Source organism: Ralstonia pickettii (assembly GCF_030582395.1).
GTDB lineage: Bacteria > Pseudomonadota > Gammaproteobacteria > Burkholderiales > Burkholderiaceae > Ralstonia > Ralstonia pickettii_D.
This window is the reverse complement of the sequence record NZ_CP104381.1, coordinates 3,157,244-3,214,914: the sequence shown is the minus strand read 5'-3', so window position 1 is coordinate 3,214,914 and position 57,671 is coordinate 3,157,244. Positions and strand designations below refer to the sequence as shown.

Annotated in this window: 44 protein-coding genes, 1 pseudogene and 2 riboswitches (1 of these 47 cut by a window edge); of the genes and pseudogenes, 23 read left to right on the top strand and 22 right to left on the bottom strand. The window is 64.8% G+C overall.

The window, feature by feature from the left end; all coding sequences use genetic code 11:
- Nucleotides 1-84: 84 nt before the first annotated feature.
- Complete coding sequence (locus tag N5B55_RS15490; RefSeq protein ID WP_304538597.1) at nt 85-966, top strand: LysR family transcriptional regulator; 882 nt, start codon at nt 85-87, stop codon at nt 964-966.
- A 1-nt stretch (nt 967) separates the two neighbouring features.
- On the opposite strand, the gene N5B55_RS15485 is transcribed toward N5B55_RS15490, so the two are convergent.
- Complete coding sequence (locus N5B55_RS15485) at nt 968-1,897, bottom strand: sterol desaturase family protein (protein WP_304538596.1); 930 nt, start codon at nt 1,895-1,897, stop codon at nt 968-970.
- A gap of 385 nt (nt 1,898-2,282) precedes the next feature.
- Between N5B55_RS15485 and N5B55_RS15480 the strand changes: the two genes are divergently transcribed.
- The 8 genes and pseudogenes from N5B55_RS15480 to N5B55_RS15445 all read left to right on the top strand — a co-directional run bounded on the left by N5B55_RS15480 (nt 2,283) and on the right by N5B55_RS15445 (nt 17,022).
- Entirely contained in the window at nt 2,283-4,085 is a 1,803-nt protein-coding gene (locus tag N5B55_RS15480) for a methyl-accepting chemotaxis protein (RefSeq protein WP_037028119.1), read from the top strand.
- 103 nt (nt 4,086-4,188) lie between these two features.
- Nucleotides 4,189-4,380, top strand: a pseudogene (locus N5B55_RS15475) (cupin domain-containing protein); the annotation flags it as partial.
- A 94-nt stretch (nt 4,381-4,474) separates the two neighbouring features.
- Nucleotides 4,475-5,578, top strand: coding sequence for a uroporphyrinogen decarboxylase (gene hemE / locus N5B55_RS15470; protein ID WP_304538594.1), 1,104 nt, complete (start codon nt 4,475-4,477; stop codon nt 5,576-5,578).
- Nucleotides 5,579-6,159: 581 nt separating this feature from the next.
- Nucleotides 6,160-8,457, top strand: a complete 2,298-nt coding sequence (locus tag N5B55_RS15465; RefSeq protein WP_304538593.1) for a primosomal protein N' — start codon at nt 6,160-6,162, stop codon at nt 8,455-8,457.
- 743 nt (nt 8,458-9,200) lie between these two features.
- Nucleotides 9,201-13,181, top strand: a complete 3,981-nt coding sequence (gene putA / locus N5B55_RS15460; RefSeq protein WP_304538592.1) for a trifunctional transcriptional regulator/proline dehydrogenase/L-glutamate gamma-semialdehyde dehydrogenase — start codon at nt 9,201-9,203, stop codon at nt 13,179-13,181.
- 130 nt (nt 13,182-13,311) lie between these two features.
- Nucleotides 13,312-14,457, top strand: coding sequence for a branched-chain amino acid ABC transporter substrate-binding protein (locus tag N5B55_RS15455; RefSeq protein ID WP_015855925.1), 1,146 nt, complete (start codon nt 13,312-13,314; stop codon nt 14,455-14,457).
- A gap of 198 nt (nt 14,458-14,655) precedes the next feature.
- Nucleotides 14,656-15,879 (top strand): cation:proton antiporter, encoded by a 1,224-nt coding sequence (locus N5B55_RS15450; protein WP_041668409.1) that lies wholly within the window; start codon nt 14,656-14,658, stop codon nt 15,877-15,879.
- Nucleotides 15,880-15,888: 9 nt separating this feature from the next.
- Nucleotides 15,889-17,022, top strand: coding sequence for a YbdK family carboxylate-amine ligase (locus N5B55_RS15445; RefSeq protein WP_015855923.1), 1,134 nt, complete (start codon nt 15,889-15,891; stop codon nt 17,020-17,022).
- A gap of 18 nt (nt 17,023-17,040) precedes the next feature.
- On the opposite strand, the gene N5B55_RS15440 is transcribed toward N5B55_RS15445, so the two are convergent.
- The 8 genes from N5B55_RS15440 to N5B55_RS15405 form a co-directional block, all read right to left on the bottom strand.
- Nucleotides 17,041-17,556: a GNAT family N-acetyltransferase gene (locus N5B55_RS15440; protein WP_116576329.1), complete on the bottom strand. Its 516-nt coding sequence runs from the start codon at nt 17,554-17,556 to the stop codon at nt 17,041-17,043.
- A 14-nt stretch (nt 17,557-17,570) separates the two neighbouring features.
- Entirely contained in the window at nt 17,571-19,625 is a 2,055-nt protein-coding gene (locus N5B55_RS15435; protein WP_304538591.1) for an OPT family oligopeptide transporter, read from the bottom strand.
- Between the two features lie 646 nt (nt 19,626-20,271).
- Entirely contained in the window at nt 20,272-21,648 is a 1,377-nt protein-coding gene (locus tag N5B55_RS15430; RefSeq protein ID WP_304538590.1) for an L-serine ammonia-lyase, read from the bottom strand.
- Between the two features lie 96 nt (nt 21,649-21,744).
- Nucleotides 21,745-22,863 (bottom strand): alginate lyase family protein, encoded by a 1,119-nt coding sequence (locus tag N5B55_RS15425; protein ID WP_304538589.1) that lies wholly within the window; start codon nt 22,861-22,863, stop codon nt 21,745-21,747.
- 162 nt (nt 22,864-23,025) lie between these two features.
- Nucleotides 23,026-25,965: an aminomethyl-transferring glycine dehydrogenase gene (gcvP, locus tag N5B55_RS15420; RefSeq protein ID WP_304538588.1), complete on the bottom strand. Its 2,940-nt coding sequence runs from the start codon at nt 25,963-25,965 to the stop codon at nt 23,026-23,028.
- Nucleotides 25,966-26,049: 84 nt separating this feature from the next.
- A complete protein-coding gene (gene gcvH / locus N5B55_RS15415) occupies nt 26,050-26,430 on the bottom strand; it encodes a glycine cleavage system protein GcvH (protein ID WP_304538587.1) in 381 nt (126 codons plus the stop codon).
- 47 nt (nt 26,431-26,477) lie between these two features.
- The gene (gcvT, locus tag N5B55_RS15410; RefSeq protein WP_178959589.1) at nt 26,478-27,605 is read right to left on the bottom strand and encodes a glycine cleavage system aminomethyltransferase GcvT; all 1,128 of its coding nucleotides are present in this window, start codon (nt 27,603-27,605) and stop codon (nt 26,478-26,480) included.
- A gap of 129 nt (nt 27,606-27,734) precedes the next feature.
- Nucleotides 27,735-27,862: riboswitch (glycine riboswitch) on the bottom strand.
- A gap of 12 nt (nt 27,863-27,874) precedes the next feature.
- A riboswitch (glycine riboswitch) is annotated at nt 27,875-27,972 on the bottom strand.
- Between the two features lie 383 nt (nt 27,973-28,355).
- The gene (locus N5B55_RS15405) at nt 28,356-28,682 is read right to left on the bottom strand and encodes a hypothetical protein (protein WP_178959588.1); all 327 of its coding nucleotides are present in this window, start codon (nt 28,680-28,682) and stop codon (nt 28,356-28,358) included.
- A gap of 273 nt (nt 28,683-28,955) precedes the next feature.
- On the opposite strand from N5B55_RS15405, the gene N5B55_RS15400 reads away from it, so the two are divergent.
- Nucleotides 28,956-31,076 carry a UvrD-helicase domain-containing protein gene (locus N5B55_RS15400; protein ID WP_065858261.1) on the top strand — a complete coding sequence of 707 codons (2,121 nt, stop codon included), beginning with the start codon at nt 28,956-28,958 and terminating at the stop codon, nt 31,074-31,076.
- A 560-nt stretch (nt 31,077-31,636) separates the two neighbouring features.
- Here the strand turns inward: N5B55_RS15400 and N5B55_RS15395 are convergent.
- Nucleotides 31,637-32,725 carry an ABC transporter substrate-binding protein gene (locus tag N5B55_RS15395; RefSeq protein WP_154208146.1) on the bottom strand — a complete coding sequence of 363 codons (1,089 nt, stop codon included), beginning with the start codon at nt 32,723-32,725 and terminating at the stop codon, nt 31,637-31,639.
- Between the two features lie 253 nt (nt 32,726-32,978).
- Between N5B55_RS15395 and hemN the strand changes: the two genes are divergently transcribed.
- Nucleotides 32,979-34,463: an oxygen-independent coproporphyrinogen III oxidase gene (gene hemN / locus N5B55_RS15390; protein ID WP_304538585.1), complete on the top strand. Its 1,485-nt coding sequence runs from the start codon at nt 32,979-32,981 to the stop codon at nt 34,461-34,463.
- A gap of 7 nt (nt 34,464-34,470) precedes the next feature.
- Here hemN and pyk read toward each other — a convergent pair whose 3' ends face one another.
- The 5 genes from pyk to gcl all read right to left on the bottom strand — a co-directional run bounded on the left by pyk (nt 34,471) and on the right by gcl (nt 42,136).
- Nucleotides 34,471-35,949 carry a pyruvate kinase gene (pyk, locus tag N5B55_RS15385; protein ID WP_304538584.1) on the bottom strand — a complete coding sequence of 493 codons (1,479 nt, stop codon included), beginning with the start codon at nt 35,947-35,949 and terminating at the stop codon, nt 34,471-34,473.
- Nucleotides 35,950-36,585: 636 nt separating this feature from the next.
- Nucleotides 36,586-37,905: a glycerate kinase type-2 family protein gene (locus N5B55_RS15380; protein WP_304538583.1), complete on the bottom strand. Its 1,320-nt coding sequence runs from the start codon at nt 37,903-37,905 to the stop codon at nt 36,586-36,588.
- A gap of 76 nt (nt 37,906-37,981) precedes the next feature.
- The gene (gene glxR, locus N5B55_RS15375; protein ID WP_015855909.1) at nt 37,982-38,896 is read right to left on the bottom strand and encodes a 2-hydroxy-3-oxopropionate reductase; all 915 of its coding nucleotides are present in this window, start codon (nt 38,894-38,896) and stop codon (nt 37,982-37,984) included.
- A 626-nt stretch (nt 38,897-39,522) separates the two neighbouring features.
- Nucleotides 39,523-40,305: a hydroxypyruvate isomerase gene (gene hyi / locus N5B55_RS15370; RefSeq protein WP_304538582.1), complete on the bottom strand. Its 783-nt coding sequence runs from the start codon at nt 40,303-40,305 to the stop codon at nt 39,523-39,525.
- A gap of 43 nt (nt 40,306-40,348) precedes the next feature.
- Complete coding sequence (gcl, locus tag N5B55_RS15365; RefSeq protein WP_009239593.1) at nt 40,349-42,136, bottom strand: glyoxylate carboligase; 1,788 nt, start codon at nt 42,134-42,136, stop codon at nt 40,349-40,351.
- 347 nt (nt 42,137-42,483) lie between these two features.
- On the opposite strand from gcl, the gene N5B55_RS15360 reads away from it, so the two are divergent.
- Complete coding sequence (locus N5B55_RS15360) at nt 42,484-43,395, top strand: LysR family transcriptional regulator (protein WP_304538581.1); 912 nt, start codon at nt 42,484-42,486, stop codon at nt 43,393-43,395.
- 111 nt (nt 43,396-43,506) lie between these two features.
- Nucleotides 43,507-43,923 carry a hypothetical protein gene (locus tag N5B55_RS15355; protein ID WP_304538580.1) on the top strand — a complete coding sequence of 139 codons (417 nt, stop codon included), beginning with the start codon at nt 43,507-43,509 and terminating at the stop codon, nt 43,921-43,923.
- Nucleotides 43,924-43,925: 2 nt separating this feature from the next.
- Here the strand turns inward: N5B55_RS15355 and N5B55_RS15350 are convergent, their stop codons facing one another.
- The 3 genes from N5B55_RS15350 to N5B55_RS15340 are packed head-to-tail and all read right to left on the bottom strand — an operon-like array spanning nt 43,926 to nt 46,590.
- Nucleotides 43,926-44,510, bottom strand: coding sequence for an IMPACT family protein (locus N5B55_RS15350; RefSeq protein WP_065858249.1), 585 nt, complete (start codon nt 44,508-44,510; stop codon nt 43,926-43,928).
- Nucleotides 44,511-44,516: 6 nt separating this feature from the next.
- Complete coding sequence (locus N5B55_RS15345; protein ID WP_041668560.1) at nt 44,517-45,212, bottom strand: GntR family transcriptional regulator; 696 nt, start codon at nt 45,210-45,212, stop codon at nt 44,517-44,519.
- A gap of 37 nt (nt 45,213-45,249) precedes the next feature.
- The gene (locus N5B55_RS15340) at nt 45,250-46,590 is read right to left on the bottom strand and encodes a C4-dicarboxylate transporter DctA (protein WP_065858247.1); all 1,341 of its coding nucleotides are present in this window, start codon (nt 46,588-46,590) and stop codon (nt 45,250-45,252) included.
- Nucleotides 46,591-46,934: 344 nt separating this feature from the next.
- On the opposite strand from N5B55_RS15340, the gene alc reads away from it, so the two are divergent.
- The 4 genes from alc (at nt 46,935) to arsC (ending at nt 50,371) form a co-directional block, all read left to right on the top strand.
- The gene (gene alc / locus N5B55_RS15335) at nt 46,935-47,945 is read left to right on the top strand and encodes an allantoicase (protein WP_154207956.1); all 1,011 of its coding nucleotides are present in this window, start codon (nt 46,935-46,937) and stop codon (nt 47,943-47,945) included.
- Entirely contained in the window at nt 47,942-48,469 is a 528-nt protein-coding gene (locus N5B55_RS15330; protein WP_009239600.1) for an ureidoglycolate lyase, read from the top strand. Before alc ends, N5B55_RS15330 begins: the two co-directional genes overlap by 4 nt.
- 93 nt (nt 48,470-48,562) lie before the next feature.
- Entirely contained in the window at nt 48,563-49,837 is a 1,275-nt protein-coding gene (locus N5B55_RS15325; protein WP_304538579.1) for a M20/M25/M40 family metallo-hydrolase, read from the top strand.
- A gap of 183 nt (nt 49,838-50,020) precedes the next feature.
- Nucleotides 50,021-50,371, top strand: coding sequence for an arsenate reductase (glutaredoxin) (gene arsC / locus N5B55_RS15320; protein ID WP_015855900.1), 351 nt, complete (start codon nt 50,021-50,023; stop codon nt 50,369-50,371).
- 124 nt (nt 50,372-50,495) lie between these two features.
- On the opposite strand, the gene N5B55_RS25325 is transcribed toward arsC, so the two are convergent.
- The 3 genes from N5B55_RS25325 to N5B55_RS15305 form a co-directional block, all read right to left on the bottom strand.
- Nucleotides 50,496-50,762, bottom strand: coding sequence for a hypothetical protein (locus N5B55_RS25325; protein ID WP_116576344.1), 267 nt, complete (start codon nt 50,760-50,762; stop codon nt 50,496-50,498).
- A gap of 273 nt (nt 50,763-51,035) precedes the next feature.
- The gene (locus N5B55_RS15310) at nt 51,036-51,755 is read right to left on the bottom strand and encodes an exonuclease (RefSeq protein ID WP_116576345.1); all 720 of its coding nucleotides are present in this window, start codon (nt 51,753-51,755) and stop codon (nt 51,036-51,038) included.
- On the bottom strand, nt 51,752-52,408 hold the full coding sequence (locus N5B55_RS15305; RefSeq protein ID WP_009239605.1) for an MBL fold metallo-hydrolase: 657 nt from the start codon (nt 52,406-52,408) through the stop codon (nt 51,752-51,754). The genes N5B55_RS15310 and N5B55_RS15305 overlap by 4 nt, the downstream gene beginning before the upstream one ends.
- A 201-nt stretch (nt 52,409-52,609) precedes the next feature.
- Between N5B55_RS15305 and N5B55_RS15300 the strand changes: the two genes are divergently transcribed.
- On the top strand, nt 52,610-53,341 hold the full coding sequence (locus N5B55_RS15300; RefSeq protein WP_065858235.1) for a septal ring lytic transglycosylase RlpA family protein: 732 nt from the start codon (nt 52,610-52,612) through the stop codon (nt 53,339-53,341).
- 26 nt (nt 53,342-53,367) lie between these two features.
- Here the strand turns inward: N5B55_RS15300 and rsmI are convergent, their stop codons facing one another.
- Nucleotides 53,368-54,270: a 16S rRNA (cytidine(1402)-2'-O)-methyltransferase gene (rsmI, locus tag N5B55_RS15295; RefSeq protein ID WP_304538578.1), complete on the bottom strand. Its 903-nt coding sequence runs from the start codon at nt 54,268-54,270 to the stop codon at nt 53,368-53,370.
- Nucleotides 54,271-54,305: 35 nt separating this feature from the next.
- On the opposite strand from rsmI, the gene N5B55_RS15290 reads away from it, so the two are divergent.
- The 5 genes from N5B55_RS15290 to N5B55_RS15270 all read left to right on the top strand — a co-directional run.
- On the top strand, nt 54,306-54,683 hold the full coding sequence (locus N5B55_RS15290) for a YraN family protein (RefSeq protein WP_154207966.1): 378 nt from the start codon (nt 54,306-54,308) through the stop codon (nt 54,681-54,683).
- Between the two features lie 51 nt (nt 54,684-54,734).
- Nucleotides 54,735-55,553 carry a BON domain-containing protein gene (locus N5B55_RS15285; protein WP_304538577.1) on the top strand — a complete coding sequence of 273 codons (819 nt, stop codon included), beginning with the start codon at nt 54,735-54,737 and terminating at the stop codon, nt 55,551-55,553.
- Between the two features lie 133 nt (nt 55,554-55,686).
- Nucleotides 55,687-56,043 carry a c-type cytochrome gene (locus N5B55_RS15280; protein WP_304538576.1) on the top strand — a complete coding sequence of 119 codons (357 nt, stop codon included), beginning with the start codon at nt 55,687-55,689 and terminating at the stop codon, nt 56,041-56,043.
- On the top strand, nt 56,040-57,332 hold the full coding sequence (locus N5B55_RS15275) for an NAD(P)/FAD-dependent oxidoreductase (RefSeq protein WP_304538575.1): 1,293 nt from the start codon (nt 56,040-56,042) through the stop codon (nt 57,330-57,332). Before N5B55_RS15280 ends, N5B55_RS15275 begins: the two co-directional genes overlap by 4 nt.
- A 125-nt stretch (nt 57,333-57,457) precedes the next feature.
- A protein-coding gene (locus N5B55_RS15270) for an EamA family transporter (protein WP_304538574.1) crosses the window boundary here: on the top strand, nt 57,458-57,671 show its beginning. It continues 674 nt past the right edge of the window; 214 of the gene's 888 nt are visible here — the first part of the coding sequence; its start codon is at nt 57,458-57,460; its stop codon lies beyond the right edge, outside the window.

Here is a 57,671-nt window from a genome sequence, read left to right as displayed (position 1 = left end):
AACAGGTTGGGAAGCCGCCAACGGCGGCGGTGACGACACTGTAGGATTGCGCCAGTGCCATTGAAATAGGCGGAGCAGTAAATCATGCTTGCACAAACGCAATACCGATTGAGCGCGGCAGACCTTGAGATCGTGCTGGCGATGGTGCGTACGGGCACGCTGGCAGCGGCCGGCGAACGGCTTGGCGTGGATGCGTCCACGGTATTCCGGTCCTTGCAGCGCATCGAGCGCGGGCTGGGCACCACGCTGTTTGCGCGGTCGCGCACGGGCTACTTGGCGGGGGACCTGGCGCACGCGCTGGCGGAACAGGCCGAGCAGGTGGAATCGGCGCTCGAGGCCGCGCGATCGGCGGTGCATGCGGTGCCCGATCAGGTGTCGGGCACGGTACGCATCACCACTACGGACACCATCCTCGTCGGCCTGGTCGCGCCCGCGTTGAAGGCGCTGCAGGCTCAGCATCCGCATCTGCGCTACGACCTCCGGGTGAGCAACGAGTTGGCCAGCCTGACCCGGCGCGATGCCGACATTGCCGTGCGGGCCACGCACCGTCCGCCCCAGCATTTGGTGGGCAAACGCATCGGCTCGATTCGCGTGGGGCTATACGCCGGGCGCGCAAGCGGCATCACCTACGCCGATGTCGAAGCGGGCCGCACGCCGTGGGTGGCGGTCGACGACGCGATTCCCGATCACCCGTCGGTGGGTTGGCGCAAACGCCATTTCCCCAAGGTCATGCCCACGTACTTCGTCAACAGCCTGCAGATCGCGGCCGAGATGGTGGGGATGGGGGTGGGCGTCGGGATCCTTCCCCTGCTGATGGCGCAGGAGCGCCGCGATCTGGTGCCGCTGCGGGATCTGCAAGATGCCAATCAATCGGAACTGTGGCTGCTGACCCATCCGGAATCGCGCCACTTACGGCGGATTGCCGTGGTGTACGGGCACTTGGCGCAGACGCTGCGGTTGCCGTAGGTCAGTTGGCAGCAACGGCCGGTGCGACGGCGGGCTCGTCAGGAATGAGCTCGGCGCGGCGACGCAGATCCTCCGTCGTTTCGCCATGGCCGTCGGGCCGCCAGCCCGGCGGGCGGAACAGGTAACCCAGTACTTCGCTGGCCGATCGGGCCGTCTTGAGGTCGTGCCAGAGCGCACGCCAGTGCGCGAATTCGATCACCAGCAGGTTGTACGTTCGCATCGGGCGCACGAGGCCGTAGCGGCACGGCACGTCTTTGCGTTCGGGGATGTAGGTGCCGAACAGCCGGTCGAACACGATCAGCACGCCGCCGTAATTGCCATCCAGATATTCGAGGTTGGACGCGTGATGCACACGGTGGGCCGACGGCGTGTTGAGCACCCATTCCAGGGGCCCGAGGCGGGGGATCCAGGTGGCGTGAATCCAGAACTGGTACAGCAGGTTGAGCGACAGCAGCATCAGCACGATGCGCGGCGGCATGCCCAGCAGCGGCGCCAGCGCAAAGAACGCGAGCGTGCCGGTCAACCGGCCCGTCCAGCCGAAGCGGTAGGCGGCGGACAGGTTCAGGTCATTCGGCGAATGGTGGATGGCGTGCGTGCACCAGAACCAGCGCACCCGGTGCGCGGCGCGGTGGTACCAGTAGTAGCAGAACTCCTGGCCAAGAAAGCACGCGGCCCAGCCCGTCCAGTGGTCCATCGGCAGCGTCCAGAGACGATGCTGGTAGACCCATTCCAAGCCTTGCGTCCAGAACGCCAGCGGCAGCAGCCAGCGTAGTGGGTACTCGCGTACCAGAAAATCCACCACCGACACGGCGGCAGCCTTCCAGTCGTAGCTACCCCAGCCGTTTCTCAATGACAGCACGATCGCCTCGGCCAGTGACGACACCAGCACGAGCACGACGGCAATCTTCAGGATGGTGAACAGCACGGCCATGGCGCTGGGCTCCCGGCTGTGTAGGGAATGCCAGCGACGGTACTGCAAACGGTGCCGGGGCGGCAATCGGGGCCGACGCCGGGGTGTCTTACAACGTGTTCAACGCGCCCAGGTGTTGTTGCGGTTTCCGCAGGCGGGGTCGATTTGAAGGGCCTCGTGCATGAGCGCGTGTTTCAACACGATGGATTGCCTGGGCAATCACGCGGGGCGTTGCCTTTTATCGCCCCCATCCTTTCGTAGAAACGGGTTTTGCCGCCTCAAGTTCGCGTGTGCGGTGCCGTAGCAGCTTGAGTGGCCCCCGACAGCCAGCAGTCGGTTCTGGAGGGCGCTACGGCAAATACCGTACGCAGTCAGATTCATGGAAAAGGTTTGGCCTGGAAGAATCATGATCTCCTCTCTCCGCACCCGAATTCTCCTCATCTCATCGGCCACGGTCGTCGGCGCCCTCGCCCTGTCCGGCGCTGCCACCTATTCCATCGTGCGCTCCAACACGATGGAATCGATCGACCAGAACCTGGCTGCCATCGCCAGCGGCAATACGCTCGCCATCGACAAATGGGTCGCGGCGAAGGCGCAGGCCGTCAAGGCCACCGCGGGCGTGATCGAGCACGGTGACCCGCAAGGCTTCGGCAAGCACATGGGCGACGCCAACGGCTTCCCCATCATCACGATCGGCTGGACCGACAAGAGCTTCATCTCCACCAGCGCCACCACGCCGAAGGATTACGACCCGACGGCCCGCCCCTGGTATAAGCAGGCCCTTGCCGCAGGCCAACTGCTCGTCACCAAGCCCTACGGCGACGTGTCGACCGGCGTGCCGTACGTTTCGTTTGCAGCGCCGCTCGTCAAGAACGGCGAAACCACCGGCGCGCTCTCCGGTGCAGTGCCGCTCGACGGCGTGCGCGAGGTGGTGGCAGCGGTACACCCGACACCGTCGAGCCTGGCCTTCGTGGTCGCCAAGGACGGTCAGGTCATTGCCCACCCCGACGCAAAGCTGATGCTCAAGCCGGCCACCGACGTGGCGGCATCGCTGACCGCCGAGACGCTCGCCAACCTGGCCAAGGCGACCTCGCCGCTGGAGGTTGAACTGGCCGGTGCGCCGAAGCTGCTCAAGGCGCAGGCTGTGCAGGGCACCGACTGGTATCTCGTGATTGCGTTGGACAAGGCCGAAGCCACAGCCGGTCTGCGCAACGTCGTCAAGGCGCTGGCCGTGGCCATGGTGCTGCTGACGCTGGCCGCCGTGGGCATCGCCGCGTACTTCACGTCGCAGTCGTTCCGCCGCCTGTCGCAGGTGCGCGATGCGATGGACACCATCGGCTCCGGCGGAGGCGACCTGACGCACCGCCTGCCCGTGGTCGGCAACGATGAAGTCGCCCAGATCAGCGCCTCGTTCAACACGTTCATCGACAAGATCGGCGAAGTGCTGCTGGAAGTGCGCGCCAGCGTCGACAGCATGAAGTCCGCCACGGGCGAGATCGAAGCGGGCAACCGTGACCTGTCCAACCGCACCGAGGTTTCGGCCAGCAACCTGCAGGAAACCTCCGCCGCGTTGACGGAGCTGACGACCAGCGTGAAGAACTCCGCCGATGCGGCCGTGCAGGCCACGCGCCTGGCGAGCGACGCAAGCGAGGCCGCCATGCGCGGCGGCGAAGTCGTCTCCAGCGCCGTCAACACGATGGACGAGATCGCCAAGTCTTCGGCGCGCATTACGGAAATCATTGGCGTGATCGACAGCATTGCGTTCCAGACCAACATCCTCGCGCTGAACGCCGCGGTGGAAGCCGCCCGCGCCGGCGAGAACGGCCGCGGCTTTGCCGTGGTGGCCGGCGAGGTGCGCACGCTGGCGCAACGCAGCGCCACGGCCGCCCGCGAAATCAAGGACCTGATCCAGGCATCGGAGGCCAGCGTGAAGACCGGCGCGCAACGCGTGCAGGCTGCGGGCGCCACGATGCAGGAAATCGTGCAGGGCATCGAGCGTGTCGCGCGCATCATCGGCGAGATCGACGGCGCGATGCATGAGCAAAGCACCGGTATCAGCCAGATCGATCGCAGCGTCGCCGAGATGGACCAGGCCACGCAGCAGAACGCCGCGCTGGTGGAGCAGTCGACGGCTGCATCCTCGATGCTCAACGAGCAGGCGCACGGTCTGGCTCGCACGGTTGGGCTGTTCAAGCTGCGCAGCGCCTGACGCGTCATCCCCTTTCTTCAGTGCGCCGGGCCGGGGGCTCCGTTGCCTGGCATGGAGCCTCGGCAATTTCCCCCGCGCCTTTCACCTGTGGCGGACGTTGCCTGACCTCCAGTACGTCATGTCGGGCACGGCCACCGTGTGGCTCGGCCATGCGCCGCGCGAGGTCCGGGCGGGCGATCTGGACGTGATTCCGCGCGGCGTGGTGCACGGAACGCTGACTACCAGCACGGAGTTCAAGACGATGGCGATCAAGCTGCCGCCGCAGCGCGCAGGCGAGACGGACAAGGTGCCGTGATCTCCGCGCCGTGATCTTCGGTATGTTGGCCTGGGTCAGGTCGGGAGAAAAACACCATCCCTTACAATGGCGCCCTCCTCAAGAGTCCATCGCCATGTCCGCACCGCTCGCCAACGACACCTTCCTGCGCGCCCTGCGCCGCCAGCCGACCGACTACACGCCGTTGTGGCTGATGCGCCAGGCGGGTCGCTATCTGCCCGAGTACAACGCCACGCGCGCGCGCGCCGGCAGCTTTCTCGGCCTGGCCAAGTCGCCGGCGTATGCGACCGAGGTGACGTTGCAGCCGCTGGATCGCTACCCGTTGGACGCGGCAATCCTGTTTTCCGACATCCTGACCGTCCCCGATGCCATGGGCCTGGGCCTGTCGTTCGCGCAGGGCGAAGGCCCGCGTTTTGCCAAGCCGGTGCGCACGGAAGCGGATGTGGCGGCGCTGTCGGTGCCGGACATGTCGTCGCTGCAATACGTGTTCGATGCCGTGGCGGAAATCCGCCGTGCGCTCGTGCAGGACGGCCGCCAGCGTGTGCCGCTCATCGGCTTCTCGGGCAGCCCGTGGACGCTCGCCTGCTACATGGTCGAAGGCGGCGGCTCGGACGACTTCCGCACCGTCAAGTCGATGCTCTACGCGCGCCCGGACCTGATGCACCGCATCCTGGAGATCAATGCCCAAGCCGTGATCGACTATCTGAATGCGCAGATTGAGGCCGGTGCCCAGGCTGTGCAGGTGTTCGATACCTGGGGCGGGGCGCTGGCCGATGGCATCTACCAGGAGTTTTCGCTGGCCTACATGGCGCGGGTGGTGAACGGTATTCGCGCCGGGGCGGACGGCAAGCGCGTGCCCGTCATCCTGTTCACCAAGGGCGGTGGGCTGTGGCTCGAAGCCATGGCCGAGACCGGTGCGGATGCGCTGGGCGTGGACTGGACCGTCAACCTGCAGCTCGCCCGTCAGCGAACGGCAGGGCGCGTCGCGCTCCAGGGCAATCTGGACCCGACCGTGCTGTTTGCCGAGCCGGACGCCATTTGCGCCCAGGTGCGGCGCGTGCTGGAAGACTACGCAGCCAGCGGCGACAGCGAGGGCCACATCTTCAACCTCGGCCACGGCATCTCGCAATTCACGCCGCCCGAAGCGGTGTCGGTGCTGGTGGACGAGGTGCACAGCTTCAGCCGCGCGCTGCGCCAGAAAGCACAATCCTCTGTGTGAGTTGAATGTTGCGGTGCGATAGCGTTTGAAGCGTGCCGCAGTAGTGCGTGAAGTTGGGGGCACGGGTGGTATCTTCGCCGCTTTGGTGCAGTCGGGGTGAGTGACTACTCGCGTGCCGGTGGCCCCATCTGGCCCGAAAGGGGTGTCAAGCGATTTATTTCGCGCTTTCTGGTGCGTAAGCCGACTGTCAAGACTTGACTTATGCACAAAGCTGTCGCGGCCGGTTCTTTCCGCGGCGCAACAGGGGTGGCTGTGTGCACGCAACGCATAAGTGTTTGATTTTTCTGAAAGAAAGCCGCGTGCGCGTAAATCGTGCAAGCTAGAAAAACGGCGTATCTATCGGCATTTGCGGGCGCAGCCGCCGACTTTTCAACAAAGTTATCCACAGGCCGTGTGGATAGCCCGGAAAACGGTCGCCGATCAGGGCGCCAAGACACAAACCTCAAGTGATACTTGAACATTGAACCGAGCGCACCAATGGCTGTGCAGGCAAGGTGAGATGGGCAAGACGCATTTTCCAGGTGCAGGATCCGCCGCTGCATCGCAACAATCTGTTTGCAATTCAACCCTCCGCGCTACGCATGACCGCCCCCTCCGTCGACGCCGCGATCTCCGATGCCAACGTGTCGGCCGCCATTGCGCGGGTGGTGATCGATACGCCGCTCGACGCCGTGTTCGATTACCGGTGTGCGCAGTCTGTGCTGCCGGGGCAATTGGTGGTCGTGCCCTTCGGCAATCGGCGAGTGGTGGCGTTGGTGGTCGACACTGCGGTGACTACCGACGTCCCCCAGGAAAAGCTGCGCGATGTGGAGCGGGTGCTGGACTGGGTGCCGCCCCTCGACGCCGAATGGCGGGCGCTCGCTGAATTTGCGGCCGGTTACTACCACCGTGCGCTCGGTGAGGTGACGTTGCCGGCGCTCCCGCCGCTGTGGCGCACGCCCGGCAGTTGGGACAACCTCGCCCGGCAGGCCACCGAGACCGTCTACGTGATGTTTGAACCGGCCCGGGCAGCGTTGCTGGACAGCATTCCGAAACGTGCGTCCGGCGCCATGCGATTGGCCGAAGCGCTGACAGGCGATGGCGAGTTATCCACCAGCGCGGCCGTCGAGCTGCACGGGCAAGCCGTTGCCAAGCTGCGCGATTGGGCCACCGTCGGCTGGCTGCGCGCAGAACTGCGGCCGAAGGCGCTGCTGCCGCAACCGCTCGAACTCCCGGCGCCTTCCGTCGCGCCCCCCTTGAACGATGAGCAGGCCGCCGCCGTGGCAGCCATTGCCCAAGCTGGCGCGGCTGGCTCCTTCAGCCCGTTCCTGTTGTACGGCGTGACCGGCAGCGGCAAGACCGAGGTCTACCTGCACGCCATCGCCGATGCGCTGGCGCGGGACCCTGCGGCCCAGGTGCTGATGCTGGTGCCCGAGATCAACCTGACGCCGCAGCTGGAAGCACGCATCGCCGCACGTTTTCCGGGCGTGCCCATGGCGGCGCTGCACAGCGGCCTGGCCGAACAGCCGCGCGCGTTGAACTGGCTCGCCGCGCATCGCGGTGAGGCGCGCATCGTGCTCGGCACGCGGCTGGCGATGCTGGCGTCGTTGCCCAACCTCGCGCTCATCCTCGTCGACGAAGAACACGACACGTCGTACAAGCAGCAGGAAGGCCTGCGCTATTCCGCACGGGATCTGGCGCTCTGGCGTGCCAAGCAGCGCAACATCCCCGTGGTGCTGGGCTCGGCCACGCCGTCCCTGGAAACGTGGTGGCGCGCCGAGCAGACGCCCACCACGCGCCTGACGCTCTCGCGGCGCGCGCAGGCCGAAGCAGTGCTGCCGCGCGTGTCGCTCATCGACCTGAATCTGGAGCGCCGCGCCGGGCGCCAGATTCGCGATGGCCTGTCCAAACCACTCGTCGACGCGATTGCCGATCGCCTGGCGCGCGGCGAACAGAGCCTGCTGTTCCTCAACCGCCGCGGCTACGCGCCCGTGCTCTCGTGCGACGCGTGCGGCTGGCTCTCGGGCTGTCCGCGCTGCTCGGCGTACCTGGTGCTGCACAAGCCCGAGCGGCGCCTGCGCTGCCACCACTGCGGGTACGAATCGCGCATCCCGCATCATTGCCCGGACTGCGGCAACGTCGACATCGCCCCGCTCGGGCGTGGCACCCAGCGCATCGAAGAGACGCTCGGCGAGCTGTTCCCACAGGCCCGCGTCGCCCGCATCGACGCCGATTCCACCCGCCGCAAGGGCAGCGCCGAAGCGCTGTTCGACACCGTGCACGAAGGCAGCGTCGACATCCTGATCGGCACGCAGATGGTCGCCAAGGGGCACGACTTCCAGCGCGTGACGCTGGTCGGCGTGGTCGCGCCCGATTCCTCGCTGTTTTCGCACGACTTCCGGGCCGGAGAGCATCTCTTTGCCTCGCTGATGCAGGTGGCAGGCCGCGCGGGCCGTGCGGGCCTGGCGGGCGAGGTGCTGATTCAGACGCGGTATCCGGATGCCCCGGCGCTGCAGGCGCTGGTTCGACATGATTACGATGGTTTCGCGCGCCAGTTGCTGCGGGAACGCAAGCAAGCCGGGCTGCCGCCGTTTGCCTATCAAGCCCTGCTCACCGCCGAGCACAAGGAAGTCGCGCGGGCGCTTGAATTCTTGAGTGCTGCGCGCTCGGCAGGTGAATCCTTGGCTGCTGAATTGGGCGCGCCAGTGTTCTTGCATGACCCGGTGCCGATGACGATGGTGCGGCTGGCCAACCGCGAGCGCGCGCAGTTGCTGGTGGAATCGGGTTCTCGGGCGGCTTTGCAGAAGCTTTTGACGGCTTGGACTGAGGGGTTTGCGGGGATCGGCAAGACCGTGAAGGGGGTGCGGTGGCAGTTGGAGATCGATCCTTTGAGGATTTGAGGACTTGGACTTGGACTTGAGGACTTGAGGGGCTGGTGGTCCATCTCCCTTTCGGTCCCTGCCGGGACCGACTCACTTTTCTTTGTCTTGCCAAAGAAAAGTAAGCAAAAGAAAGGCGCGCCCGAGATGGCGAAAGATTCCTTGAATTTGCGTAACCGGGCGGAGGTGGGGAAAACTCGCTTCGCTCAGACAGTTCCCCACCTTTTTTCCGCCCGCTTACGAAAATTCAAGGCGCCATCAAGGGCTCAACGTCAAAAGAGAAAGGCCAACCCATCGCGGTTGGCCTTTGTCGTTTGGGCTGGCGCTCAGATGGTTCGGCTTTTGTCCTTTGACTTTCCTGCCCTAGATGGCGCCTTGAATTTCTGTTGCAGGGAGGAAAAAGAGGGGAGGCCTGTCTGAGCGAAGCGAGTTTGCCTCCCCTCCCTCCCTGCGACATAAATTCAAGGAATCTTTCGCCATCTCGGGCGCGCATTTCTTTGCTTACTTTCTTTGGGCAAGACCAAAGAAAGTGAGTCAGCCCCGGCAGGGGATGAAACAAGGGATGCACCAAAAGCAAAACACCCGCCCACCAAAACAATAAAAGTCGCCCGAAAGTCCCCCATCCGCCTCTGCGGTTGCACCACCATCTACCCATTTCGAACCAAGGGGTTTCACTAGGTTGCACCTTCAAGACTCCCGGGCGTATGATCCGCCCAATTTGCCGGCCACAAGCCAGGCAATGGCAGCTCTGGATAGGAACCCACATGGCTACAACCACCCTCGGGGTCAAACTGGACGATGCTTCGCGTGAACGCCTCAAGCGCGTTGCGCAGTCCATTGACCGCACGCCGCATTGGCTGATCAAGCAGGCGATCTTCACGTATCTGGACCAAGTGGAGCGGGGGCAGCTGCCAACTGATGCAAACGGCACGGCGGCGGATGGCCTCCCGTCCGCCGCCGCAGCCGTCTCGGACGTGCACGAGGGTGACGAGCCCGCGGTGCAACCGTTCCTCGAATTTGCGCAAAGCGTGCAACCGCAGTCGGTCCTGCGCGCTGCCATCACCGCCGCCTACCGTCGGCCGGAAACCGAAGCCATTCCGATGCTGCTGGAGCAGGCCCGCCTGCCGGGCGCGCTCGCCTCGGAAGCCAAGCAACTCGCACGAGACCTCGCCGGCAAGCTCCGCACGCAAAAGGTCGGCACCGGCCGCGAAGGTCTGGTGCAGGGTCTCATCCAGGAATTTTCGCTGTCGAGCCAAGAAGGCGTGGCGCTGATGTGCCTGGCCGAGGCGCTGCTGCGCATTCCCGACAAGGCCACGCGCGACGCGCTCATCCGCGACAAGATCAGCAACGGCAACTGGCATTCGCACCTGGGCCAGAGCCCGTCGCTGTTCGTGAACGCCGCCACCTGGGGCCTGCTGCTGACGGGCAAGCTGGTCGCCACGCATAACGAAGCCGGGCTGTCGAAGGCGCTCACGCGCATCATCGGCAAGAGCGGCGAGCCGCTGATCCGCAAGGGTGTGGATATGGCGATGCGCCTGATGGGCGAGCAGTTCGTCACCGGCGAAACCATATCTGAAGCACTGGCCAACGCGCGCAAGTTCGAGGCCGAGGGCTTCCGCTATTCCTACGACATGCTCGGCGAGGCCGCGATGACGGAGGAAGACGCACAGCGCTACCTCGCGTCGTACGAGCAGGCGATCCGCGCGATCGGACAAGCCTCGGGCGGGCGCGGCATCTACGAAGGGCCGGGCATCTCGATCAAGCTGTCGGCGCTGCACCCGCGCTACAGCCGCGCGCAATACGACCGCACCATCAACGAGCTGTATCCGCGCGTGAAGGCGCTGGCGATGCTGGCCCGCGAATACGACATCGGCATCAACATCGATGCTGAAGAGGCCGACCGCCTGGAGCTGTCGCTCGACCTGCTGGAGCGCCTGTGCTTTGCGCCCGAGCTGGCTGGCTGGAATGGCATCGGCTTCGTGGTGCAGGGCTACCAGAAGCGCTGCCCGTTCGTGCTCGACTACATCATCGACCTGGCCCGTCGCAGCAAGCATCGCCTGATGATCCGCCTGGTGAAGGGCGCGTATTGGGACAGCGAGATCAAGCGCGCCCAGGTCGACGGCCTGGAGGGCTACCCCGTCTACACGCGCAAGGTCTACACCGACGTGTCGTATCTGGCCTGCGCGCGCAAGCTGCTGGCCGCGCCGGAAGCGATCTTCCCGCAGTTCGCCACGCACAATGCGCACACGCTCGCGGCCATTTACCACATGGCCGGCCAGAACTACTATCCCGGCCAATATGAATTCCAGTGCCTGCACGGCATGGGCGAGCCGCTGTACGAGCAGGTCGTCGGAAACAAGCCGGGCAAGCTGAACCGCCCGTGCCGCATCTACGCGCCGGTCGGTACGCATGAAACGCTGCTGGCCTACCTCGTGCGCCGTCTGCTGGAAAACGGCGCCAACACCTCGTTCGTGAACCGCATCGCGGACGAGTCGATTCCTCTGGACGACCTCGTCGCCGACCCGGTGGCGGTGGTGGAAAAGATGCACGCCGATGAAGGGACGCTCGGCCTGCCGCATCCGAAGATTCCGCTGCCGCGCGCCCTTTACGGTGACGTTCGCGCAAACTCGTCGGGCATCGACCTGGCGAACGAGCAGCGCCTGGCGTCGTTGTCGTCCGCCCTTCTTGCCGGCACCAGCACCGTCTGGACGGCCGAGCCGACCATCGGCGATGCGCCTTACGTGGGGGGCCCATCGCAACTTCGGCAGCCGGTGCGCAATCCGTCGGACCTGCGTGACGTGGTCGGCCACGTGACCGAAGCCACCGAAGCCGATGTGGATGCCGCGTTGTCGGCCGCCGCCGCTGCCGCCCCGATCTGGCAAGCCACGCCGCCCGAGGCACGGGCCGCACTGCTCGATCGCGCAGCAGACCTCATGGAAGGCGAGATGCAGCACCTGATGGGGCTGATCATTCGCGAGGCGGGCAAGACGCTGTCCAACGCGATTGCCGAAGTGCGCGAAGCCATCGATTTCCTGCGCTATTACGCGGCGCAGGTGCGTGGCGGGTTCTCGAATGACACGCATCGCCCGCTGGGCCCGGTGGTCTGTATCAGCCCGTGGAACTTCCCGCTGGCAATCTTCACCGGCCAGGTGAGCGCTGCGCTGGCTGCAGGCAACCCGGTCCTCGCCAAGCCCGCTGAGCAGACCCCGCTGATCGCGGCGCAAGCCGTGCGCATCCTGCGCGAAGCCGGCGTGCCGGCCGGTGCCGTGCAACTGCTGCCGGGCCGCGGGGAGACCGTCGGCGCCGCGTTGGTGAAGGACGTGCGCACCAAGGGCGTGATGTTCACCGGCTCCACCGAAGTCGCGCGCATCCTGCAGCGCACGCTGGCCGGCCGCCTTGATGCCAACGGCGCGCCGATCCCGCTGATTGCCGAGACCGGTGGCCAGAACGCGATGATCGTCGATTCGTCCGCGCTGGCCGAGCAGGTGGTGGCCGATGTGCTGTCGTCCGCGTTTGATTCGGCGGGCCAGCGTTGCTCGGCGCTGCGTGTGCTGTGCCTGCAGGACGACGTTGCTGACCGCGTGCTCGCGATGCTCAAGGGCGGCATGGCCGAACTGGCGATGGGCAATCCGGATCGCCTCGCCACCGATGTCGGCCCCGTGATCGACGCTGAAGCGCGCGACAACATCGTCGGCCACATCGAAGCGATGCGTGCCAAGGGCCGGCGCGTGCATCAGGCACCGGTGCCGGCTGCGTGTGCGCACGGTACCTTCGTGCCGCCGACGGTGATCGAACTCGACAGCCTGTCGGACCTGACGCGTGAGATCTTCGGTCCCGTGCTGCACGTGGTGCGCTGGAAGCGTTCGGCGGACAACACCGGTTTGACGAAGCTGATCGAGCAGATCAACGGTACGGGCTACGGGCTGACGCTGGGCATCCACACGCGTATCGACGAGACCATCGCGCACGTGGTGGACCGCGCGCACGTGGGCAACCTGTATGTGAACCGCAATATCGTCGGCGCCGTGGTGGGCGTGCAGCCGTTCGGTGGCGAGGGCCTGTCGGGTACGGGCCCGAAGGCCGGCGGCCCGCTGTATCTGCTGCGCCTGCTGTCGACGTGCCCGCAGGACGCCATGCGCACCGCGCTGCAACTGACCGCAGGCGCGGGTACGGAGGTCGATACCGATGCGCGCCGCGCGCTGCTGGCGCCGTTCGATGCGCTGACGGAATGGGCTCGCAAGCAATCGCCGGAACTGGCCTCGCTGTGCGAGCGCCTGGCTGCAGCCTCGGCCACGGGCGCCACCGCCACGCTGCCCGGCCCGACCGGCGAGCGCAACACCTACACGCTGTTGCCGCGCGAAGCCGTGCTGTGCGTGGCGGCCGATCCGGTGGATTGGCTGCGCCAGCTCGCCGCCATCCTGGCTGTCGGCAGCCTGGCCGTTGTGCAGGAAAACCCTGCCATCGAAGCAGTACTTCGGGGCTTGCCGGCGGCAGTACAATCGCGCGTCCGTGTGGTCGGCTCGACCGACGAAGCGGCGTTTGATGCGGTGCTGCATCACGGCGATTCGGACCATCTGCGCGCCATCTGCGAAGGACTGGCACGGCGTGCCGGCCCGATCGTGGGGGTGCAAGGCCTGCCGCATGGCGGGGAAGGGCTGGCGCTGGAGCGCCTGCTGATCGAGCGTTCGCTGTCGGTCAATACGGCCGCCGCGGGTGGCAACGCCAGCCTGATGACCATCGGCTGACGGGGAGCATGAGCAGGATTCGCGGTTCCATGCGCACGACGGGTGCGGATGGGATGCGAAGCGGGAGGAGGGCGACGGTGATCCCGTCGCGCTATTGATCCAAATTGCGTTTGAACTAGGAGACGCACAAATGAAATTGAAGCAACTGTGGGTGGCGGCAGCACTGTGCGCGCTGGCGGGTGGTGCAATGACGGCCGCATCGGCCCAGGAAGTCATCAAGCTGGGCTTTGCTGCCCCGATGTCGGGTCCGCAAGCGCAATACGGCACGGACATGAAGAACGGCGCGACCCTGGCCATCGAAGAGTTCAATGCCACGCACCCGAAGATCGCCGGCAAGGAAGTCAAGTTCCAGCTCATGGCAGAAGACGACCAGGCTGACCCGAAGACCGGTACGGCAGTCGCCCAGAAGCTGGTGGACAGCGGCATCAAGGGCATGCTCGGCCACTTCAATTCGGGTACCAGCATCCCTGCGTCGCGCGTGTACAACCAAGCCGGCATCGCGCAGATCGCCATGGCAACCGCGCCGGAATACACCAAGCAGGGCTACAAGACGACGTTCCGCATGATGACTTCCGACACCCAGCAGGGTTCGGTGGTCGGCACGTTCGCCGTCAAGAAGCTGGGCTACAAGAACATCGCCATCGTGGATGACCGCACGGCCTACGGCCAGGGTCTGGCCGACGAGTTCGAGAAGGCTGCCAAGGCTGCCGGCGCCACCATCGTGCGTCGCGAATTCACGAACGACAAGGCCAGCGACTTCAAGGCGATCCTCACGCAGATCAAGAGCAAGAACCCGGACGCCGTGTTCTACGGTGGCGCCGAAGGCCAATCGGCCCCGCTGCTCAAGCAGATGCGCGAGCTGGGCATGAAGTCCACGCTGATGTCGGGCGAAATGTCCAAGACCGACGACTTCATCAAGCTGGCCGGCCCGCAAGCCGCGGAAGGCATGGTGGCATCGCTGGCCGGTCTGCCGCTGGAGCAGATGCCGGGCGGCGCTGGCTACAAGGCCCGCTATGAGAAGCGTTTCGGCACGCCGGTGCAGACGTACTCGCCGTACGCCTACGACGGCGCGATGGCCCTGATGAAGGCGATGGTGGCTGCCGGTTCGTCCGACCCGGCCAAGTACCTGCCGATCCTGGCTGCCACGAACACGCAAGGCGTGACCGCGAAGCACTACGCCTATGACGACAAGGGCGACCTGAAGGACGGCGGCATCACCGTCTACAAGGTCACCGGCGGCAAGTGGACGCCGCTGGAGAGCGTCGGCGGCAAGTAATCCGACCGGCTCTCAGCCATTTGCAGTATGAAAACCGCCCTCCGGGGCGGTTTTTCTTTGCCGGCGGTCTCAGGTTCCAAACACAGAGTTGTCGCTTTTTGTGTCGAAAATCACCGATCTATTATTAAATATCGTGTAACGCGGCTCTAACGCGTGTCAGTGCTTGGCTGACTTTCCCGGATGGGGGCTTCGGGTACCATGTCGCCCATGACAGGACTTCACGATCTCTTCCCTTCGTGGCCGCCCGCTCCCGGCGGCCTTTTCTGGATCGGGCTGGCGCTGGTTGGTGCGGCGTTGTGCGGCGAGTTTGCGCGCGCGGCGCTCAAGCTGCCGCGCATCGTCGGCTACGCGGTGGCGGGCTTGGTGGCCGGCGTGCTCGGCCGCCCGCTCATCGACGCCGACATGCTCGAGCAGACCCACATCCTGATCGAGATGGCGCTGGCGTTGGCGCTGTTCGAGTTGGGGCACCGCTTGTCGTTCGAGTGGCTGCGCGCCAATCGTTGGCTGTTGCTCACAAGCGGCTTTGAAAGTCTGCTGACCTGGGGCCTGGTCACCTGGGTACTGCAGCTGTTTGGCGTGGCGACACCGGTGGCAGTCGCCGCCGGCGCCATCGCGGTGGCCACGTCCCCCACGGTGCTCCTGCAACTCAAGAACGAACTGCGAGCAGAAGGCCAGGTGACGGAGCGCTTGCTCTCACTGGGCGCGCTCAACAGCATCTACGCGAGCGTGCTGGTGCCCCTCACCGCCGGCTGGCTGCATAGCGAGTACGGCCACTGGGCTGCGGCGCTGATCCACCCGCTCTACCTGCTGGCAGGTTCCGTGCTTCTTGCCTGGGTGGTCGGCAAGGCGGGCCATGCGCTGTATCACCGCATGGCGGGTGACGATCACTACGCGTTCCTGGTGCTGGTGGGCCTGGTGTTGTTTGCGCTGGCGATGGCCAAGCTGCTCAAGCTGTCGGTACCGCTCACGCTGCTGCTGGCAGGCGTGGTGTTCAAGCATCAAGACGATCACCCGCGCGTGTGGCCCTCGCACTTCGGCAGCGCGGGCAGCATCCTGATTGTGGTGATGATCGTCTCGCTCGGCTTGCCGCTCAAGGCGTCGGACTGGGTCATCGGTGGTGTGGCGGCGGTGGCGCTGGTGCTCTCGCGCTTCATTGCCAAGCTGGCGGCCACGACGGCGCTGGGCTCGTTCTCGGGGCTGTCGATGCGGCAGAGCGTTGCGCTAGGCCTGGCGCTTGGCCCCATGTCGGGACTGTCCTGGTTGCTGATGCACGACACGGCAGCGCTGTACCCGCAAACCGGGGGGCCGCTGGTGGCCATCATCCTGTGCACGCTGGCGATCCAGCAGATTGCTGCGCCGATCCTGACTGCACGATCCCTGCGCTGGGCGGGCGAGGTGCGGCAAGACAACGAACATCGCTAAGAGGCCTCCATGTCCCTCGAACCTTTCTCGAAATCCGAGGCGCTTACGTTTGGCGTCGAACTGGAACTGCAGCTCGTCAATCGCCATGATTACGACCTCGCCTCGGCGTCGCCAGACTTGCTGCGCATGCTCAAGGGCAAGGAATACCCCGGCGACATCAAGCCGGAGATCACCGATTCGATGATCGAGATCTCCACGGGCATCTGCCACAGCCACGACGAGGCGCTCTGGCAGTTGCGCGAGATGCGCGACCGCATGGCCGAAGCCGCCACGGCGCTGAACATCGGCATCTGCGGCGGAGGGACCCACCCGTTCCAGGAGTGGAGCCAGCGCCAGATTTCACAATCCCCGCGCTATCAGTACATCTCGGATCTGTACGGTTATCTCGCCAAGCAGTTCACGGTATTCGGGCAGCACGTGCACCTGGGCTGCCCGAATCCCGACGATGCGCTGTACCTGCTGCACGCCATGTCGCGCTACGTGCCGCACTTCATTGCGCTGGCATCGTCGTCGCCGTTCGTGCAAGGCGTGGATACCGGGTTCGCTTCAGCGCGCATGAATTCGGTCAGCGCCTTCCCGATGTCGGGCCGCGCGCCGTTCGTGCTGACGTGGGACGCCTTCATCGCGTACTTCGACAAGATGCACGCCACCGGCGTGATCGAAAGCATGAAGGACTTCTACTGGGACATCCGCCCCAAGCCCGAATTCGGCACGATCGAAGTCCGCGTGATGGACACCCCGCTGACCGTCGAACGCGCCGCCGCCATCGCCGCCTATATCCAGGCGCTGGGCCGCTGGCTGCTGCTCGATCGCCCGTTCATGCCCGTAGAAGACGATTACCTCGTCTACACCTTCAATCGCTTCCAGGCATGCCGGTTTGGGCTGGCGGGCGAATACGTCGACCCGGCCACGGGCAACCGCGGCGCGCTCGCCGATCACATCCTGGAAACAAGCAAGCTGCTGTCGGCGCATGCCGAGGCGCTGTCGTCCGAAGGTGCGCTGGATATGGTGCGGGAGGTGGTTGAGGCGCGCGACGCCGATGCCGAATGGATCCGCGCGGCGCAACGTGAAACCCGCAACCTGCACGAGACCGTGCGACGCGGTTGCGGGCGCTGGACACAGGCGGCAACGCAGCCCGCCTGACGCATCATCGAAGAACGGTCAGTCGCTTCGGACCGTTCCCGGCGCTTCCAGCCAGCGCTGCATGAACACGAGGTCGAGCCACTGGCCGTGCTTGATGGCCGCCTCGGGCATGCGGCCCACTTCCTTGAAGCCGAGCTTTTCATGCAGGCGAATCGAGCCCGCATTGGCACCGTCGATGGCGCCCACCATCAGGTGCTTGCCCAGGGCAGCGGCACGTTCGCACAGCGCCTCGACCAGCCGACTGCCCAGCCCCTTGCCACGCCAGTCGCGGTGTATGTGCACCGAGTGCTCGACGGTGGTGCGAAAGCCCGGGTAGGGCCGGAAATCCCCAAACGATGCAACGCCTGCCACCTGCCCATCATCGTCGGCGACCAGCACCGGATAACCCTGCGTTGCACGCAAGGCCAGCCACGCGGTGCGGTCTTCCAGCGTGACGGGTGTTTCGGTGTAGATCGCGTTGGAGTTGGCGATCACGTCGTTGTAGATGGCGAGGATGGCCGGAAGGTCGGCCTGCGTTGCGTCGCGGAGCAGCATGTTGCGTGATGGGGTCAATGAGTCGGACGCACCGCCAGTACGCGGCGCGCGAAGGCCCAGCATACCAAGGCGAAGACGATCAGCCCAAGCCATTGCGCCGTGCCTTCAAACGACGCCCCCACGATGGCCAGCGGCGCATCCTTGCCCGTGCTGCCGATCACTGCCGCCATCAGCACACCCACCAGACTTTCGCCCACGATCAGGCCCGACGCCAGTAGCACGCCGTGGCGGTTCGGCACCTCGGCATAGCGCTCGTACGGCACGCCGGCCGCCTGCGCGCGCTTGGCAAGAATCTTTTCGATGATCCACGCCAGCACCGCACCGGCCACCAGCACCGTGCTGACCGTCGGCGGCAGATAGATGCCGATGCCCACTGCCAGGACCGGCAGCCGCGCAACGCCGCCGCGTTGCTTGAGCGCCCAGTCGACGGCGATCAGCAGCACGCCGATGACGATGCCCGCAATCACCATGTTCCACTGCAGCTGGTGCGTGAAGATGCCGGTGGCGATGGCCGTCATGAGCGTCGCCTGCGGAGCCGACAGCGCCTGCGCCGCATCCATGCCGGCACGTGGCAGCGCACCCGGAAAGCCATACGCGTTATACAGCAGCTCCAGCACCGGCGAGATGACCGCGGCACCCGCCACGCAGCCGATCAGCAGCGCCACCTGCTGGCGCCACGGCGTGGCCCCGACCAGCCAGCCGGTCTTCAGATCCTGCAGGTTATCGTTGGAGATGGTCGCCACGGCCACCACGGCCGACGTTGTGAAGATCGCCAGCGCAATGCCCAGCTTGCTCGCCTCGGGCGAGCCCACGATGCCGTTGTCCGCGCCGATGGCCAACAGCAGCAGCGACACCAAGGTGATGGCGATGATGCCGATGCCCGAAATCGGGCTCGACGACGAACCGATCAGCCCGGCCATGTAGCCGCACGCCGCCGCCACCAGAAAGCCGAACACCACCGCAAAAATCACCGCGAACGTGATCAGCGTCCAGCGCGAGCCGGCCGACAGCATGGTCGGCGCCAGAAATGCGGCGAAGGTGATCACCAGTACCACGACCATCGCCAGCGTGACCAGCAGAATCCAGCGCGGCGCCATGTCCTGCTCGGTGCGCAGCGCGCCATCAGCCTTCGGGCGCAGGCTGCCAAACGAGCGCTTCACGCCGTGCACCACCGGGCCGATCAGCGTGCCCAGCGTCCACACGGCCGCCACCGCAATCACGCCAGCGCCGATAAAACGGACCTGCGTGCGCCACACATCCGTGCCAAACGCCGAGAGCGCCTTGCCCGCCGGCATCGGCGTGATGGACGTCAGATACGGCACGGCGATGCCCCAGGCGATCACCAGGCCCACCAGCATGGCCAGCCCCGCCACCAGGCCGATCAGATAGCCCGCGCCCAGCAGCGCAGTCGAAAAACCCATGGGCAAGCGCACCACCGCGGCGCCCGCAGCGAACCACCAGCTCGCACCTTCGCCGAGCAAGCGCAGGCCGCTGGTGGCAAACGCCACGATGGCCGCGACGATGCCACCCGCTGCCAGATCGCGCATGCCGGTGGCGGCGGGAACAGCGTTGTCATCGGCAGCGGCTTCACCGTCCGCTGGCTCGCCACTGCCCACGCGCAGAATTTCTGCCGCCGCCACGCCTTCGGGGTAGGGCAGGTCGCTTTGCACCACCATCGCGTGGCGCAGCGGAATCGTGAACACCACGCCGAGCATGCCGCCCGCCATGCAGACTCCAAACGTTTGCCAAAATGGGAAGCCTTGCCAGTGCCCGATCATCACCAGCCCGGGCAGAATGAAGATGATCGAAGACAGCGTCCCGGCCGCCGACGCCTGCGTCTGCACCATGTTGTTCTCAAGGATGTTCGTGCCGCCGAGCATGCGCAGCACTGCCATGGAAATCACCGCTGCCGGAATTGCCGAAGAGAACGTCAGGCCGACTTTTAGGCCCAGGTAGACGTTTGAAGCGGTAAAGATCACGGTGATGATCGCGCCGAGGATCATGCCGCGCAGCGTTAGCTCCGGCAGGGTCGCTGCCGGAAGGTGCTTGGGAGGATGGAGGGATTGCATCCTGCGGGTCTCCAAAGAAGGTTCTTGTGGCGCGGATTATAGAAGTGGACGGGGGCGGTGGCGCGGTGGATTTTTTTGGGGTGTCCTCTAGATTTTTTGTTTTTGGTGCATCCCTTGTTTCATCCCCTGCCGGGGCTGACTCACTTTCTTTGGTCTTGCCCAAAGAAAGTAAGCAAAGAAATGCGCGCCCGAGATGGCGAAAGATTCCTTCAATTTCCGTAACCGTGCGGAGGCGGGGAAAACTCGCTACGCTCAGACAGTTCCCCGCCTTTTTTCCGCCCGCTTACGAAAATTGAAGGCGCCATCTAGGGCAGGAAAGTCAAAGGACAAAGCCACACCCTCAGGGCGCAAGTCCAAACGAAAAGGCCAACCGCGCGATGGGTTGGCCTTTCTCTTTTGACGTTGAGCCCTTGATGGCGCCTTGAATTTTTGTGAGCGGGCGGAAAAAGGAAGGAGGCCTGTCTGAGCGAAGCGAGTTTGCCTCCTTCCCCGCACGGTCATACAAATTCAAGGGGAAGTCGCCATCTCGGGCGCGCCTTTCTTTTGCTTACTTTTCTTTGGCAAGACAAAGAAAAGTGAGTCGGTCCCGGCAGGGAACGAAAGGGGGGCGGACCACCAACGCAAAAACCAAAACCCAAACCAAATATCAACACTCCACAATATTCACCGCCAACCCCCCGCGGGCGGTCTCCTTGTACTTCGTCTTCATATCCGCCCCCGTCTCGCGCATCGTCTTGATCACGGAGTCCAGCGAAACATAATGCGTGCCGTCCCCACGCAACGCCATGCGCGCCGCATTCACCGCCTTCACCGACGCCATCGCATTGCGCTCAATACACGGAATCTGCACCAGCCCGCCGACCGGGTCGCATGTCAGCCCCAGGTTGTGCTCCATGCCAATCTCAGCAGCGTTTTCCACCTGCGCGGGCGAGCCGCCGAGCACCGCAGCGAGTGCGCCCGCCGCCATTGAACACGCCACACCGACTTCGCCCTGGCAGCCCACTTCCGCGCCCGAGATCGACGCATTCATCTTGTAAAGCATGCCGATCGCGCCAGCAGTGAGCAGAAAATCCACGATGCCGTTGTCGGTCGCGCCGGGAACGAAGCGGTCGTAGTAATGCATCACGGCCGGGATGATCCCGGCTGCGCCGTTGGTCGGTGCCGTGACGACGCGCCCGCCTGCGGCGTTCTCTTCGTTCACGGCAATCGCATACAGGTTCACCCAGTCGATCACCGACAGCGGGTCGGACAGCGTGCGTTCTGCCTGCACCGTGAGCCGCGAATACAACTCGGCCGCGCGGCGGCGCACATGGAAGGGGCCCGGCAGTTCACCTTCCGTGCGGCAGCCGCGCGCGACGCACGCCTGCATCACGTGCCAGATGTTGAGCAGGCCGGCTCGCACTTCGGCTTCGCTGCGCCATGTCAGTTCGTTTTCGAGCATCAGCCGGGCGATGGATTTGCCCGTCGATTCGCACATCGCCAGCAGTTCTTTGCCGCTGCGGAACGGATGCGGCAATTGGTCATGTGCGGCCAGCACCTGCGTGTTCGGTGCGCCAGCGGTGACGACAAAGCCGCCGCCGACCGACAGATAGCGCGCTTCGCGCAGGCGCTCGCCTGCTGCATCGAAGGCGTGGAACTTCATGCCGTTCGGATGCTCGGCCATCGCCTCGCGGCGGTAGAAGGCGATGTGCTCCTTCTCGGTAAAGCGCACCGCGTGACGGCCCAGCAGCGACAGCGACTGTGAGGCGCGCAGCGCCGCGAGCTTGGCGTCGATGGTGTCTGGGTCGATCGTGTCCGGCGCCTCGCCCATCAGGCCGAGGATGACGCCGCGATCGGTGCCGTGGCCCTTGCCGGTGGCGCCGAGCGAGCCGTACAGCTCCACGCGCACGCTGGCGACTTGCGGCATCAGCCCATCGGCTTCGAGGCCCGAGGCGAACATCAGCGCGGCGCGCATCGGCCCGACGGTGTGCGAGCTGGACGGGCCAATGCCGATCTTGAAGAGGTCGAAAACAGAAACAGCCATGGGGTAAGGCTCCGGGGGCGTTAAAGGGGGCAAGCGGCTTGTGGCCACGTGCGCCAGGTTGTTGTGTACGGCGCTGTCAGGACAACGCCTCGCCAGTCAACGGGCTGTGCACAGCGCCAGCCAGTCGGGCGCGCTCGCGGCGAGCCGTTCGGCCAGCGTGCGGTATTTCGGGTCCAGTCGCGCAGCCTGCCAATACAGTGTTCCGGCGCTTTTCGGCTCCCACATGCCGGAGAAGCCGGGCAGGCCCGCATCGGCTCGCTTCCTGTCGAAGGCAACGTGCGAGTGGACGTATTCCTCGTGCGTGCGGCTGCCGTCGGCATACGGCACGAGCCAATCCACGGCGGCGGCGAGCGTGGCGCCGTTGGCTGCGCGTTCATGTAGCCACTGCTGGCCGAAAGGCTGCACGGCAATCGCGGCCATCGTCAGCGGCTCGAGGTCGTAGACCACGTAGTGGAGTGCGTCGCGGTCCTCAAAGTCTTCTACCGACCCGTCCGGACGCACGTTATTGGCGAGCTGTTGCAGGAACAGGCGATGGACCTGCGCGAGCAAAGCGTGGTCACCCAGCGCGGCAGCGGACATTGCCATCAGCTTGATGCGATGGCTCTGCCAATTATTTACCCACGTGTGGGACAGCGGCTGGCGCGCCGACTCGGTGCGGGCGATATAGCCCTCGGCCAGCGTGCGCAGGAAGCGTTGCGTCTCTGCGCGTGTGCCGGGCGTCAAGCCGTCGCGCGCCAGCGTGTACGCCTGGATCAGCGCATCGAACTTTGTCTCGTCGATCGGGTTGAAGCTCGGTACATACGTGCCGACCCAGGCGTGCAGAAAGATGTCGACCTGCTCGGCGAACCGCGTGTCGCCGGTGAGGCGCCATGCCATTGCTGCGTCGCGCATGACCGGAAAGTCACGCGCGGCCGCTACCGATTCGTCGTAGATGCCCTGGTGCGGCAGCGTGCCTTCGGTATGCAGGCGGGGCAGTGGGTGCGGTGTCTGCTCGAGATGCTGGGTAGCGCGGGCGATCAGCTTTCCTGCAGCAGGTTCGCCGGACACCGCAGGCGAAACGCTGCACCAATCGCGAGCCGGCCTGGTCGCGTTGTGCGCGCCGGCGTATCCCGATGCCGCAGCCCCCGCCTGTATCGGCGAGCACGCGCCGCTTACCGCGACAGCGGCAGCACAGGCAAGCAGGCGGAACAGCGGGGCAGGTTGAAGCATCGGCATGGCAGGGTCTCGTCGCTCGGGTGAACTGTCGTCACCATAAACGGCGAGGCACGCTGAAAACAGCGGTTGTGAGAGCAGGTTACAGGGATTGCGCCACGTTACATGTGACACGGCGGCGGAGCATGCCGCCCCGCCGCCGCGTTCATCTCACTTCGAGGGGCATCAATCCTGCGCGTACTCGCTCATCGGTACGCAGGCGCAGAACAGGTTGCGGTCGCCGTAGACGTTGTCGGCGCGGCCGACCGGCGGCCAGTACTTGCGCGCGCGCAGCGATGCTACCGGGTAGGCGGCCTGCTCACGCGTGTACTTGTGCGACCAGTCATCGGCCATCACCACGGCTGCGGTGTGCGGTGCGTGCTTGAGCGGATTGTCTTCGCGGTCGAATTCGCCCGAGATCACCTTGTCGACTTCGCCACGGATGGCGATCATCGCGTCGATGAAGCGGTCGAGTTCCACCTTGGGCTCGCTTTCGGTCGGCTCGATCATCAGCGTGCCCGGCACCGGGAAGCTCATCGTCGGCGCGTGGAAGCCGAAGTCCATCAGGCGCTTGGCGATGTCTTCGTTGCTGATGCCAGATTCCTTCTGCAGCGGGCGGATGTCGAGAATGCACTCGTGCGCCACCAGGCCGTGCGCGCCCGTGTACAGCACCGGGTAGTACGGCGCGAGACGCTTGGCCACGTAGTTGGCCGACAGGATGGCCGTCTCGGTGGCGGCCGTCAGGCCCGCGGCGCCCATCATCGCGATGTACATCCACGAGATCGGCAGGATCGAGGCCGAGCCGAAGGCTGCGGCCGACACGTTGCCGATGTTCTGGCTCGCGTCTTCCCCCGACGCCGCGCGGCCGGGCAGGAACGGCGCGAGGTGCGCGCCCACGGCCACCGGACCGACGCCCGGGCCGCCGCCGCCGTGCGGAATGCAGAACGTCTTGTGCAGGTTCAGGTGCGAGACGTCGCCGCCGAAGTGGCCCGGTGCGGCCGTGCCGACCATGGCGTTCATGTTCGCGCCGTCCACGTAGACCTGACCGCCGTGGCTGTGCACGATCTCGCAGACGCGCTTGACGCCTTCCTCGAACACGCCGTGCGTGGACGGGTAGGTGATCATGATCGCCGCGAGGTTTTTGCTGTGCTCGGCCGCCTTCTTCTCCAGGTCGGCCAGATCGACGTTGCCGCGCTCATCGCACGCCACGACGACCACCTGCATGCCGGCCATCTGCGCCGATGCGGGGTTCGTACCGTGCGCCGACGACGGGATCAGGCACACGTTGCGGTGCGCTTCGCCACGGCTGGCGTGGTAGGCGTGGATGATCAGCAGCCCGGCGTATTCGCCCTGCGAGCCGGCATTCGGCTGCAGGCTCACGGCGGCGTAGCCGGTGGCGGCGCAGAGCATCTGCTCGAGCTGGTCGATCATCTCGCGGTAGCCGACGGTCTGGTCGGCCGGCGCGAACGGGTGGATGTTCGAGAACTCGGGCCACGTCACCGGCAGCATTTCTGCGGTGGCATTGAGCTTCATGGTGCACGAGCCCAGCGGGATCATCGTGCGGTCGAGCGCGAGATCCTTGTCGGCCAGGCTGCGCAGGTAGCGCAGCATTTCGTGCTCGGAATGGTGTGCGTTGAACACCGGGTGCGTCAGGTACGCGCTCTGGCGGATGAGCGAGGCCGGATACGCATCGGCGACGCCCGCTTCGGTCTGGTCGAAGTCCGGTGCGGCAGCGTGGGCGGCATGCGCGAAGATGTCCCACAGCGCAACGACGTCCGCGCGTGTGACCGTCTCGTCCAGCGAGATGCCCAGTCGCGCATCGTCGATCTGGCGCAGGTTGATGCCGTGCGCCTGTGCTGCGATGTGCAGGTTCGCGGTGCGCGGGCCAGTGGCGACGGTCAGCGTGTCGAAGAACGCGTCGGATTCCAGCGTGTAGCCGATCGCACGCAGGCCGGCTGCCAGCGTGGCGGTCAGGCGGTGTACGCGCTGCGCGATGCGCTTCAGGCCTTGCGGGCCGTGGTAGACGGCGTACATCGACGCCATCACGCCCAGCAGCACCTGCGCAGTACAGATGTTCGAGGTGGCTTTCTCGCGGCGGATGTGCTGCTCGCGCGTTTGCAGCGCGAGGCGGTAGGCCGGATTGCCTTGCGCATCGATCGTCACGCCGACCAGGCGGCCGGGCATCGAGCGCTTGAACGCATCGCGCACGGCCATGTAACCGGCGTGCGGGCCGCCGAAGCCGAACGGCACGCCAAAACGCTGCGTGTTGCCGATCACGACGTCGGCACCCCATTCGCCCGGCGCGGCCAGCAGCGTGAGCGCCAGCAGGTCGGCGGCGGCCACGACCAGACCGCCGGCGGCGTGCACGGCATCGGTCAGCGCCTGGTACGTCGCCAGATCGCCCAGCAGCGCACCGTTGGCGCCCGGGTATTGCAGCAGCACACCGAACGCGTCGTGCTTGGCAGCGTCGGCCGCCGGGCCGGTCACCACTTGCACGCCGATCGGCTCGGCGCGCGTGCGCACGACTTCCAGCGTTTGCGGCAGCACGTCGTCGGCCACGAAGAACACGGTCGACTTCGATTTGCCAATGCGCTGCAGCAGCGTCATGGCTTCGGCAGCGGCGGTCGCTTCGTCCAGCATGGACGCATTGGCGATGTCCATGGCGGTCAGGTCGATCACCATCTGCTGGAAATTCAGCATCGCTTCCAGGCGGCCCTGCGAGATTTCCGGCTGATACGGCGTGTAGGCCGTGTACCAGGCGGGGTTTTCGAGGATGTTGCGCAGGATGACGCCCGGCGTGTGCGTGCCGTAGTAGCCCTGGCCGATCAGGCTCTTGACCACGCGGTTCTGCCCGGCGATGCCGCGCAGCTTGGCAAGCGCCGCTTCTTCGGTCAGCGGCTGCGTGAATTCTCCCAGCGGCATGCCGTCCTGGCGGCGGATGGCCGGCGGGATCACGGCGTCGATCAGCGCGGCGCGGCTGGGGTAGCCCAGCGTGGCCAGCATGGCGGTCTGCTCGTCGGCAGACGGGCCGATGTGACGGAGCGAGAAGGCGTCGCGCGCCTCCAGGTCAGCCAACGTCGGGCGTTCGGCGGCAAGCGCCGAGGAAGCGGGGTGCGGAGCGTTCATGGCAAGGGCTCGAAATTCAGGCGATGCAAGCAATGGCCGATGCGCAGCGCAGGTCAGGGCGCGCGCACCGGCCGGAGGACCGGATTAGCCGATCTTTACTTCGTAATCAGCAGCCGACATCAGGGCGTTCACATCGTCGGCGTTGGTCGGCTTGATCTTGAACAGCCACGCCTCGTAGGCGCCTGCGTTCACGGATTCCGGCGCGCCGGCGGCATCGGCGTTGTTGGCGACGACCTCGCCGGCCACCGGGGCGAAGATGTCGGAAGCGGCCTTGACCGACTCCACCACGGCAATCGCTTCGTCCTTGGCGACGGCGCGGCCGGCTTCCGGCAGCTCCAGGAAGACGATGTCGCCGAGCTGTTCCTGCGCGAAGTCGGTAATGCCGATGGTCAGCGTGCCGTCGGCTTCAACGCGGATCCACTCGTCGTGTTCGGTGTACTTCAGATCGGCGGGGACGTTGCTCATGAAAGGGTTCTCCGGAAAATGGGTATTGGGGGATGCAAATTCGGTGTTCAGCTGACCAGCGCCTTGCCATTGCGCACGAACGGCAGTTTAACCACAGTCGCGGTCAACTTGCGGTCGCGAATTTCGACCTGTACGTCGGTGCCGATGGCCACGTCCTTGGGCAGGCGCGCCAGTGCGATGGAGAGCGACAGGCTCGGGCTGAACGTGCCGCTGGTGATTTCACCGTCACCGGCGGCCGTGATGACCTTTTGGTGGGCGCGCAGCACGCCGCCCTTGTCGCGCAGGATCAGGCCGACGAACTGTTCGCGTTGGCCGCCAGCCTGCAGCGCGGCCTTGCCTGTGAAGTCGCGTTCGCTTTGCAGGTCGACCGTCCAAGCGAGGCCGGCGTCGAGCGGCGAAACGTGCTCGTCCATATCCTGGCCGTAGAGGTTCATGCCGGCCTCCAGGCGCAGCGTGTCGCGCGCGCCCAGGCCTGCCGGGCGCACGCCGGCCTGCAGCAGGCGTTCCCACACGCCTGCGATCTGCGCGGCCGGCACGACCAGTTCGAAACCGTCTTCGCCGGTGTAGCCGGTGCGCGCCACCATGATCTCGCCCACGTTTTCCACGGTGACAAAGCCCGCGTTGAACGGCTTGAGCGCCTCGCCCACGGCCTGCGTGCCGGGCAGCGCGGCGTAGGTCTTGGCGCGCGCATTCGGGCCTTGCACGGCCAGAATGCCCAGCGGCTCGGCGCCCGCGTTGTTGTCGGAGCGGCGCGGCGTGATGGTCACGTCGGTGCCGGCGGCCGCGTTCTGCGCGACGATCCATTCCAGGTCCGTCGGTGCGGTGCCGGCGTTGACGACCAGGCGGAACCAGTCTTCGCGGAAGAAGTAGACGATCAGGTCGTCGATCACGCCGCCCTTGGGGTTCAGCATGCAACTGTAGAGCGCCTTGCCGGGCGTCTGGAGCTTGTCGACGTTGTTGGCGAGCAGCCCACGCAGGAAGTCGCGCACACGCGCCCCGGTGAGGTCGACCACGCACATGTGCGAGACGTCGAAGACGCCGGCGTCCTGGCGCACCGCGTGATGTTCTTCGATCTGGGAGCCGTAGTTGACGGGCATGTCCCAGCCGCCAAAGTCGACCATGCGGGCGCCCAGCGAGCGGTGGATGGCATTGAGCGGCGTGTGTTGGAGCGTCATGGAATCTCTCGGCAGAGGCGCCGCCACTGTGGCCGGGCGCGGCGCGTTATTCGGGACCAGAAAAGCAAAAAGGCCACCCGCGCAGCCTGATGCCTCATGGTGACGCCATGAAGATCAACAAGCTGCGCAGATGGCCCCTCTGTCCTTGGTACCTGAGAGATTGCGAAGCGGGGCGCATAGCGGTGCGCGCCGTTCGTGAGCCCCTTCGGTGGGCGCCCGCAGTGGTCGTGCGGCGCCAGCTCTCCAGAGTGCGGTCGGACGCATGTCCGCCGATCCGCCCGGTCCTGGATGCCTGAGAGTTTTCGGGTGCTACCCCTTCGGCGGCGCCTTGCCGTGTACGGCGGGCACGCTCTCCCGGATGGATGGGCGGAATTTACGGAAGGGGGATGGGATTGTCAATTGGGGTGGACTTGGCGGTTTCGGGTTGGGGGGAGGGCTGGATTTTTTGTGCTTGTGGTGCATCCCTTGTTTCATCCCCTGCCGGGGCTGACTCACTTTCTTTGGTCTTGCCCAAAGAAAGTAAGCAAAGAAATGCGCGCCCGAGATGGCGAAAGGCTCCTTCAATTTCCGTAACCGGGCGGAGACGGGGAAAACTCGCTGCGCTCAGACAGTTCCCCGTCTTTTTTCCGCCCGCTTACGAAAATTGAAGGCGCCATCTAGGGCAGGACCGTCAAAGGCCAAAGACAACGGCCACACCGTCGGGGCGCGGGCGGGAGCGCCTTGTTCGGGTGTGGCTGGTCTTGCTTTGACTTACTTGCCGATTTGGCGGCTGACCTGGTTTTCCTGCTGGTTCAGCGTGCGCTGCTCCTGTTTGGTGATGTGCCCACCGTTTTGGGCCGCCATGTCGCGCTCTTCCTGGCGAATCTGGCGGTCTTCCTTGTGCAGCTGGCGCGCCTGGCCCTTCGTGATTTCGCCTTCCTTCACTTCATTGTGGATGCGCTTGTTCTGGTTGGCGAGGCGGTGGTTGACCTCGGCGCGGCGCGGGTGGTTCTTTTGCCATTGCGTCTGGGCGAAGGCGCCGGTGGTGGCGGACAGGGCGACGGCGGTTACAGCCAGGATCTTGACGATGCGGTTCATGGTTTCTTCCTCCGGTGGGCGGCTGACCGATTCAGCCGCTGTCCTGTCCATAACGGCACGTTTTGGCTCCGGGCTGACCGTCATCGTGTAACGGGGCGTAAGCGGTGTAACGGCCGGAAGCAAAGCGAGGGGCGCAAACGCGTGCGGTGCGGTATTGGCACCTCCGACGGCGCCCCGGCAAACGGCTTTTCATCGGCTCAATCGATGCAAAGGCGCCGTGCTACCATCGCCCTCCGCTGTCGTTCCCGCCTGCTTTTTCTTCCGCCTGTTCCCATGTCTTCCGGTCTCGCCCACGGGCTCAATGCTGCCCAATCCGAAGGTGTGCATTACCTCGACGGCCCATGCCTGGTGCTGGCCGGGGCGGGCTCGGGCAAGACGCGCGTGATCACGCAGAAGATCGCGCACCTGATTCTCGACAAGGGCTTCGAGCCCAAGCACATCGCCGCGGTGACGTTCACCAACAAGGCGGCCAAGGAAATGCAGGAGCGCGTGGCCAAGCTGATGGACGGCAAGACGCGCGAAGACGGCAAGCGCATTCCCATCAAGCAGTTGACGGTCTGTACGTTTCACTCGCTGGGCGTGCAGATCCTCCGGGCGGAAGCCGAGCATGTCGGCCTCAAGCCACGTTTCTCGATCATGGATTCGGACGATTGCTTCGGCATGATCCAGGAGCAGCTCGCGACCACCGACAAGCAGTTGATCCGCCGCGTGCAGAGCACGATCTCGCTATGGAAGAACGGTCTCGTCGACCCGGACACGGCGATTGCCGAGGCGCTCGCCAACAACAACGTCGATGACCACCAGGCGGCGCTCGTCTATCGCAACTACGTGGCGACGCTGCACGCGTATCAGGCGGTGGACTTCGACGACCTGATCCGTATTCCCGCCGAGCTGTTCGCGCGCAATGAAGAGGTGCGCCTGAAGTGGCAGAACCGTCTGCGCTACTTCCTGGTCGATGAATACCAGGACACCAACGCCTGCCAGTATCAGCTGCTGAAGCTGCTGGCGGGCGGCTCGCACCTGCGTGCGCCGGCCTTTACGGCGGTGGGCGACGACGATCAGGCCATCTACGGCTGGCGTGGCGCCACGCTCGACAACCTCAAGCTGCTGCAGACGGATTTCCCCAACCTGAAGGTCATCAAGCTGGAGCAGAACTACCGCTCCACGGTGCGCATTCTGAATGCCGCCAACGCGGTCATCGCACAGAATCCGAAGCTGTTCGAGAAGACGCTGTGGAGCGAGCACGGCATGGGCGACGCGATCAACGTCACCAGCGCCAACGACGAGGAGCACGAAGCCGAAAGCGTCGTCTTCAAGCTCTCTGCCCACAAGTTCGAGCGCCGCGCGCAGTTTCGGGATTACGCGATCCTGTATCGCGGCAACTTCCAGGCGCGCCTGTTCGAGCAGATCCTGCGCCGCGAGCGCATTCCGTACGTGCTCTCGGGCGGGCAAAGCTTTTTCGACAAGGCCGAGATCAAGGATCTGTGCGCGTATCTGCGCCTGATTGCCAACGCGGATGACGACCCCGCCTTCATTCGCGCCATCACCACGCCCAAGCGCGGTGTGGGCAATGCGACGCTCGAAGTGCTGGGTTCGTTTGCCGGGCAGGCCAAGGTGTCGCTGTTCGAGGCGGCGATGATGGGCGGCATCGAAGCGCAGCTCGCGCCGCGCCAGCTGGAGCCGCTGCGCGTGTTCTGCGAATTCATCGTGCGGCTGTCGGACCGCGCCGCCAAGGAGCCCGCCGCCACGCTGCTCGACGAGATGATGGAAGGCATCCATTACGAGGCCTACCTGTACGACACCTACGACGAGCGCCAGGCCCAGAACAAGTGGACCAACGTGCTGGAGTTTCTCGACTGGCTCAAGCGCAAGGGCACCAAGCCCGAAAAGGATGACGACGAAGAAGCCACGGGCTTCGACAATGCCGATGGCTTGATGGACACCGGCAAGAACCTGCTGGAACTCACGCAGACCATCGCGCTGATCAGCATGCTCGAAGGGAAGGAAGAGGATCCGGATGCGGTGCGCCTGTCCACGCTGCACGCGAGCAAGGGGCTGGAGTATCCGCATGTGTTCCTGGTCGGCGTGGAAGAGGGCATCTTGCCGCACTGCCGCGAAGACGATGAGTTGACCGACGAGAAGATCGAAGAGGAACGGCGGTTGATGTATGTGGGCATCACGCGGGCGCAGCGCAGCCTGCATATCAGCTGGTGCAAGAAGCGCAAGCGGGCGCGGGAGACGGTGGTGTGCGAGCCGTCACGCTATATCGCTGAGATGAAGCTTGGAGAGGATGCCGGGCCGACGCCGGAGGACACCATGCCGGCGATGTCGCCGAAGGATCGGTTGGGGGCGTTGAAGGGGTTGTTGGCGGCTAAGAAACCTGTGGCTTCGTGAGTCGGTTTTGGGTTTTGGGTTTTTGTTTTTGGTTTTGGTGCATCCCTTGTTTCATCCCCTGCCGGGGCTGACTCACTTTCTTTGTCTTGCCAAAGAAAGTAAGCAAAGAAAGGCGCGCCCGAGATGGCGAAAGATTCCTTCAATTTCCGTAACCGGGCGGAGGCGGGGAAAACTCGCTGCGCTCAGACAGTTCCCCGCCTTTTTTCCGCCCGCTTACGAAAATTGAAGGCGCCATCTAGGGCAGGAAAGTCAAAGGACAAAGCCACCCCCTCTGGGCACAAGCCCAAACGACAAAGGCCAACCGCGCGATGGGTTGGCCTTTCTCTTTTGACGTTGAGCCCTTGATGGCGCCTTGAATTTTTGTGAGCGGGCGGATCAAGGAAGGAGGCTGTCTGAGCGTAGCGAGTTTGCCTCCTTCCCCGCACGGTCACACAAATTCAAGGGGAAGTCGCCATCTCGGGCGCGCCTGTCTTTTGCTTACTTTTCTTTGGCAAGACAAAGAAAAGTGAGTCGGTCCCGGCAGGGAACGAAAGGGGGATAAACCACCAACTCCAAAGAAATCAATTCCCCGCTCCCTGAATGTAATTCAGATCAACAAATTCGCTCCCCCGATTCCCACGCGTGAAATCCAGCGTGAACCCGCCCACATCAACGCGCGTCTGCAACGCGCGCCGCAGTTCCACGCCGGTCACCTTGCCGCCCGCGGCATTCATCGCCTGAACCAAATACACCGCGGCGATATACCCCGATAGCGTCGCGGCGGAAGGCGGCTCATCCAGAAACTGCTTCATCCGCGCCATATGCTCGCGCGCGACCTTGGTGACGCCGCTGGCCGGGTTTGGCACCGTCTGGGCGAGCAGCATGCCGCCGCTGTAGCCCGAGCCCAGGATTTCGCGCGCCACTTGAGGGTTGACGGACGACAGCCCGACCAGAAAGCCATACCAGCCCTGCTGCGCGAGCGCACGTCCGACGGTGGCGTAGGTGAGCGTGTCGCCGGCGACGAACACCGCTGTGGGCTTTGTCGGCGCGATGCGGGCCGCAAGCTCGGCCGGGTCTCCGGTGAGTGTGTAAAGGTCCAGCGTTTCGGCAGCATTTCCCTTGCCGATCGAGCCACGCAGGCGCACCCCGAGTTGCGGATCGAAGCCCGCTGCCGTGACGAGTGCAATTCGCCGCATGCCGAACTGCCGCAGCCGGTTGTGTGCGGCGACGATTTCGTGGTCGTAATCGGGACGGATGAACAAAACGTTGTCGGCGGTCGACGTCGCACCTGAGAGCGGGGCGAGCAATGGCACATTGCGCCGTGCGATCTCGGGAGACGCTGCCAGCACCGGCAGCAAGCGCTCGCTTACGCCAAAGAGCAACTCGACATGGTCGCGTTCGATCATGTCAACGGCCTGCGGGATGGCTTCGTTGAGCGCCACCTCCCGCCGGACGAGGCTGATGCGCCGGCCCTTGATGCCGCCGCTCTGGTTGGCTGCATCGAAAGCCACCTTGGCGCCCGCCATGAAGTCGCGCGCATAGTCGGCCTGGTCTGCGCCGCGCTCGATCAGTTGCCCCACGACGAACGACGTGCCTTGTGCATGCGCCGCCAACGCGACGGCCGCGCAGGCCAGTGCGCACGCGCAGCGGCGTGCCAGTCTCTGCCACATGGTGCTTCCCCCAAAAGACGAGTCGACGGCCTGTGCTGTTGTGTTGTTTTGACGGCCGGGCGCACGACTGGCGACGAGGCCTTGGCGCCGATCGCCGATGTTAGGGGGCAGAACATGACAGATCGGTGAAGTTGGGGCCCTCCCAACGGAGGGTGAGGCGCGTTTGAACAGGTGTGGACGCACGTTGACACATATCAACGCGGCACCCCCATCGCGGTTTTAGGATGAACCATCGCCCCACCAGAACCGCCCCATGTTTCCGTTCGCCAAGCCGGTCGACCCTCCGTCTGCCGCCCCCGACTCCGCCTTCCGCTGGTCGGCACCGCAGGTGCGCGCGCTCGCACAGCGCTTTGATACGCACGGCCCGCGCTACACCTCATATCCGACGGCGGACCGCTTCCACAATCGGTTCGGCAACGCCGACTATCTCGACGCCTTGCACCGCCGCGCCGCGATCGCGCCAGCGTTGCATGCGCCGCTGTCGCTGTACATGCACCTGCCGTTCTGCGCGAATCTTTGCTACTACTGCGGCTGCAACAAAGTGGTCACGAAGGATCGCTCGCGCAGTGCCCGCTACGTTGACACCCTTGCGCGCGAGATGGCGATGGTGGCCGACCAGATCGGCCCACTGCGCCGCGTGACGCAGCTGCATTGGGGCGGCGGCACACCGACGTTTCTTGCGCACGATGAGATGCGCGCCGTGATGGCCGCCACGCGCGAGCATTTTGCGCTGACGGGCGACGCCGAAATTTCCGTCGAACTCGACCCGCGCCACGCTGACGAAGGCACGCTGGAAGTCCTCGCCGAGATCGGCTTTAACCGCGCAAGCCTAGGCATCCAGGACTTCGACCCCGAAGTTCAACGCGCCATCCGCCGCATCCAGAGCGTGGAAGAGACGCGCCGCGTGGTCGACACCGCACGTCGGCTGCGGTTCGAATCGATCAGCTTCGACCTGATCTACGGCTTGCCGCATCAGCGCACCGAGACCTTCAACGCCACGCTCGATCGCGTGCTGGAGATGGCGCCCGACCGGCTGTCCGTCTACAGCTACGCGCATCTGCCGCATCTGTTCAAGCCGCAGCGCCGTATCGACGTGCTTGCGCTGCCGACCGCCGACGAAAAGCTCGATTTGCTCGCGATGACGGTCGAGCGCCTCGTTGCCGAGGGCTATGTCTATATCGGCATGGACCACTTCGCGCGGCCTGATGATGCGCTAGCCATCGCGCAGCGTGAAGGGCGGCTGCAGCGCAACTTCCAGGGGTATTCCACGCACGCCGATTGCGACATGCTGGCGTTTGGCGTGTCGGCCATCAGCCGCGTCGGCGATGTGTATGCGCAGAACGAGAGGGATCTCGACGCGTACTACGCGCGCATCGATGCCGGCGAACTGGCCGTGCTGCGCGGCATGTCGCTCACGCCGGACGACCACGTGCGCCGCGCATTGATCGGCGAGCTGATGTGCGGATTTGCCTTGGACATGCGCGTATTTGGCGCGCGCCACGGGCTGGACTTCAAGCGCAGCTTTGCGAGCGAGCTGCAGGCGTTGGCGCCGTTGGAAGACGCCGGGCTGGTGAAGGTGGGCGACGAGCGTATCGTCATCACGCCGCAAGGGCGCCTGCTCGTGCGCCGCATCGCGATGGTGTTCGATGCACACCTTCGCGATGCAGGCACGGAGCGCACGGCGCACGCAGAAGGCAAGCCCGTCGCCTTCGTTCCGCGCTACTCCAAGGTGGTCTGACGCAGCGTCAGGCCGTCGCGGCTTCGAACTGCTCGGCGCGCGTTTCCATCTGGGCGGATGCAACGGTCTGCGGCCAGATTTCCGCCAGGCGCAGCAGGTTGGTCGAACCGGCCTGGCCGAACGGCATGCCCGCCGTGATGGCGATCTGGTCGCCCGACACGGCAAAGCCTTCACGCGCGGCGGCCCGGCACGCCGCGTCCACCATCTCGTCGACATTGCTCACATCGGGGCTGACCGTGCTGTGCACGCCCCAAGCGATCGCCAGCCGGCGCGCCGTATCGAGGCGCGGCGTGATGCTGACGATGGGCGCCAGCGGCCGCTCGCGCGCGGCGCGCAGGCTCGTCTTGCCGCTGGACGTGTACGTGACGGTGGCCACTGCGCCCAGGATGTGCGTGACGTCGCGCAGGGCTGCGCAGATGGCGTCCTGGCGTGTGGGCAGCGGCGGTTGATGCTGCGCGTCGATCAGGTTGCGGTACAGCGGGTCGCGCTCGGTCTCGGCAATGATGCGGTTCATGATGCTGACCGCTGCTACCGGATGCTTGCCGCTGGCCGACTCGGCCGACAGCATCACGGCATCGGTGCCGTCGTACACGGCGCTGGCCACGTCGGAGGCTTCGGCGCGCGTCGGCACCGGCGCTTCGATCATCGATTCCAGCATCTGCGTGGCCACCACCACCGGCTTGCCATGCTGGCGCGCCATGCGCAGGATGCGCTTCTGCACGCCGGGCACGCGTTCGGGCGGCAGTTCCACGCCCAGATCACCACGCGCCACCATCAGGGCGTCGGATGCCTGCACGATGTCTTCCAGATGCAGCAGCGCTGCGGGCTTCTCGATCTTGGAGAGCAGGCCCGCGCGGTCGCCAATGATCTCGCGCGCGGCGATCACGTCTTCGGCGCGCTGCACGAACGACAGGGCGATCCAATCGACGCCCAGCGACAAGGCGAAGTCCAGGTCGCGCAGATCCTTCTCGGTAAGCGCGGGAATGGGAATCACGGCATCCGGCACATTCACGCCCTTGCGGTCCGACAGCGGGCCGCCATCGACCACGCGCGTGACGATGGCCGTCGGATCAGCCGCTTCGACTGCCAGGCGGATCTTGCCGTCGTCCAGCAACAGCGACTGGCCCGGCGCGGTCGCGGCGTACAGCTCGGGGTGCGGCAAGTGCACACGCGTGACATCACCCGGCGTCGGATCGCGATCGAGCACAAAGCGGTCACCGTTCTTGAGCACGACGCGGCCGTCGGCAAAGGTGCCAATGCGCAGCTTCGGGCCTTGCATGTCAGCGAGGATGCCGATCGGGCGGCCGGTCTCGGCCTCCACCTCGCGCACGGTGTCGTAGCGGTTGCGGTGGTCTTCGTGCGAGCCGTGGCTGAAGTTCAGGCGGAAGACGTCTGCGCCGGCGTCGAAGAGGGCGCGGATGGTGTCTTTGTCGCTGCTGGCGGGGCCGAGGGTGGCGAGGATTTTGGTGTTGCGGAAGCGGCGCATCGTTGATGGCTCCGGTGGCTGGCTATTGCTTGCTGCGTTTGCGGACCTTGATGGTCCATCTCCCTTTCACCCCCTGCCGGGGGCGACTCACTTTCTTTGTCTTGCCAAAGAAAGTAAGCAAAGAAAGGCGCGCCCGAGATGGCGACCCCTTCCTTGAATTTGTGTAACCGGGCGGAGACGGGGAAAACTCGCTGCGCTCAGACAGTTCCCCGTCTTTGTTCCGCCCGCTTACACAAATTCAAGGCGCCATCTAGGGCAGGGTACGGCCACACAATCTGTGTGCTCACCTGGAGGCTCTTGTTTGTTGCTGTTGCTGTTGCTGCTCGGTTTGCTTCGCGTTGTGCTGCTGGTTCCTGCTGCAGTCGTGCTCCGATTGTTTGGCCGTTGGAGCCCTAGATGGCGCCTTGAATTTCTGTTGCAGGGAGGAAAAAGAGTGCAGGCCTGTTTGAGCGAAGCGAGTTTGCCTCTCCTCCCTCCCTGCGACATAAATTCAAGGAGTCTTTCGCCATCTCGGGCGCGCCTTTCTTTTGCTTACTTTTCTTTGGCAAGACAAAGAAAAGTGAGTCAGCCCCGGCAGGGGATGAAACAAGGGATGAACCACAAAACTAAAACCCCCAATCCACCCCTCGCCCAAAATTAGCCAGTAATCAAAATCGCCCGAAAATCATTCACATTCGTCCGCGTAGGCCCAGTCACAATCAAATCCCCAAGCGCATCAAAAAACCCATACCCATCGTTGTTGTCGAGCAGTTGCTTAGCCCGCAACCCAAGCGCTTCAGCACGCGCCAGACTATCCGGCGTCAAGATCGCACCAGCGTTGTCTTCAGACCCATCGATGCCATCGGTATCGCAAGCAATCGCATGCACACCCGGCAAACCATCCAACGCCACGCCCAGCGCCAGCAAGAACTCGGCATTGCGTCCGCCGCGCCCATTGCCGCGCACCGTCACCGTGGTTTCACCACCCGACAGAATCACGCACGGCTTGGTGAACGGCTGATTGCGCGCCACGATCTGCCGCACGATGCCGGCGTGGACTTCTGCCACATCGCGTGCTTCGCCTTCAATGCTGTCCGACAGGATGTGGGCCTCATAACCGAGTGCGCGTGCCTGTGCGGCCGCCGCCTCCAGTGCGTGCTGAGCCGTCGCGATGACGTGACTGCGATGGCCTTCGAAACGTGCATCGCCGGGTTTGGGCGTCTCGCCCGCGCCGGTTTCCAGATGACGGCGCACCGCTTCGGGCACGTCGATGCCGTACTTGTCGATCACGGCCAGCGCATCCGCGCAGGTGGTGGCGTCGGGCAGCGTCGGGCCGCTGGCGATGAGCGTCGGGTCGTCGCCTGGAATATCGGAGATCAGCAGCGTCTCGACGCGTGCCGGTGCGCATGCCAGCGCCAGGCGCCCGCCCTTGATCGACGACAGGTGCTTGCGCACGCAGTTCATCTCGCCGATGCTCGCGCCGCTTTTGAGCAGCGCGCGGTTGACGGACTGCTTGTCGGCCAGCGTCAGGCCCTCCGCCGGTGCAGCCAGAAGGGCCGAGCCACCGCCCGAGATCAGGCACAGCACGAGGTCGTCTTCCGTCAAACCTTCGAGCAGGCCGACCATACGTTGCGCAGCGCGTTGGCCGGCTGCATCGGGCACCGGGTGCGAGGCTTCCACCACTTCGATACGGCCTTGCATGCCAGGCGCGCGGCCGTGCCCGTAACGCGTGACGACCAGGCCAGACAGCTCGCCCTTCCAGTGCTGCTCCACCGCCTCGGCCATGGCCGCTGCGCCCTTGCCGGCGCCGATGACGATGGTGCGGCCACGCGGCGGTTCAGGCAGGAATGCCGGCAGGCATTGCGCAGCGCTGACCGCAGCCACCGCAGTATCAAACAGGCCGTGCAGCAACGCGCGCGGCGACGGATTGGGCAGGGCAGCGCGCAGGGCGGCCTGGGCAGACTGGTCGTGGTGCATGGCAGAAAGCGGGGAGACAGCAAAAAGACTGCCGCCGCCCGAGGGCCGCGACAGTGCACACAACTTACACGCGCATTCAGGCGATGTCGTGGTTCGACATGATCTCGATCGCGCGGCACAGGGCCGAATGATCTTGCTTGCCCATGCCGTTGGCGGCGCAGGTGTTGAACAGCTCCTGCGCGGTGGCCGTGTTCGGCAGGGCCACGCCCAGCGTCTTGGCGCCCTGCAGGGCCAGGTTCAAGTCCTTCTGGTGCAGCTCGATGCGGAAGCCCGGGTCGAACGTGCGCTTCACCATGCGCTCGCCGTGCACTTCAAGAATGCGCGACGCAGCGAAGCCGCCCATCAGTGCCTGACGTACCTTTGCGGGATCGGCACCCGCCTTCGATGCGAACAGCAGCGCTTCCGACACGGCCTGGATGTTCAGTGCCACGATGATCTGGTTGGCCACCTTGGTGGTCTGGCCGTCACCGTTGCCGCCGACCAGCGTGATGTTCTTGCCCATCAGGTTGAACAGCGGAGCAACGCGGTCGAACGCAGCCTGCTCACCGCCCACCATGATCGTCAGCGATGCGGCCTTCGCGCCCACTTCGCCACCCGACACCGGAGCGTCCAGGTATTGCGCGCCGGTCTTGTTGATGCGGGCAGCAAAGTCCTTCGTCGCAATCGGCGAGATCGAACTCATGTCGACCACGATCTTGCCGGCTGCAGCATCCTTGCCGGCGTCCTTCAGCGCCTTGGCGACGCCCTTCTCGCTGAACAGCACGGCTTCAACGTGCGGGGTGTCCGGCACCATGATGAAGATGATGTCGGCACGCTTGGCGACTTCTTCCGCGCTCGTGCAGACCGTCACGCCGGCTTCCACCAGCGCGGCGGGTGCCGGGTTGACGTCGTGCACGAACAGCGTGTGGCCTGCTGCGCGCAGGTGACCTGCCATGGGGGCGCCCATGATGCCGAGGCCGATGAAACCGAGGTTCAGAGTTGCGGTTGCCATGGTGAGGGATCTCCTTGGTTTGGATGTGTTGGTGGTTTGCTTGTTTGAACCTTGGTGGTTCATCTCTCTTTCACCCCCTGCCGGGGGCGACTCACTTTCTTTGTCTTGCCAAAGAAAGTAAGCAAAGAAAGGCGCGCCCGAGATGGCGACCCCTTCCTTGAATTTGTGTAACCGGGCGGAGACGGGGAAAACTCGCTGCGCTCAGACAGTTCCCCATCTTTGTTCCGCCCGCTTACACAAATTCAAGGCGCCATCTAAGGCAAGGTACGGCCACACAATCTGTGTGCTGACCTAGGTGGCTCTTGTTCGTTGCGGTGTTGCTCGCTTTGCTTCGCGTTGTGCTGCTGGTTCGTGCTGCAGTCGTGGCCGATGGTTTGGCCGTTGACGTTCCTGCCCTAGATGGCGCCTTGAATTTCTGTTGCAGAGAGGAAAAAGAGTGCAGGCCTGTTTGAGCGAAGCGAGTTGCCTGCACTCCCTCTCTGCGACAGAAATTCAAGGAGTCTTTCGCCATCTCGGGCGCGCCTTTCTTTGCTTACTTTCTTTGGCAAGACAAAGAAAGTGAGTCAGCCCCGGCAGGGGATGAAACAAGGGATGAACCGCCCCGCCGGAACAAGGCAAACAAAAAATCAAGCAACGTTGTGAGCAGCCCGCCAGCCAAGGCCTTCAACGGTCCCTGCCTTGGGCTTGTACTCACACCCAACCCACCCCGTGTACCCAATCTCATCCAACCAACGGAACAAGAACTGATAGTTGATCTCCCCAGTCCCCGGCTCATTGCGCCCAGGGTTGTCCGCCAACTGCACATGCTTGATCTTGTCCAGATGGCGCTTCAGCGTGTTCGCCACTTCGCCTTCCATCCGTTGCATGTGATAGATGTCGTACTGCACGTACAGGTTGGACGCATCCACGTCTGTAATCAGATCCAGCGCCTGTTGCGTGCGGTTCAGATAGAAGCCGGGAATATCAAACGTGTTGATCGGCTCGATCAGCAGATCGATCTTCTCGGCCTTCAGTGCCTTCGCCGCAAACTTGAGGTTGTCCACCAGCGTCTTGCGTGCGGCGTCTTCGCTCACGCCTTCGGGGCGAATGCCCACCAGGCAATTGAGCTGTTTCACGCCGAGAACCTTGGCGTACTTGATGGCATCGCCCACGCCGTCTTGAAACTCGCCCACGCGGTCCGGCAGGATGGCGATGCCGCGCTCGCCGCCGTCCCAGTTGCCGGCCGGCAGGTTGTGCAGGACCAGGTCGAGCTGGAAGCGGTTCAGGCGATCGGCAATCTGGTCGGCGTGGAACGCGTAGGGAAACAGGAACTCCACGCCGCGGAAGCCCGCACGGGCGGCGGCTTCGAAGCGGTCAAGGAAGGCCTGCTCGTTGAAGAGCATGGTCAGGTTGGCTGCCAGCTTTGTCATGGTTTCTCCTTGTATCGGACGGTGAGGGAGGGACGCGCCGTCTTTATGCGGTGACGCCTTCGGCTTCCGTGAGGGTGTCTTCCAGGTCGAGCACATCTTCAAACTCGACCACGTTGTCGATCTCGGTGCCCATCGCGATGTTGGTCACGCGCTCGAGAATCACCTCCACCATCACCGGCACCGAGAACTCGGCCATCAGCAGGCGGGCCTGCGCAAAGGCGGGTTCGATGTCTTCGGGCTTGAATACGCGGATCGCCTTGCAACCCAGGCCTTCGACCACCTTCACGTGGTCGACGCCGTAGCCGTTCAGCTCGGGCGCATTGACGTTGTCGAAGGCGAGCTGGACGCAGTAGTCCATGTCGAAGTTGCGCTGTGCCTGGCGGATCAGGCCCAGGTACGAGTTGTTCACCACCACGTGGATGTACGGCACCTTGAACTGCGCGGCCACCGCCATCTCTTCGATCATGAACTGGAAGTCGTAGTCACCCGAGATGGCGACCACGTCGCTGTTGGGCGAAGCCACCTTCACGCCGATGGCGGCGGGAATGGTCCAGCCCAGCGGGCCTGCCTGGCCGCAGTTGATCCAGTGGCGCGGCTGGTTGACCGACAGGAACTGCGCGGCAGCGATCTGCGACAGGCCGATCGTGCTCACGTAACGCACCGAGTTTTCCCCCTTCTGCGGGAAGTACTGGTTCATCTCGCGGTACACGCGCTGCGGCTTGATGGGCACGTTGTCGAAGTCCGAACGACGCAGCATCGTGCGCTTGCGCTTCTGAACGTCGGCGTTCCAACTCTTGCGGCACGGCAGCTTGCCGGCGGCCTTCAGCTCACGCGCGACTTCAATGAACTTCTCCAGTGCCGCCTTGGCGTCCGAGACGATGCCCAGGTCCGGGCCGAACACGCGGCCGATCTGGGTCGGTTCGATATCGACGTGAATGAACTTGCGGCCCTTGGTGTAGACGTCGACGCTGCCCGTGTGACGATTGGCCCAGCGGTTGCCGATGCCGAACACGAAGTCCGAAGCCAGCAGCGTGGCGTTGCCGTAGCGGTGCGACGTCTGCAGGCCGACCATGCCGGCGTTGAGCGGGTGGTCGTCGGCGAGCACGCCCCAGCCCATCAGGGTCGGGACGACGGGCACGTTCACCAGCTCGGCAAACTCGACCATCAGCTTGGCCGCATCGGCGTTGATCACGCCGCCGCCGCACACCAGCAGCGGGCGCTCGGCCTGGCACAGCATCTCGATGGCACGCTCGGCTTGGGCACGCGTGGCCGCGGGCTTGTAGACCGGCAGCGGGCTGTACGTGTCGGGGTCAAATTCAATCTCGGCGACTTGCACGTCGAACGGCAGGTCGATCAGCACCGGGCCCGGACGACCCGAGCGCATCAGGTGGAACGCCTGCTGGAACACGCGCGGCACCAGCGCCGGCTCACGCACGGTGACGGCCCACTTGGTGACCGGCTTGGCGATCGACTCGATGTCGACGGCCTGGAAGTCTTCCTTGTAGAGGCGGGCGCGGGGGGCCTGGCCGGTGATGCACAGGATGGGAATCGAGTCTGCCCAGGCCGAGTACAGGCCGGTGATCATGTCGGTGCCTGCAGGGCCCGACGTGCCGATGCATACACCGATGTTGCCGGGTTCGGCACGCGTGTAGCCCTCGGCCATGTGCGAGGCGCCTTCAACGTGGCGGGCCAGCACGTGGTCAATGTTGCCAGCCTTGCGCAGGGCCGAGTACAACGGGTTGATGGCGGCACCGGGCACGCCGAAGGCGGTGGTGATGCCTTCTTTTTCCATCACCGCAACTGCGGCATCAATCGCTCTCATCTTCGGCATGGGGGTGTCTCCAGGAAGGGGAAGGTGGGAATACGTTGGAACTGATCCTATTCCCGCATGCCGATATGGATAAACGCAGCTTTCGTCAGTTGATTGCTAACCCAAAATACCGAATGGTTTTGCGTGCTGCACCAATATGGAGGCACGCAAACTGCCGAAAAGGCGCATGCTGCGGCCATTTGAAGCTGTTTTTGTGCGACGCAAAAAACCGGCCTGACGCGCTTGCATCGATCACATGGCCGTCCGCCATTTTTGCCATTCGTCATAGGTGATATGCGCCAGAAAGTCGCAATCCAGGTACGCAATGCTCACTAAAATGGTCAGACATTGCGAACTGGAATGATGGAATGGACAAGCTCAAGCAGATCGAAGCGTTCATCGCCGTGGTGGAACACGGCAGCATGGCCGCTGCCGCGCTCACGCAGGACGTGACGCCCGTCATGATCGGACGCCGCATCAACGCGCTGGAAGCCCGCCTGGGCGTGAAGCTGCTGCACCGGTCGACGCGCCGCATTGCGGTGACGGAGCAAGGCGCGGTCTTCATGGAACAGTGCAAGAAGGCGCTGGGCGAGCTGGACCGCGCGGAGCTGCTGGTTGCGGAAGGCCGCCACAAGGCGACCGGGCACCTGATCGTTTCGGCGCCGGCCGCCTTTGGCCGCAAGCACGTTGCACCGCATGCGCCGGACTTTCTGCGTGCCAACCCCGACGTGCGCATTTCGTTCAACCTGACCGACCGGGTGGTCGACCTCGTGCGCGAAGGCTACGACGTAGGCATCCGTATTGGCGGCGCGATCGATCCGAACTTCGTGGCGATTCGCCTGGCGTCGAACAAGCGCGTCGTGTGCGGCACGCCCGCGTACTTCTCCAAGCACGGCGTGCCTCGCACGCTGGATGATCTCGCGCGCCACAATTGCCTCGCCTTCAACCTGCAGGGCGGCCAGCAGCGCGGCTGGTATTTCCAGCAGAACGGCAAGGCCGTCACCGTAAAGGTGAACGGAAACCTCGACTGCAACGATGGTGAACTGCTGCACCGCTGGATGGGCGAAGGCCTCGGCCTGGGCTGGCGCTCAACGTGGGAGATCCAGCCCGAGCTGGAATCCGGGGCGCTGATGACGGTGCTGGGCGACTACGCGCTGCCCGACTACGACATCCTCGCCGTGTACCCGCAGCAGCGGCCGGTGCCGGCAAAGATCCGGTTCTTTATCGAGCATCTGAAGACCGTGTACGGGCAGGCGGGGTATTGGTCGCGAACGGGTTGAGCGTGCGGAAATGGATGACGGTTCCTACACTTGTCATCAGGCGCATCGCGGTGGCGCCCTCAATGCCGGAGACTGAAGATGCTACCCAGAACTGCAGTTGTCGGCGCGCTCATGCTCAGCACCTCGGCCGTGGCCTGCGATCTGACCGGGCTTGAGCATCCGCTGGTGTTCTCGCCTGGCGAGTCTGCGCTGCCGACCACCGAAATCCTGAAACTGGCGGAATGGGATTCGCAGCTCAAAGACGATTTTCGCAGCGGCGGCAAGTACCGGGTGCGCCTGCAGGAGGCGTCCGAGCCTGCTCCCGACCCAGAGCTGGCTGTGCTGCGCCTCAAAAGCCTCCAGGCCGTGCTGGACGCCGTCGGAATCGAGGGCGACAAAGTCGAGTCGTCCGAAGCCGATACACATCTGCGTGCCGTGGAGCGCGAGGGGGCCGCTCCCCACATGCCGACAGCCGCCTACGTCGTTTTCCAGCCGGACTGCCGGAACCCGTGTTGCCCAGGCTCCGCGCCCGCCGCTCCGCAGCGATAAGCCTAGCTAATCGCCACACGCCCTTGCGTCAGATCGCGCAGCGTGTTCCGTGCAGCCGCCTCGTCCGTCACCGGCAACCGCACCGTCAGCGTGACGCCCGCATCGTACGCAGCATCGACGAGCGTGTAGGCGCCATCGTCGATCCAGCGGCGGATGCGCGCCTCATCGGCGTAATCGGTGGCGAGGGTCAGCGTGGTGCTGGCGATGCGCTCCACGCGTTCGGCGTGCATGAGCGCAGTGGCAATGGCATCGGTGTAGGCGCGCACAAGGCCGCCCGCGCCGAGCTTGACCCCGCCGAAGTAGCGCACCACGGCGCCCAGCGTGGCGTCCAGATCGTGATGGCGCAGCACTTCCAGGATGGGGCGACCGGCGGTGCCGGAGGGCTCGCCGTCATCGGACATGCCGGACTGGCCGCCCGCAAGGAGCGCCCAGCAGACGTGAGTGGCAGCGGGGTGCTCCGCGCGCAGGCGTGCAATGACGTCCATGGCGGCGGCCCGGTCTTCCACCGGAACGGCCAATCCGATAAAGCGGCTTTTCTTGATGTCCAGCTCGGCCGAAACCGGCGCCCGCAGCGTGTAAGTCGGCACGCGCGGTCAGGCGAGGAGGGCGGCTACGAGATCCGTCGCCCGGCCGCCCGGCGATTCGAACTTGAGTGACGCCTCGGTGTGCGCCATGTGCTCTTCCATCAGGGCGATGGCGCCTTCCACATCACCGCGCTTGGCGGCTTCCAGGAAAGCGGTGTGTTCATCGGACGAACGTACGGCATCGTACGTGGACTGGTACATCATCGTGATCACTGAGCTGCGGGCGGAAAGCTCGTACAGCATTTCCTTGAGCACGCTGTTCCCGACCACGTCGGCCATCAGCAGGTGAAAGTCGGCCATCAGGCGATTGCGGCGCGGGACGTCAGACAAGTCGCCGCTGGCCGCCACCTTGTGCTCTTCGGCCAGGTGCTTTTCCAACCGCTTGTAATCGGCCGGCGTCGCCTTCGCGATGAACTCGCGCACCAGCGCCACCTCCAGCACGCGGCGCACTGCAAAGACCTCGCGCGCCTCGGTCTCGTCGGGTTTGGCGACGAAGGCGCCGCGGTCCGGCTCCATGCGGATCAGCTTGTCCTTGGCCAGCATCAGCAGCGCCGCGCGAATCTTCGTGCGGCTGACGTGGTAGACCCGCGCCAGCGCCTCTTCGCGCAGCTTGGTGCCCGGCGGCAGCCGATGCGCGACGATCGCCTGGGCGATGTCATCGGCAATGCCTTCGGAGGAGATGTCGGCGGCGGTGGTTTCAGTCATGGCACCGATTTTACCGCCGTCCGGCAGTCGAGCCGCTTCAGGCATGCGGCAGCGTATGGGCTGCAGGTGCCGCCACGCCAAGGCCGTGCGGAATCGCTTCGCCTTCTTCCGTGATATCGATCTTGCCGTCGAGCACCGCATTGGCGCGCACGCGGTCGATGTCTTTTTCCCACGCCGCGATGACCACCGTGGCGACGCAGTTGCCGATCAGGTTGCCCAGCGCACGGGCAATGCCGATGAACCAGTCGACGGAGAGCACCAGCACCAGGCCGATGGCCGGAATGGCCGGAATGACCGACAGCGTGGCCGCCAGAATGACGATGGCAGAACCCGGGATGCCGTGCGCGCCCTTCGAGGTGACGAGCGCCACGCCCAGGATCAACAGCAGGTCCTGCAGGGCCAGCGGCGTGTTGGTCGCCTGTGCGATGAATACGGCGGCCAGCGTCAGATAGATCGAAAACGCATCGAGGTTGAACGAATAGCCGGTCGGGATGACAAGGCCGACCACGGAGCGCTTGATGCCCATCTTTTCAAGCTTGTTCATGATGGACGGCAGCACCGCGTCGGACGATGCCGTGCCCAGCACCACCAGCAGTTCCGCGCGCAGGAACCGGATCAGCTTGAAGATGTTGAAACCCGCCATGCGCAGGATGGTGCCGAGCACCACGAACACAAACAGCGCCACGGCTGCGTAGAACAGCAGTACCAGGAAGCCAAGCTGCTTGAGCGAGCCCGCGCCGTACTTGCCGACGGTAAAGGCCACCGCGCCCAGCACGCCCAGCGGTGCCAGCCGGATGATCACGGCCATCATGCGGAACAGCACATGCGAGAGCTGATCGATCAGGTTGACCAGCGGCTTGGTCCGCTCACCCAGCAGCGACAGCGAGCAGCCGAACAGGATTGACACCAGCAGCACCTGCAGGATGTCGCCCTTCACGAAGCCGCTGACGAACGTATCGGGAATCAGCTTGAGGAAGAACGCTGCAACGCCAGTCGATTCCACCTGCTTGGCGGTCGTCATGTACGACGCCATGGCCGCCGGATCGAGCGATTTCGGATCCACATTCATGCCGTGGCCGGGCCCGAACAGATAGGCCAGCGCAATGCCCAGGGCCAACGCAATCGTCGTGACGATTTCAAAGTAGATGACGGCCTTGCCGCCCACGCGCCCGACCTTCTTCAGCTCGCCGGCGCCGCAAATCCCCACCACCACGACAGAGAAGACGATCGGCGCGATCAACATCTTGATCAACTTCAGAAAGCCATCACCGAGCGGCTGCAACTTCTGCGCAAATTCGGGCGCCCAGATGCCCAGCGCGATGCCCACCGCCAGGGCAATCAAAACCTGCCCGAACAACGGGCGCGTAAAGCGTTGCATGGTGAATCCTCCTTTGGATTACGGGGTGTCTCAAGCCGCGCCCAATCGTCTAGTTCGGGTTGCTGCGATTGTTGTCACGGCTTTGTTTCGCTCACTGCATTGCAACGAATTGTTGCGAGGAATTGTCGAGCGTTGACGGCATCATAGGCGATCCAATTTTTGTATGCAATTTTTGAATTCACATGCTAGGATCGACCCATGCAGTCCCGCGAAGCCTTGTGCTTCCGCCATTTACGCTGCACTTCCGGCGTTCCCATCATCACGGTTTCGAGTGTACTTACTCGTCGTTTTTGTTCGATGGGCCAGCCGTATAACATCCAGAGACAAATACCAAGGAGTTCCACATGGCGATGCCCACGCTCGATCCGAACGCGCCCGATTTCACGCGCCGATATCCGAACCTGGCGGACCCCCGCCTTGGCGCCGAGGCCACGTTCGCGACCGACGAATTCTTCGCGCCGAAAGATCGCATGCTCAATCCCGAGCCGGCGGTGTTCATCCCCGGCAAGTACGACGACCACGGCAAGTGGATGGATGGCTGGGAAACGCGCCGTCGCCGCAACGGGGGCTATGACCATTGCATCGTCCGCCTGGCCCGCCCGGGCGTCGTGAAGGGTGTGGATATCGACACGAGCCACTTCACGGGCAACTTCCCACCGGCCGCTTCCATCGAAGCCGCCTACCTGCCGGATGGCGAGCCGACCGATGCCACGCAGTGGACTGAGATCGTTCCGTCGACCACGCTGCAAGGCAACAGCCACGCCTATGTGGCCGTGACCAGCCCGCAGGCCTTCACGCATCTGCGACTGAACATCTTCCCGGACGGCGGCATCGCGCGCCTGCGGGTGTATGGCCAGCCGCAGGTCGACTGGAAGGGTGCGGACCGCACCAAGCTGATCGACCTGGCCGCCATGGAAAACGGCGCCTATGTGGTCGAAGCCAACAACGAGCACTTCGGGCCGGCCTCGCGCATGCTGATGCCGGGCCGTGGCGTGAACATGGGCGACGGTTGGGAAACGCGCCGCCGCCGCGAACCGGGCAACGACTGGTGCGTGATCGCCCTGGCCCACCCGGGCCGCATCCGCAAAATCGAAGTCGACACCGCGCACTTCAAGGGCAACTTCGCTGACCGCGTTTCCATCCAGGCCGCGCGCGTGGTGGGCGGCACCGACAGTTCTCTGAAGACGCAAGCGATGTTCTGGCAGACGCTGCTGCCCGAGCAGAAGCTGCAGATGGACCTGCAGCATTACTACGAAGCGGAAATCGCCGACCTCGGTATCGTGACGCACGTGCGCTTCAACATGTTCCCGGACGGCGGTGTGTCGCGTCTGCGCCTGTGGGGGGTGCTCGAATGAGCCAAGAGACCGCTGCACGCGTTGCACTGACCATCGAGCCGCTCACGCGCGAAGCCTTCGCACCGTTTGGCGATGTGATCGAGCTGGAAGGGGCCAAGCAATTCCCCATCAACCAGGGCACGACCATCCGCTTTCATGACCTCGCCAACGTGGATGTGGGCGAGGGCGGCCGCGCGCTGATCAGCCTGTTCCGTGGCCAGCCGCGCACGCTGCCGTTCGAGGTCAAGATGCTGGAGCGCCACCCGCGTGGCAGCCAGGCCTTCATCCCGCAGAACGACAAGCCGTATCTGGTGGTCGTGGCGCCGGCCGGCGAGCTGGACCCATCGAAATTGCGCGCGTTCGTCTCGCGCGGCTGGCAAGGCGTGAACTACGCGCGCGGCGTGTGGCATCACCCGTTGCTGGCGCTGGGCGAGGTGAGCGATTTCCTTGTCGTCGACCGCGGTGGCGAAGGCCACAACTGCGACGAGCAGGACCTGGCCGAGTCGGTATGGTTGACCGCCGAGGCCATGCAGGCCGCGCTGTAAACCTCGCTTCATCGGCATCCATACTGAGCCCCCGCACAACGGGGGCTCAGTCACTTTCAATCTCCGTCCCACCACAAGCAGGGAGACATCGACATGACCCAGGCCCAACTTGCGAATCCCGGCATCGATGCGGACATCCGCGCGTTTGTCGAATCGGCACACGCGCAGCAGATTGATTTCCTGCGCGAGCTGGTGAAAGTGCCGTCGGACAACCCGTCCGGCGATTGCGCCCCGCATGCCGCGCGCGCCAAGGCACTGCTGGAGGCACTGGGCCTGACGGTCGAGGCGCATGCCGTGCCGCAGGCGCAGGTACGTGCCGTCGGCATGGTCAGCGCCACCAACCTGATCGTGCGGCACACGTTCGGCAGCGGCGGCCCCACGGTCGCCATGAACGCACACGGTGATGTCGTCCCGCCCGGCCTGGGCTGGACGCACGACCCGTACGGCGGCGAGATCGTCGAGACCGAACACGGCCCCACCATGTTCGGCCGCGGCGTGGCGGTGTCCAAGTCGGACTTTGCCACCTACACGTGGGCGCTGCTTGCGCTGATCGACGCGGAAAAGCGTGGCGCGAAGCTCAATGGCACGGTCGAACTCCATTTCACCTACGACGAAGAAACCGGCGGCGATATCGGCCCGAAGTGGCTGCTCGACCAAGGCCTGAGCAAGCCCGATTACGCCATCTCCGCCGGCTTTGCCTATGGCATCACCTCGGCGCACAACGGCTGCCTGCACGTGCAGGTGACGGTGCGAGGCAAGCAGGCACACGCTGCCATGCCGCATACGGGCATCGACGCCATCGAGGCGGCCACGCATATCCTGCAAGCCGTGTATGCCTATCGCGCGGAACTCGCCACGCGCACATCCTCCGTGCCGGGCATCGACCACGCAACGCTCAACGTCGGGTTGATCCAGGGCGGCATCAACACCAACGTCGTGCCCGATCTGGTGACGTTCCGTGTAGACCGCCGGATGATTCCTGAAGAAGCCGGCCGCGATGCAGAAGGCGAACTGCGCGCCGTGATCGAGCACGCGGCTGCAGAACGGCCGGGGATCGAGGTTGCAGTGGAACGCATTCTCTTGGCACAGCCGCTTGCCGAATTGCCGGGCGTGGACGCCCTGATTGGCGCGCTACGGCGGAATGCGTTAGCGGTGTTCGGTGGCGATGTGCCGGTGCATGGCGTGCCGCTGTATACCGATGCGCGGCATTACACGGCGCATGGCGTGCCGACGGTTTTGTATGGGGCGGGCCCGCGGACGTTGATGGAGGCGCGGGGGCACAACACGGATGAAAACCTGCGGTTGAATGATCTGCGGGGCGCGACTGTGGTGGTGGGGTGTGCTGTGGGGGAGTTGTTGGGCGGGTGATTAGGGGTTGTTTGGGTTTTTGCCTTGGTGGTCCATCCCCCTTTCGGTCCCGGCAGGGGATGAAACAGGGGTGCACCAACAAGCTCAAAAATCACGAACCCCCTCACAATCAACCACGAAACCAGCAACCACTTGCCAGCCCTTAAGATTGCTGCACGTTCCATCAAGCCAAAACCAGAGCCCATGCAGATCTACCACAACCCCCGCTGCTCCAAATCCCGCTCCGCCCTCGAACAAGCCCAATCCTTCACAGCAAAGAACGGCGAACAGCTCGAGGTCATCGAATACCTGACCACGCCGCCCACGCTGGCCGACCTCAAACAGCTCGCCGCGCAACTCGACACCCCGCTGCGCAGCCTGATCCGCGAAAACGAAGACGAATACGCGCACCTCAATCTGGCCGATGCATCGGACGACGCGCTGCTCAAAGCCATCGCAGCGCATCCGAAGCTGCTGCAGCGGCCGGTGCTGGTTCGCAACGGCCGCGCCATCATCGGCCGCACGCCTGAAGCGCTTGATGCGTTCCTGAAGTAATTCGCGCGCCCCATAAAGTTGAACGGCCTGCCGATTTCCATCGCACAGGCCGTTCAGGGGTGGCCGTATCTCGCCTTGCGCGAGGGCCGGGGCTGCGTCCGTCAAGACGCGCAAGGGCACCGGGTTATTCCAGGCCCATCCATCGGGCCATTTCTGACCCGAAACCAACTGCCAGCAGGGCGGCAAGCACCACTGCCAGCGCCGCCGCGGTCGAGACCATGGCGACCTTCGTGACTTCTGCGTCGTGGTGCGCGTCGCTGTGCGTGTCATGCAGATGCTGCGCACGCATGCTCAGCGGAACCGCCTTCGCAGAGGATTTGCGATGCCAATGCAAGCGTTCCGTCATCGCTCGCAAGTGTTGCGTGTCAAACGCGTCACGGGAAAATCGCACCGCGCTACCTCCCGTTGTTGGCTGATAGCCGACGCCGGCACGCACCGGCGTCGGGGGCACGTGCGGCCCGAAAACGATACGGCAAGCAAATGGCGTATGCGAGTGGCTTTGCTTGTCGGCGCCGGGTGGCGCAGTCGTCTGGTCGCTCGCACAAGCCCAGCGTAGACGCGGGTTTGCGAGCCCGCAAGTTGCGTTGCGGCATGGTGCGCGCATCACGCGGGCAAGAGGCAAACCGCGTGCGGTTCTTCGCCAGATGCGTGATGTGTCCGGCGCTCAATCCTGCGCAGATTGTTGGGGCGATTGTGCGGCGGCGCGCTCGGCTTCGCGCTTGCGCAGTTCGGCGAGCATGTTGCAGAAGAGCGCACCTTGCTCTTTGGCGTCATCCAGCGCGATATGCGTGTGCGGCAGCGGGTCGTGCCAGTGCTCGGGAAAGGCCGCTTTGACGTTGCGCCGATACGGCATGCCCGTGAGCGCAAAGGCCAGCGTCTTGATGTCGAGTGCGGCCCACCCAAACGGCGAGCGCCCGGCAAAACGCATCATGTACCAGAACATGAACGTGAAATCGAAGCCCGCCGGAAACGCCACGAACACCGGCTTGCCGGGCAGGCTCTCGACCCACTCCACGTAACGCGGCAAGGCCACCTCGGGTGCCTCCAGATTGGCGCGGCACGCGGCCCACGCCTCGGGCTGCGTCTTCCACCATTGCATCTGGACAGGATGGCCCTCTGCGCCCGGCAGCGTTTCCAGGTTGGCTTCGAACGTGCCGACGAGCGTCTTGTCGGCCAGGTACGCCGCGCTGGCGAAGCTCAGCATCGAATGCGGACCGGGGATAGGGCCGTCAGCCTCGATGTCGGTGCTGACGTAGATTTCGGGCCGCGTGTCGGGCGGCTGGTTGCCGCGCTTGCGGCGGGGCTTGTCCGCCGGCGCAGCGGGTGCGGTGTCGGCGAAGGGGTCGTCGCTCTCGTTGGCGCTCTCGTTGGTGTTTGCGCTCATGCCGAGCCTTCGTTGGCAAACAGGCGATCGGCGACGTACGGGTTGCTGGCACGCTCATCGCCAAAGGTCGAGACTGGCCCATGACCCGGCACAAACGTGACGTCGTCGCCCAGCGGCCATAGCTTCGTGCGGATCGCGTTGATCAGGTCCGCATGGTTGCCGCGCGGAAAATCCGTGCGACCGATCGACCCCGCAAACAGCACATCGCCGACGATGGCCACGCGGTCTTCGGCGCTGAAGAACACCACGTGGCCGGGCGTGTGGCCCGGGCAGTGAAACACCTGCAGCGTGCGGCCGGCGGCTTCCACGGTGTCGCCGTCTTCGAGCCAGCGGTCGGGCACGAACGCCTTGGCGGGCGGAAAACCAAAGCGCTGGCTCTGCATGGGCAGTTGGTCGATCCAGAACGCCTCGTCCTTCTGCGGCCCTTCGATCGGCACGCCGAGCTGCGTGCGCAGGGCGTCGGCGGCGGCGCAGTGGTCGACATGGCCGTGCGTGAGCAGGATTTTTTCGATGCGTGCGCCGTGCTGCTGTGCGGCGGCCAGGATGCGGTCGATATCGCCGCCGGGATCGGTGACGGCGGCAGCGCCATCGTCGCCAATCAGCAGCGTGCAGTTCTGTTCAAACGGCGTAACAGGGACGACAACGACTTTCATGTGATCTTGTGTGCGCATTTGCACATGGCAGGGATAACCCGATTGTATCGGGCCGAGCCCGCGCCAGCACTGGGCTTGCGGGGTGTGCTGTTACATCCGAAAGAAAATATTACAAAATTGGTGCGAGATGACAGCATGATGTGATCGTTTTAATAGGAAATGTAAATAAGCGATCAAAACATGCATGTTAGACTCGCGGCCATGCTCAAGTTGACCCATTCGATTTCCTGCCTTCCGGCCGGCCGCACGCTGCGTGCCTGGCTCACGCACGGCACCGCGCTGCTGGTGCTGGCGGGCTGTGCCGCCGTCCCCGGCGAACCGCCCGCGGGTGGGCAATCCGGTCTTCAGGCCAGCAAGCCCGCAGCGCCCGCGTTGAAGCTGGCCGACCCGCGCGACAACCCCGATGCCTGGGGCACGCTGTCGTTCCGCGGGGTGCCGGATTCGACCAGCCTCAAGCTGGACGAGAACACCGATACCAGCCCCGGCCTGCGCGCCGACCTCGGCACGTTCGAACAACGCGGCCTGGCTTCGTGGTACGGCCGCGGCTTCCACGGCCGCCGCACCGCCAGCGGCGAGCGTTTCGATATGAACGCCTTCACGGTGGCGCATCCGTCGCTGCCGCTGCAGAGCTGGGTACTGGTGCGCAACCTCTCCAACGACCGCGTGGTCGTGGCCAAGGTGACGGATCGCGGTCCGTACCACGGCAAGCGCATCGTCGACATGTCGTATGCCGCCGCCAAGCGGCTCGACTTCGTCAAACGCGGTTCAACGCAGGTGGAAATCCGCCGACTGTCCCGCGCTGAAGTTGAAGCGCTGCGCCCTGAGCTGACGCAGACCGATGTCGCCAGCAACGATGGCGACGCCGATGTGGGTGCCGATGAACCCGCACCGGTGAAGAAGAAAGCGGTCAAGCGTCGCGCCAAGCGTCGTTGATCCGCTGATCCGGCCGCCTTCCTGCCTCAGTCCTTCCCTTCGTTTTTCAGCGCCAGCGCGCTTTGATACAGCGCGTCGACCGACGCACCCGTAATTGCGCCGGCCAGCTTGGCTGCGCGCTTGGCAGGCAACTCGGCCAACAGCAGACGCAAGACCTGGTCTGCCGCCATCGCCGTCGGCGCGGCGTCCTGCGCGCCTGCGCCCTCCACCACCAGAACGAATTCGCCCTTGCCATGTGAGACATCGGCGGCAAGCCAGGCCGGTGCTTCGGCGGCAGGCCGCACGACGATCTGCTCGAACAGCTTGGTCAATTCCCGGCCGATCAGGATGCGTCGCGCGGGCAGGTGTTCCGCCAACGCGGCGAGTGTGGCCTCGATGCGATGCGGTGCCTCGTACAGGACCCATGCCGGCCCGTGCGCGGCCCATTGGCGGATGGCCGCCTCGCGTTGCCCGGCCTTGGGCGGCAGGAAGCCGACAAAGGTGAACTGCCCACCAGACGTGTCGAGCAACTCCCCCGCGGCAGAAAGCGCCGTCACCACCGCGCTCGCGCCCGGCAGCGGAATCACGCGCTGGCCCGCCGCACGCACCGCCTCGACAATCCGCGAGCCCGGGTCCGACACGCCCGGCGTGCCCGCATCGGACACATAGGCGATGCGCTCGCCCTGCGCCAGCCGCGCCACGATGCGCGCGGCGGCCTCGCGCTCGTTGTGTTCGTGCGCCGCGAGCATCGGCCGCGACAGCCCCAGCCGATGGAGCAGTTGCCCGGTGTTGCGCGTGTCTTCGCACGCCACCGCGTCGACAAGGCCCAGCACGTAGCGCGCCCGTAGCGACACGTCGGCCGCGTTCCCGATGGGGGTGGCCACCACATATAATGCGCCGGCGGGATAGTGCTGGTCGTGCGCCAGCAGGGTCCAGTCAGGATCACTCACGAGAACTTCTCTCTGTTACTTGGTTCAAACCGCGAATGCATGCGCCGCAGCCCATCACAGCCGCCACCGGTGAAGCCGGTGAAGACCGTGCGCTGCGCTACTTGCAGGCGCGCGGGCTGGCCGTGGTCAGCCGCAATTATCGCTGCAAGGGCGGTGAAATCGATCTGGTGATGCGCGATGCGGCCGGCGCCCTGGTATTCGTTGAAGTGCGTGCCCGTGTGGCGCGCTCCGCGCAGCGCTTCGGCGGGGCGGCGGCGAGTGTCACGCCCGCCAAGCAGCGCCGCCTGATTGCCGCGGCTGAAGATTTTCTCGCGCGGCAGGTTGAAGATGTACCGGCCTGCCGATTTGACGTCATCGCCATTGACGGTGCGCGTATCGAATGGATGCGCGATGCCTTCGGCGTTGATGCCTGAACCTCGCATCAACCTCGCTCTTCTTTCTTCTGCACTTCATTCAAGGACAGCATGAAACTCTCGTCGCCTACGTTTGCCCGTTTCCGTCGCACGGTCACACGCACCGCCGTGCTGGCCGCCCTGGCCGGCATGACCGCAACGCAGTTGACTGCCTGCTTCCCGCTGTTTGCGGGCGCCGTGGCCGGCGGCGTGGCGCTTGCCACCGACCGTCGCCCGACCGCCACCCAGACCATCGACCGCGGCCTGCAGATGGAAGCCGAGAACACGCTGATCTCGCGCTACGACGGCCGTGCCCACGTCAACGTGACGGTCTACAACCGCAAGGTCCTGCTGACCGGCGAAGCCGGCACCGAGCAGACCAAGCAGGAGATCGGCCAATACGCGCAGAAGCTGCAGAACGCGCGTGAGGTCGTCAACGAGATCGTGGTGACGCCGGAGTCGAGCACGTTCGGCTCGCGCACAAACGATACGTACATCACCACCAAGGTGAAGAGCGTGCTGGCCGGCACGGACGGCGTGCCCTGGAACTCCATCAAGGTGACGACCGAAGCGCAGACCGTCTTCCTGCTGGGCGTGGTGACCGAGGCCGAAGGCAACAAGGCCACCGAGGCCGTGCGCACCGTAGGTGGCGTCAACAAGGTCGTGAAGGTGTTCGACTACGTGACCGACGAAGAGCGCAAGCACCTGGATGCGAATGCCACGTCGACCAACCCGTCGACCGCGCCCGATGCGTCGCAAGGCACGCCAACGCGCACGCAGAGTACGCCGACGGCCACGCAGGCGCCTGCCCCGGTCACATCGGCCGCGCCGGGCGTGACCGTGTCGCCGACCAACTCGCCGGCGCTGCCGCCGGGCAAGCAATTGCCGTAAGCCACGTCCGCAATATCGCACCGCAAGAAACGCAGCCACCGTGCTGCGTTTTTTGTTGGCTGCACGCATCACAGGGCACATGGCCGGCCGTGCGTGTTAGCGTATGACGCTCCCGCGACTTCGCAGCCCCCCGATGCCCGTCGTCCACCGCCCTGCCGCAGCAGCACTGCTTGCGGCGCTGCTGACGGCCCCTGCGCCCACTGTGGCCCATGCGGCCGATCATCCCGCCACCAATCTGCAGGCCCGCACCTGGGCTGCCACGTGCGCCAGCTGCCATCACGCCGATACCGCGCCCGGTGCCAAGCTTCCCGCGCAGACGTTGCCGCCGCTGGCCGGTCGCTCGCAGGCCGAGCTGATCGACACCATGCAAGCCTTTCGCAGCGGCGCGCGCCCTTCCACGGTGATGGGCCAGATCGCCCGCGGTTATGACGATGCGCAGATCGCCGCCATTGCCGGCTGGCTGTCACGCCAACCTCAGGAGGCGCCATGAGCGAATGGCTGCGCAAGGACCGACGCGCACTTCTGCGCGCGCTCGGGGCAACCGCGCTGGCCGGGCCGCTGGCCGCCTGTGCATCGCTGTCGGGCGTGCGCAATGCGCGCGTGGTGGTGGTGGGCGGCGGCTATGGCGGCGCAACGGCGGCCAAGTACGTGCGCGTGTTTTCCGGTGGCCATGTCGATGTCACGCTGGTTGAGCCGAACGCCGCGTTCGTCTCGTGCCCGCTGTCGAACCTCGTGCTGTCGGGCGACCGTGACATCGCGTCGATCACCGTGCCGTATGACGCGCTGGTCGAGCGCCACGGCGTGCGGTGGGTGCGCGACCGCGCATCGGCCATCGACCCTGGCGCCAAGCAGGTGCGGCTGGCAGGCGGCGGCACGCTTGATTACGACCGGCTGATCCTCTCGCCCGGCATCGACTTCGTGCCGGGCGCGATTCCCGGTCTCGCCAATGCGGCCACCGCCGCGCAAGCGCCGCACGCTTGGAAAGCCGGCACGCAAACACTGGCGCTGCGCCATCGGCTCGAAGCCATGCCCAACGGCGGCACGGTGGCGATCAGCATTCCGCTGGCGCCGTACCGCTGCCCGCCCGCGCCGTACGAGCGCGCGTGCCTGATCGCCCACTGGCTGCAGCGCGCCAAGCCCGATTCGCGCGTGCTCATTCTCGATGCCAACGATGACGTCACCTCCAAAGGCGCGTTGTTCAAGCGCGTCTGGGCAGAGCGCTATCCGCAGCACATCGAATATCGTCCGCAATACAACGCCGTCGACATCGATGCCACGGGCCGCGTGCTCAAGTTCGATGTGCAGGACGACGTGCAGGTCGATGTCGTCAACCTCATCCCCCCGCAGCGTGCCGGGGCGATTGCCGTGCAAGCCGGGCTGGCGACGGCCAACGGGCGCTGGTGCGAAGTGGACTTCCTCTCGTTCGAATCGAAGGTGGCCCCGGGCGTGCATGTGATTGGCGATGCCATCCAGACCGCGCCGCTGATGCCCAAGTCGGGCCACATGGCCAACCAGCACGGCAAGGTAGCCGCCGCCGCCGTGGTGGCGATGCTGGCGGGCCACGCGCCCGATGCGTCGCCGCTGTATACCAACACCTGCTACAGCTTTGCCACGCCCGACGAGGCAATGCACGTGGCAACCGTGCACCGCTACGACGCGACCGAGCACACCATGGTGACGGTGCCCGGCGCCGGCGGGCTTTCCGAAGCGCCTTCCGCAGCGGAGGGCAAGCTGGCGCAAGGCTGGAGCCGCGCCATCTGGTCGGACATGCTGGGTTGAATGTCAGGCGGAAGGTGCAGCCCCGGGCACAAACAATGCGCAAGATTGTGCAAGTCGCGTAAGCGGCCCGCGCCTACAGTGCGTCATGTGGCCGCGCGGGCGGCCGTCCGAACCTTCCGATCATCATGTCTCCCAAGGATCTGCTGCTGGCCCTGACCGTTGTGTTGGTGTGGGGCGTCAACTTTGTCGTCATCAAGGTGGGCCTGCATGGCGTGCCCCCCATGCTGCTGGGTGCGCTGCGCTTTGCGCTGGTCGCGTTCCCGGCTGTGCTGTTCGTGCCGCGCCCGAAGATTGCGCTTAAGTGGCTGGTGGCTTACGGCGCCACCATCAGCTTCGGGC

Excerpts from the sequence above, each read along its gene's own strand:
- N5B55_RS15490 (WP_304538597.1), top strand. The coding sequence starts at position 85 with ATGCTTGCACAAACGCAATACCGATTGAGCGCGGCAGACCTTGAGATC.
- N5B55_RS15485 (WP_304538596.1), bottom strand. The coding sequence starts at position 1,897 with ATGGCCGTGCTGTTCACCATCCTGAAGATTGCCGTCGTGCTCGTGCTG.
- N5B55_RS15480 (WP_037028119.1), top strand. The coding sequence starts at position 2,283 with ATGATCTCCTCTCTCCGCACCCGAATTCTCCTCATCTCATCGGCCACG.
- hemE (WP_304538594.1), top strand. The coding sequence starts at position 4,475 with ATGTCCGCACCGCTCGCCAACGACACCTTCCTGCGCGCCCTGCGCCGC.
- N5B55_RS15465 (WP_304538593.1), top strand. The coding sequence starts at position 6,160 with ATGACCGCCCCCTCCGTCGACGCCGCGATCTCCGATGCCAACGTGTCG.
- putA (WP_304538592.1), top strand. The coding sequence starts at position 9,201 with ATGGCTACAACCACCCTCGGGGTCAAACTGGACGATGCTTCGCGTGAA.
- N5B55_RS15455 (WP_015855925.1), top strand. The coding sequence starts at position 13,312 with ATGAAATTGAAGCAACTGTGGGTGGCGGCAGCACTGTGCGCGCTGGCG.
- N5B55_RS15450 (WP_041668409.1), top strand. The coding sequence starts at position 14,656 with ATGTCGCCCATGACAGGACTTCACGATCTCTTCCCTTCGTGGCCGCCC.
- N5B55_RS15445 (WP_015855923.1), top strand. The coding sequence starts at position 15,889 with ATGTCCCTCGAACCTTTCTCGAAATCCGAGGCGCTTACGTTTGGCGTC.
- N5B55_RS15440 (WP_116576329.1), bottom strand. The coding sequence starts at position 17,556 with ATGCTGCTCCGCGACGCAACGCAGGCCGACCTTCCGGCCATCCTCGCC.
- N5B55_RS15435 (WP_304538591.1), bottom strand. The coding sequence starts at position 19,625 with ATGCAATCCCTCCATCCTCCCAAGCACCTTCCGGCAGCGACCCTGCCG.
- N5B55_RS15430 (WP_304538590.1), bottom strand. The coding sequence starts at position 21,648 with ATGGCTGTTTCTGTTTTCGACCTCTTCAAGATCGGCATTGGCCCGTCC.
- N5B55_RS15425 (WP_304538589.1), bottom strand. The coding sequence starts at position 22,863 with ATGCCGATGCTTCAACCTGCCCCGCTGTTCCGCCTGCTTGCCTGTGCT.
- gcvP (WP_304538588.1), bottom strand. The coding sequence starts at position 25,965 with ATGAACGCTCCGCACCCCGCTTCCTCGGCGCTTGCCGCCGAACGCCCG.
- gcvH (WP_304538587.1), bottom strand. The coding sequence starts at position 26,430 with ATGAGCAACGTCCCCGCCGATCTGAAGTACACCGAACACGACGAGTGG.
- gcvT (WP_178959589.1), bottom strand. The coding sequence starts at position 27,605 with ATGACGCTCCAACACACGCCGCTCAATGCCATCCACCGCTCGCTGGGC.
- N5B55_RS15405 (WP_178959588.1), bottom strand. The coding sequence starts at position 28,682 with ATGAACCGCATCGTCAAGATCCTGGCTGTAACCGCCGTCGCCCTGTCC.
- N5B55_RS15400 (WP_065858261.1), top strand. The coding sequence starts at position 28,956 with ATGTCTTCCGGTCTCGCCCACGGGCTCAATGCTGCCCAATCCGAAGGT.
- N5B55_RS15395 (WP_154208146.1), bottom strand. The coding sequence starts at position 32,725 with ATGTGGCAGAGACTGGCACGCCGCTGCGCGTGCGCACTGGCCTGCGCG.
- hemN (WP_304538585.1), top strand. The coding sequence starts at position 32,979 with ATGTTTCCGTTCGCCAAGCCGGTCGACCCTCCGTCTGCCGCCCCCGAC.
- pyk (WP_304538584.1), bottom strand. The coding sequence starts at position 35,949 with ATGCGCCGCTTCCGCAACACCAAAATCCTCGCCACCCTCGGCCCCGCC.
- N5B55_RS15380 (WP_304538583.1), bottom strand. The coding sequence starts at position 37,905 with ATGCACCACGACCAGTCTGCCCAGGCCGCCCTGCGCGCTGCCCTGCCC.
- glxR (WP_015855909.1), bottom strand. The coding sequence starts at position 38,896 with ATGGCAACCGCAACTCTGAACCTCGGTTTCATCGGCCTCGGCATCATG.
- hyi (WP_304538582.1), bottom strand. The coding sequence starts at position 40,305 with ATGACAAAGCTGGCAGCCAACCTGACCATGCTCTTCAACGAGCAGGCC.
- gcl (WP_009239593.1), bottom strand. The coding sequence starts at position 42,136 with ATGCCGAAGATGAGAGCGATTGATGCCGCAGTTGCGGTGATGGAAAAA.
- N5B55_RS15360 (WP_304538581.1), top strand. The coding sequence starts at position 42,484 with ATGGACAAGCTCAAGCAGATCGAAGCGTTCATCGCCGTGGTGGAACAC.
- N5B55_RS15355 (WP_304538580.1), top strand. The coding sequence starts at position 43,507 with ATGCTCAGCACCTCGGCCGTGGCCTGCGATCTGACCGGGCTTGAGCAT.
- N5B55_RS15345 (WP_041668560.1), bottom strand. The coding sequence starts at position 45,212 with ATGACTGAAACCACCGCCGCCGACATCTCCTCCGAAGGCATTGCCGAT.
- N5B55_RS15340 (WP_065858247.1), bottom strand. The coding sequence starts at position 46,590 with ATGCAACGCTTTACGCGCCCGTTGTTCGGGCAGGTTTTGATTGCCCTG.
- alc (WP_154207956.1), top strand. The coding sequence starts at position 46,935 with ATGGCGATGCCCACGCTCGATCCGAACGCGCCCGATTTCACGCGCCGA.
- N5B55_RS15330 (WP_009239600.1), top strand. The coding sequence starts at position 47,942 with ATGAGCCAAGAGACCGCTGCACGCGTTGCACTGACCATCGAGCCGCTC.
- N5B55_RS15325 (WP_304538579.1), top strand. The coding sequence starts at position 48,563 with ATGACCCAGGCCCAACTTGCGAATCCCGGCATCGATGCGGACATCCGC.
- arsC (WP_015855900.1), top strand. The coding sequence starts at position 50,021 with ATGCAGATCTACCACAACCCCCGCTGCTCCAAATCCCGCTCCGCCCTC.
- N5B55_RS15310 (WP_116576345.1), bottom strand. The coding sequence starts at position 51,755 with ATGAGCGCAAACACCAACGAGAGCGCCAACGAGAGCGACGACCCCTTC.
- N5B55_RS15305 (WP_009239605.1), bottom strand. The coding sequence starts at position 52,408 with ATGAAAGTCGTTGTCGTCCCTGTTACGCCGTTTGAACAGAACTGCACG.
- N5B55_RS15300 (WP_065858235.1), top strand. The coding sequence starts at position 52,610 with ATGCTCAAGTTGACCCATTCGATTTCCTGCCTTCCGGCCGGCCGCACG.
- N5B55_RS15290 (WP_154207966.1), top strand. The coding sequence starts at position 54,306 with ATGCATGCGCCGCAGCCCATCACAGCCGCCACCGGTGAAGCCGGTGAA.
- N5B55_RS15285 (WP_304538577.1), top strand. The coding sequence starts at position 54,735 with ATGAAACTCTCGTCGCCTACGTTTGCCCGTTTCCGTCGCACGGTCACA.
- N5B55_RS15280 (WP_304538576.1), top strand. The coding sequence starts at position 55,687 with ATGCCCGTCGTCCACCGCCCTGCCGCAGCAGCACTGCTTGCGGCGCTG.
- N5B55_RS15275 (WP_304538575.1), top strand. The coding sequence starts at position 56,040 with ATGAGCGAATGGCTGCGCAAGGACCGACGCGCACTTCTGCGCGCGCTC.